Raw genomic sequence first — 56680 nt, forward strand, 5'->3', positions numbered from 1 at the left:
GGCGAAGTAGCGCCAGATCGCCTCGTCCTCCCTGCCCGGCAGCATCAGCACCTCCGCGTGCTCCACGCCGCGCCCGGCCCGGCCCACCTGCTGGTAGTAGGCGATCGGGGAGGACGGGGAGCCGAGGTGGATCACGAAGCCGAGGTCGGGCTTGTCGAAGCCCATGCCGAGGGCGGAGGTGGCCACGAGCGCCTTGACCCGGTTGTCCTGGAGGTCGGCCTCGGCCTGGAGCCGGTCGGCGTTCTCCGTGCGGCCCGTGTACGAGGCGACCGCGAAGCCGTGCTGCCGCAGGAAGGCGGTGGCCTCCTCGGCGGCGGCGACCGTCAGCGCGTAGACGATGCCGGAGCCCGGCAGCTCGTCCAGGTGCTCGGCGAGCCAGGCCAGCCGGTGCGCGGCGTCCGGCAGCCGGACCACGCCGAGCCGCAGGCTCTCGCGCTCCAGGGAGCCGCGCAGCACCAGCGCCTCGCCGGCCCCGGTGCCGAGCTGCTCGGCCACGTCGGCGGTCACCCGGGCGTTGGCCGTCGCGGTGGTGGCGAGGACGGGCACCCCGGGGGCGAGCTCGGTGAGCATGGTGCGCAGCCGTCGGTAGTCGGGGCGGAAGTCGTGGCCCCAGTCGGAGATGCAGTGCGCCTCGTCGACCACCAGGAGGCCCGTGGTGGCCGCGAGCTTGGGGAGCACCTGCTCGCGGAAGTCCACGGAGTTGAGGCGCTCGGGGCTCACGAGGAGGACGTCGGTGTCGCCGCGCTCGACCTCGTCGTAGATCGCGTCCCACTCCTCGGGGTTGGCCGAGTTGATGGTGCGGGCCCGGATGCCGGCCCGCTCCGCCGCCTCGACCTGGTTGCGCATGAGCGCGAGGAGCGGCGAGATGATCACGGTGGGTCCCGAGCCGCGGCGGCGCAGCAGCGCGGTGGCGACGAAGTACACCGCCGACTTGCCCCAGCCGGTGCGCTGCACCACCAGGGCCCGCCGCCGCTCCTCCACGAGGGCGGCCACCGCGAGCCACTGGTCCTCCCGCAGCCGCGCCGTCCCCTCGGGGGCGCCGACCAGCCCGGCGAGAACGGCATCGGCTTCGGCGCGGAGCTCCAGGTTGTCCATGCCCCCATGCAACCCGATGCCACTGACAATCGGCGAACTCACCCAGCGTGACGGCCCGTCCACGAGCGGAAGGGGTGTTTCCGCTGGTGCCCGCGGGGTGTCCGGCGCGTGGAGAGGAAACCGGCGGACGAACGGGGAGTGAACAATGGGCAACTGGGCAGGGATATGAGTGGCATACCAACGCATTCCCGTCAGCGGCCTCAATTGCTCATTGCCGCTCGCGCACGGGCCCGCAAGAATTGGACCACCGCCCCACAAGGCCCGTCAGCGGTCCGGAAGGACTGTGCCGTGGTGCGCCCTCACCCGACCTTGCCCGCTCAGCGGGCGCGTATCCGAAGGGAGGACCGTGACCCTCGGATTCGCTCCGCCCACAGCCACCTCGTTCAGATCGTCGTCCGGGTCCGCCAGCCGTCTGGCCCGGATACTCGAACCCTCCGAGTGGGCCGCGGCGGGGATCCCCCTGCTCGGTGATCCGCGCGAGGTCGTGGGCGGCCTGCACTCCCGTCACGCGCCCGAGCCCTCGACGGCGGTCCTCGCGGTCCTGGACCACGAGGAGCGGATCGCCGCCAGCGCCTCGTTCGTCACCCGCTCCGCGCCGGCGGACGGCTGGGAGTTCCGCAACGCGCTGCTCGCGCACCTGCGGCGCGTGATCCCGCACGACCTGCGGAGGCGGACGCCGGTGCGGACCGCGGTGCTGCTGTACTGCCGCGAGGGCGACGAGCGGTGGACGGAGGAGGACGGGGCCTGGATGTGGGGGCTCCGGGACGCCTGCACGCTGCACGGGCTGCGCTGCGGGGCGTACATCACGCTGACCAAGAGCGGCTGGCAGGTGCTCGGCGAGGGCCGGGGAGGCCGCAGGCCGAGCTCCGACTCGCTTCCCGTGCCGCTCGACGACGGTCCGGCCGAGTTCGACCGGATCACGCCGAGGACCGCGAGCGGCGCGGCCGAGCCGCTGCGCCGGGCCGCCGCGCGCTGAGCGCACGGGCGGCGGTCGACCCGCGGCGCACGGACCGCGTTACGGACGCCGCAGGGGCGTCGTACGGCCGCCGGCGGCCTCCGCCGGACCCCTCGGGGCCCGGCGGGAGGAACGGCCGGGGAAAGGGCCGCCGGTCAGACGCCGGCGCCCGCTCCGAGGAGCTCCGTGATGCGCTGCGGGTCGCCGCAGACGACGAGCAGCGCGCCCGCGCGGGCCATCGCCGCGGGCAGGACGCGGGCGGTCGCCGCGTCGTCCCCGCCGTTGACGGCGACGATCACCACGGGACGGGGGGCGGCCCGCTCCACGGCGGAGGCGTCGGCGAAGAACACGTCGTCGCCGCTGTCCTGCTGGGCCCAGTAGGAGGCCTCGCCGAAGGACAGCTCGTGCGCCGTCCAGGGGTGCTGCTCGCCGGTGGTGAGCAGCAGGACCTCGCCGGGGGCGCGGCCGCTCTCCAGGAGCAGGTCCAGGGCCTCCTCGGCGGCGTCGAGCGCGCCGTCGACAGGGGCCGGGATCAGCTGGAGCTGGGGGGCGGACCGCTGGTCGGAACGATTCTCCGTGCGACCGGCCGGGGCCTTGCCGGGCACGGGCCGCGGCTTCGGCGGCGCGGGCCGGGCGGGTCCGGGGACGGGGTGTCCGGGTCGCGGGGAGGCCGCGGAACGCGGACCGGGTACGGGACGGGGGGTCGACGCGGGGCGGCCGGCGGCCGCGGTGGCGCGGGGACCCTGGGCGCTCTCGTGAATCTGAGGCTCCTCGGGGATGAGAGGCATGGGTGGATGTCTATCAAACGCCGCTGCGCGGGGCATCGGCGGGTGGGCGCACAGGTGCGCCCCGGGCGCGTGAGCGGCCCTTCGGCGGCTCCGTGACCGGAAGTTCAGAAGTCGAAGCCGAGTTGGCCCCCGCTCTCCAGCGCGGCCGCCTCGACGGAGAGGCGGACCTTCTTGAGGTGGCGCCACCGGGGCAGCGCGTCCAGGTAGGACCAGGAGAGCCGGTGGTGCGGGGTGGGGCCCAGCTCCGCGAGGGCCGCCCGGTGGACCGGCGAGGGGTAGCCCGCGTTGGCGCCGAAGGCGTACGGCGCGTACTCCCCCGGACCGGTGCCGGCCCCGGCCCCCAGCTCCGCCATGAGGGCGTCCCTGCGGACCTTGGCGAGGACGGAGGCTGCGGCCACGGCAATGCAGGACTGGTCGCCCTTGATCACCGTACGGACCCGCCAGGGGCTGCCGAGGTAGTCGTGCTTGCCGTCGAGGATCACCGCGTCGGGCCGCACGGGGAGGCCTTCGAGGGCCCGGACCGCCGCGAGCCGCAGCGCCGCGGTCATGCCGAGGTCGTCGATCTCCTGCGGGGAGGCGTCGCCGAGCGCGTACGCCGTCACCCACCGCTCCAGTTCCACCGCGAGGGCGGCACGGCGGTGGGGGGTGATCAGCTTGGAGTCGGTGAGTCCTTCGGGGGGCCGGCGCAGTCCGGTGACGGCCGCGCAGACCGTGACGGGACCGGCCCACGCCCCGCGCCCGACTTCGTCGACTCCGGCGACGATCCTGGCGCCGGTGGTGGCTCGGAGCGATCGCTCGACGGTGTGGGTGGGGGGTTCGTACGGCATGGCGCCAGACAGGTTACGCCGCCCGGGACCGCCCGCGATACCCGGATTCCCGCCAAGCTCCCGCACGCCCCCGCCGTCCCGCCTCCCGACCCCGCCGCCACCCCGCTCCGACCGCCCCGGAATTCACTTCCGCACACCATGGAAAGGGGGAAGGCGACGCCTCGAAGCCCTGGAAAACCCAAAAAAAACCGGCACCAAACCCCCACCAGCACACGGGAGGTCGCACCCGCGAAGGCACGGGCAAACCCCGGGCCCGGCAGATGGTCATCCCCGGGCCCGGCAGGTGGTCATCCCCCGGACCCGGCGACACCGGACCCCGGTCTCAGGAGGTCGTGACGGGCACCCACTCCGGAAGGTCCTCGGTCTGCCCCAGCCAGTCCACCGGCGGCGCGCCGGCCTCCGTGGCGGCCACCACGCCCCCCGCGATGGCACAGGTCGTGTCGACGTCGCCGCCGACCTGCGCGGTCGTCCAGAACATCCGCTCGAAGTCGCCGAGCGCCCGCGCGGCCGACCAGAGGGCGAAGGGGACCGTGTCGTGCGCGCTGGTGCGCCGTCCGCTGCCGAGCACGGCGGCGACCGTGCCGGGGTCGCCGTAGTCGAGCATGTCGCGGGCCCTGCGCAGCCCCGCCCCGACCGCGCTGCGCGGCACCAGGGCGATCACCCCGTCGAGCAGCGCCTCGGGCGTGGGCGGCCCGGCGGGGTCGGCCGCGAGGGCGGCCGCGGCGGCGACGGCCATGGCGCCGACCACGGCCTCGCGGTGCTGGTGGGTCGTGTACGCGGAGATCTCGGCCTGGTGGGTGGCCTGCTCCGGGTCGTCCGCGTACCAGGCCCCGAGCGGGGCGATCCGCATCGCGGCGCCGTTCCCCCAGGAGCCCTGCCCCTTGAAGAGCGCGGCGGCCAGCTCCCGCCAGTCGCCACCCTCCCGGACGAGCCTGAGCATCCGGTTGACCGCCGGGCCGTAGCCCCGGTCGAAGTCGTGGTGGTGCGCGAAGGACAGGGCCAGGGCGTCCTGGTCGATCCGGCCGTGTCGCGCGAGGACGGCCAGGACGGAGCAGGCCATCTCGGTGTCGTCGGTCCACTGCCAGGGTCCGGGCGGCAGCTCGCGCCGCTTCAGGAGGGGGTAGTGGACGGGTACGAAGAACTGGGAGCCCAGGGCGTCTCCCACGGACAGCCCGCGCAGGCTGGCCAGGGCGCGGTCGAAGCGCCGGTCGGGTGAGGAGTCAGCGGTCATCGGTCTGCCACTCTATCCGGTGCTGCCGTACGGTTCCGGGGTACGCCAGCGTTCGAACGGCCTGTCCAGACGGTACCTCCCGTCCTCCCCGAGCAGGAGGACGCGGGTCTCGGCGTTGCCGGGGTTCGACAGCGACTCGAAGTCCGCGACCGTCCAGTGGAACCAGCGCATGCAGAAGAGGCGCATGGTCAGTCCGTGGGTGACGAGGAGGACGTTGGGCGGGTGGTCGGGGGCCTCGAAGCTGCGGTACAGGCTCTCCAGGAAGGCCCCGACCCGGTCGTAGACGTCCGCGCCCGACTCCCCCTGGGCGAAGCGGTAGAAGAAGTGCCCGTACGCGTCGCGGTAGGCCTTCTGGAGGCGCACGTCCTCCCTGTCCTGCCAGTTGCCCCAGTCCTGCTCCCGCAGGCGCGGCTCCTCGCGGACCCGGACCTGCTCCGGGGGGAACCGGAAGGCGCGGAGGGTCTCGTGGGTGCGCCGGTAGGGGGAGACGTAGACGCTGACCGGCTCGTCGCCGAAGAGCTCCCGCAGCCGATCCCCCGTCTCCTCGGCCTGCCGCAGTCCGGTCGCGGTCAGCTTCAGGGCATGGTCGGGCTCGCGTTCGTACACCGTGTCGTCGGCATTGCCCTCGGACTCTCCGTGCCGGACGAGGACGATGCGCCGCGGTCGTGCCATACCCCGACCCTAGATCGCCGTCCTCCGGAAGGCTCGGCCGAGGGGGGCGACCGGCGGGGCGGCGGGGCCCTCGGACCGTCCAGGGCGGGGCGGCGGGGTCCTCAGACCGTCCAGGACGGTTCGAGCCGTACGACGTCCCCGTTCAGCGCCGCCACGTCGGCCGCGGTCCTGGCCCGCAGCCCGAGCCGCTCGACCCGCTCCTCGCGGTACTTGCCGTGCTCGGCGGCGGACTGCCACATCGAGAGGACCAGGAACTCGCTGCCGGGCGCCTCGCCGAACATGCCCCGCAGCATCCCGGGGGATCCGGCCATCGCCGGGTTCCACACCTTCTCCTGCATGAGCGCGAAGTGCTCGGCGCGGTCCTCGTGGACACGGCAGTGCGCCACCCGCGCCACGTCGGCGTCGGAGAAGCGCGGCTCGAATCCGGTCTTCACGTCGAAGCGGTGGTCGAACAGCCTGACCCGGCCGTCGCGGAACGTGCCGACCTGGGACGCCGCGAGCCGGTCGTGCGACCGCGCCATGAAGGAGTCGTAGAAGGCCCGGCTCTCCCAGAACGCGAAGACGTGGGCGACGTCCGGCCGGCTCCGGCTCCACCCGCCGCCCTGCCCCCGGAAGCCCGGCTCACCGAGCAGCCCCGCCCATTTCCGCTGCCCCCGCTCGAACCCTCGACGGTCCACCACGGTGCAGCGAATCCACTTGACCAGCACCGCGCCATCGTACGGGGCCGGGAGGCACCCCGGCAGTCCCCGGCGGGCGCACGCGCTCCGGCCGCGCGCGCTCCCCCGCTCCGGACCGGACGCCTCGACCGGACTTCCCGTGAACGCCCGTCAGAAACCTTCCTCATGAGCCGAGTTCTTCCACCCGTCCGGTTCGAGCCAGACGGACGACGAGATCCGGCTCGTCACCGCCGGTCCCCTCCGGCGCCGGACCCTCTGCCACCGGCGCATGACACCATGAGTGACCGGCACGCGACCCGGGCCCCGCGCACGGGCCGGCGGTACGAGGCGAGGCGCGCGGGGGCGCGCGGAGAGGGGAAGCACCATGAGCGGACTCAACAAAGGGGTGGGGCGCGTCGAGGTGACGCTCAAGTGGGACCCCGCCCCGGCCGGCGCGCCGGCCCACGACCTGGACCTCGTCGCCGGCGTCTTCACCTCCGACGACCCGCACGGCGCCCCGGCCCAGCTGGTGCACTTCGGCAGCCGCTCCCCGGACGGCACGATCACCCTCCACCGCGACAGCCGTACGGGCCAGGGGTTCGGCTACGACGAGGCCATGACCGTCGAGCTGGACCGGCTGGCCCCGAGGTACGCGCGCGTGGTGGTGGGCGTGGCGATACAGCAGAGCGGCGGGCGGATCTCCTTCGGCGACGTCACGGGCACGGGCGTACGGGTCCGCGAGGGCTACACGGACCTCCTGACGCACGACTTCGCGGACGTCCCGGGCGCCCTGTCGGCGACGGTCGTGGAGTTCACCCGCACCGGACCGGACGGCTGGGCGTACCGCCCGGCCCTCCGCGGCTTCGACGCCGACCCCCAGGCCTTCGGCACGCTCCTCGGCTCCGAGGCCTCCTGATCCTCCGGGGCACGCGGAAGGGGCGCCGACCGGTCGGTCGACGCCCCTCTCACGGACGGATCAGCTGCAGCCGCTGGTGGAGCCGCAGCCCTCGCAGATGTAGCAGGAGCCGGCCCGCTGCATCTTCGTGCCGCAGGAGAAGCAGAGCGGGGCGTCGGCGCTGATGCCGAGCTGCATCTCGACGAGCTCCGCCGAGGTGTGCGCCTGCTTCGGGGCCGGGACCTCGGTCTTGGGGGCCGGGGCGGTGGCGACGGCCTTCAGCTCCGGGGTGCGGGGCGCCGACTGGGCCAGGCCCTCGACGTCGACCTCGTTGTCCCCGGGCTGCTCGTACGAGCCGGTGTCCAGGTGGCGCTGGCGCTCCTCGGCCGAGTGGATGCCGAGGGCGGACCGGGTCTCGAAGGGCAGGAAGTCGAGCGCCAGGCGGCGGAAGATGTAGTCGACGATCGACTGCGCCATCCGCACGTCCGGGTCGTCCGTCATGCCGGCCGGCTCGAAGCGCATGTTGGTGAACTTCGAGACGTACGTCTCCAGCGGGACGCCGTACTGGAGGCCGACGGAGACGGCGATGGAGAAGGCGTCCATCATGCCGGCGAGGGTCGAGCCCTGCTTCGACATCTTCAGGAAGACCTCGCCGAGACCGTCGTCCGGGTAGGAGTTGGCGGTCATGTAGCCCTCGGCGCCGCCGACGGTGAAGGAGGTGGTGATCCCCGGGCGGCCCTTGGGCAGGCGCTTGCGGACCGGGCGGTACTCGACGACCTTCTCGACGGCCTCGCGGATCGTCGCCTCGGACTTCGCGGTGACCTCGGCCTTCTCGTCCTCCTTCTTCTTGGCGGAGAGCGGCTGGCCGACCTTGCAGTTGTCGCGGTAGATGGCGAGCGCCTTGACGCCCATCTTCCAGGCCTCGAAGTAGACCTCCTCGACGTCCTCGACCGTGGCCGTCTCCGGCAGGTTCACGGTCTTGGAGAGGGCGCCCGAGATCCACGGCTGGATGGCGGCCATCATGCGGACGTGGCCCATCGCGGAGATGGAGCGCTCGCCCATGGCGCAGTCGAAGACCTCGTAGTGCTCGGCCTTGAGGCCGGGGGCGTCGACCACGTTGCCGTGCTCGGCGATGTGGGCGACGATCGCCTCGATCTGCTCCTCCTGGTAGCCCAGGCGGCGCAGGGCCTGCGGGACGGTGCCGTTGACGATCTGCATCGAGCCGCCGCCGACGAGCTTCTTGAACTTGACCAGGGCGAGGTCGGGCTCCAGGCCGGTGGTGTCGCAGGACATCGCGAGACCGATGGTGCCGGTGGGGGCGATGACCGAGGCCTGGGCGTTGCGGAAGCCGTTCTTGGCGCCGAGGCGGATCACGTCCTGCCAGGCCTCCGTGGCGGCGGCCCAGATCGGGGAGTCCAGGTCGTCCACGCGGACGGCCGTGGTGTTGGCGTCGGCGTGCTGCTTCATGACGCGCTGGTGCGGCTCGGCGTTGCGGGCGTAGCCGTCGTACGCGCCGACGACGGCGGCGAGTTCGGCGGAGCGCTTGTACGAGGTGCCGGTCATCAGGGAGGTGATGGCGCCGGCGAGGGCGCGGCCGCCGTCGGAGTCGTACGCGTGGCCGGTCGCCATCAGGAGGGCGCCGAGGTTGGCGTAGCCGATGCCGAGCTGACGGAAGGCGCGGGTGTTCTCGCCGATCTTCTGCGTCGGGAAGTCGGCGAAGCAGATGGAGATGTCCATCGCGGTGATGACGAGCTCGACGACCTTGGCGAAGCGCTCGACGTCGAAGGACTGGTGGCCCTTGCCGTCGTCCTTGAGGAACTTCATCAGGTTCAGCGAGGCGAGGTTGCAGGACGTGTTGTCCAGGTGCATGTACTCGCTGCACGGGTTCGAGCCGTTGATGCGGCCGGACTCGGGGCAGGTGTGCCAGCGGTTGATCGTGTCGTCGTACTGGATGCCCGGGTCGGCGCAGGCCCACGCGGCCTCGGCCATCTTGCGGAAGAGCGCCTTGGCGTCGACCTCCTCGATGACCTCGCCGGTCATGCGGGCGCGCAGGCCGAACTTCCCGCCGTCCTCGACGGCCTTCATGAAGGCGTCGTTCACGCGGACGGAGTTGTTGGCGTTCTGGTACTGGACGGACGTGATGTCGTCGCCGCCCAGGTCCATGTCGAAGCCCGCGTCGCGCAGCGCGCGGATCTTCTCCTCTTCCTTGACCTTGGTCTCGATGAAGTCCTCGATGTCGGGGTGGTCGACGTCGAGGATGACCATCTTGGCCGCGCGGCGGGTGGCGCCGCCGGACTTGATCGTGCCGGCGGAGGCGTCGGCGCCGCGCATGAAGGAGACCGGGCCGGAGGCGTTGCCGCCGGAGGAGAGCAGCTCCTTGGAGGAGCGGATGCGGGAGAGGTTCAGGCCGGCGCCGGAGCCGCCCTTGAAGATCATGCCCTCTTCCTTGTACCAGTCGAGGATGGACTCCATGGAGTCGTCGACGGACAGGATGAAGCAGGCGGAGACCTGCTGGGGCTGCGGGGTGCCGACGTTGAACCAGACCGGCGAGTTGAAGCTGAAGATCTGGTGCAGGAGGGCGTAGGCCAGCTCGTGCTCGAAGATCTCGGCGTCGGCGGGCGAGGCGAAGTAGCCGTACTCCTCGCCGGCCTTCGTGTACGTCTTCACGATCCGGTCGATGAGCTGCTTGAGACCGGTCTCGCGCTGCGGGGTGCCGACCGCGCCGCGGAAGTACTTGCTGGTGACGATGTTGACCGCGTTCACCGACCAGAAGTCGGGGAACTCGACGCCGCGCTGCTCGAAGTTCACCGAGCCGTCGCGCCAGTTGGTCATGACGACGTCCCGGCGCTCCCACGTCACCTCGTCGTACGGATGCACGCCGGGGGTGGTGTGGATGCGCTCGATGCGCAGGCCCTTGCTCGCCGACTTGGCTCCCTTGGTGCGGGAACCACGTGCCGGGCCGCTCGCCGTCTCTGTCATGCCGCCTCCCATATACGGGCAAAACACACTTTGGCGCCCAGATAGTCCCAGGGCACCGTCTTCTGGTACGTCGTTCAGTACTGCTGCCACGAGGGCCGGAGGGCCGTTCGGGGCACGTCTGCCGGGCCGCGCGACGGCGGCCGGTCGCACCGGGCCGCCGTGCGGCCCGGACCGCCGGTCAGTCGGCGGCGGTGGCGGGAACGGGGACCTCTGGGGTCGCACCGCTCCCGGGATTCTCGACGGGGGGCCGCACGCGGAGCTCCGCGATGGCGGCCTCGAAGTCCTCCAGGCTGTCGAAGGCCTTGTAGACGGACGCGAAGCGCAGGTACGCGACGAGGTCGAGTTCCCGCAGGGGGCCGAGGATCGCCAGGCCCACGTCGTGGGTGGTCAGCTCGGCGCTGCCGGTGGCGCGCACCGCCTCCTCGACCCGCTGGCCGAGCTTGGCGAGGGCGTCCTCGGTGACCGGCCTTCCCTGGCACGCCTTGCGCACGCCGGAGATGACCTTGGTACGACTGAAGGGCTCGGTGACGCCGGAGCGCTTCACCACCATGAGCGAGCAGGTCTCCACCGTCGTGAAACGACGGGAGCAGTCGGGACACTGGCGACGGCGTCGGATGGACGTCCCGTCGTCGGTGGTGCGACTGTCGACGACACGGCTGTCGGGGTGCCTGCAGAAGGGGCAGTGCATTGGTTCCAAGGCCTCCCTCATGGCACGGCTGACGAGCCTCGCGCGGCCCGTCAAGGCCCTGCGAAGCGACCACCAGCATAGGTGATGCGAGCACCCCCGGCAGACCGGGACCACTACCCCTGGGTGGTCGATGACATCCAACCACTAGATCTTGGGTTGCAGACGCTTCCGGACCCTCCGCGTGTCGCGGCGCGTCCGCTCCCGGGATTCCGCCCCTCCGGGTGTAACACTGCGAGGGGTCGCCGAACGGACCGCGGGCGGTCGTGGGGATCGCCGGTGATCGGCGGGCGAGGGCGACCCAGCGCCGAAGGCTACCGGAAGGCCCCGTTCGGGGCGGCGGCGCGGTCCCCCGGACGGCGGCGCGCATACACCTCTCCCCAGACAGGTGTAAGACAATCCGCGAATTTTCACTCGAACGTGTGTTTGGCGCAACCTTTCGAAAGCTACTACCGTTGTGCCAGCCAGGGAGACCATTCGAGAGGGGCCGACGACGTGACCACCACCGCAGACAGTGCCACCATCACCGCCCAGGACCGCTCCCAGGGCCGACTCGAGGCGGTGCACGCCATGAGTGACGTAAACATGACCGGCGAGGAGCCCGGGCGCCCCGCCCGCGCCCTTCCCGGACGACCTCCCGGCATCCGGGCCGACAGCTCCGGCCTCACCGACCGGCAGCGCCGGGTCATCGAGGTCATCCGCGACTCGGTCCAGCGGCGGGGCTACCCGCCGTCGATGCGCGAGATCGGGCAGGCGGTGGGCCTCTCCAGCACCTCCTCGGTGGCGCACCAGCTCATGGCGCTGGAGCGCAAGGGCTTCCTCCGCCGCGACCCGCACCGCCCCCGGGCCTACGAGGTGCGCGGCTCCGACCAGCCGAGCACCCAGCCCACGGACACCACCGGCAAGCCCGCCGCGTCGTACGTCCCGCTGGTCGGCCGGATCGCCGCCGGCGGCCCGATCCTGGCCGAGGAGTCCGTCGAGGACGTCTTCCCCCTCCCCCGGCAGCTGGTCGGCGACGGCGAGCTGTTCGTCCTGAAGGTCGTCGGCGACTCGATGATCGAGGCCGCCATCTGCGACGGCGACTGGGTCACCGTCCGCCGCCAGCCCGTCGCGGAGAACGGCGACATCGTCGCCGCGATGCTGGACGGCGAGGCCACGGTCAAGCGCTTCAAGCGCGAGGACGGCCACGTCTGGCTGCTCCCGCACAACGCCGCGTACCAGCCCATCCCCGGCGACGAGGCCACCATCCTCGGCAAGGTCGTGGCGGTGCTGCGACGGGTGTGACCGCACCCCGTCGGCTCTGACCGGGCCCCGGAACCCCTGCGCCGGTTCCGGGGCCCTGCCGTGTCCGGGCCCGGTACCTCCCGGGCCCGGATCTCAGACGCTCGCCGCCTTCGAGGCCGCGTCGATGGCCGCGAGCGACTTCCGCACCTGGTTGCGGTCGGTGGTGTACCAGAAGTCGGGCAGCGAGGCCTTGAGGTAGCTGCCGTAGCGGGCCGTGGCGAGCCGGGGGTCCAGGACCGCCACGACGCCCCGGTCGCCGGTGGCCCGCACGAGACGGCCCGCGCCCTGGGCCATGAGCAGGGCCGCGTGGGTCGCCGCCACCGCCATGAAGCCGTTGCCCCCGGCCTCCTCGACGGCCTTCTGCCGGGCGCTCATCAGCGGGTCGTCCGGGCGCGGGAACGGGATCTTGTCCATGACGACCAGCTGGCAGCTGGGGCCCGGGACGTCCACGCCCTGCCAGAGCGACAGCGTCCCGAAGAGACAGGTCTGCGGGTCGGCGGCGAAGTTCTTGATCAGCTCGCCCAGGGTGTCCTCGCCCTGGAGCAGGATCGGCAGCTCGGGGACCCGGGTCCGCAGCTCCTCCGCCGCCTGCTGCGCCGCGCGCATGGAGGAGAAGAGGCCCAGGGTCCGCCCGCCGGCCGCCTGCATCAGCTCGGTGAGCTCGTCGAGCATGTCGCCCCGGTCCCCGTCGCGCGCGGGGCGCGAGAGGTGCTTGGCGACGTACAGGATGCCCTGCTTGGGGTAGTCGAACGGGGAGCCGACGTCGAGGCCCTTCCAGACCGGCAGGTCGTCCCCGGTGGTGCCCTCGGGGGCCAGGCCGAGCGAGGCCCCGACCCCGTTGAAGTCGCCGCCCAGCTTGAGGGTGGCCGAGGCGAGCACCACGGACCGCTCGGTGAACAGCTTCTCCCGGAGCAGACCGGAGACGGTGAGCGGGGCGACCCGCAGCGAGGCACCGAACCGATCGTGGCGCTCGTACCAGACGACGTCGTACTCGGACCCCTGCGTGATCCGCTCCGCGACGCCGTGGACGGTCTCCACCGAGGCCATGGCCTGCTTGCGCACGGCGTCCTCGTCCTGCACGGACCGGTCGCGGGTCGAGCCCAGGGCCGTGATCACGGCGCGGGCCGCGTCCCGCAGCGCCATCAGGGCGTACGCGAGGTCCTCCGGGATCTCCTCCAGACGGCCCGGCAGCGCCAGCTCCATGACCCGCTCGAAGCCCTCGGCGGCGGTCTGCAGCTGGTCGGCGACCTTCTCGTCCACGAGCTTCGCGGCCCGGCGCACCGCGCGGTTGACCTGGCCGGGGGTGAGCTCCCCGGTGGCGACGCCGGTCACGCGGGAGACCAGCTCGTGGGCCTCGTCGACGATCAGCACCTCGTGCTGCGGGAGCACCGGGGCGCCCTCGATGGCGTCGATGGCGAGCAGGGCGTGGTTGGTGACGACGACGTCCGCGAGCTTGGCGCGCTCGCGGGCCGCCTCCGCGAAGCACTCCGCTCCGTACGCGCACTTGCTCGCGCCGAGGCACTCGCGGGAGGAGACCGAGACCTGGGACCAGGCCCGGTCGGAGACGCCCGGCGTCAGGTCGTCCCGGTCGCCGGTCTCCGTCTCGTCCGACCAGTCCCGCAGGCGGATCAGGTCCTGGCCCAGCTTGCTGGTGGGCGCGGCCGCCTCGAAGGGGTCGAAGAGCCCCTCCTCCTCGTCCTGCGGCACCCCTTCGTGGAGCCGGTGCAGACAGAGGTAGTTCGACCGGCCCTTGAGCATGGCGAACTGGGCGCGGCGGCGCAGCTGCGGGTGCAGCGCGTCGACCGTCCGGGGGAGGTCGCGCTCGACGAGCTGGCGCTGCAGCGCCAGGGTGGCCGTGGCCACCACCACCCGCTCCCCCTGGGCCAGCGCCGGCACGAGGTAGCCGAGCGACTTTCCGGTGCCGGTGCCGGCCTGGACGAGGAGGTGGGAGCTGTCGTCGATGGCCTCGGCCACGGCCTCGGCCATGGTGACCTGGCCGGGTCGCTCCGTGCCGCCGACGGCGGCGACGGCGGCGTGGAGGAGGTCGGGGAGGGATGGCTTCGTCATAGCCCTCCCACCCTACGGGGCGGTGCTGACAGCCCGGTCACGCGAGTGGGTTCGGAACGGTCCCGTGGACGGCCGCGTGGGGGCGCTCGGACCGGTCCCGGTAGCCGTCCAGGTGCAGACGGTTGCGGTTGAGGCAGAGCCGCTCGATGCGGGGGGTGAGGAGGTCGAAGAGCTCGAAGCGCTCCTTCAGCTCGGGGAAGCGCGCCTGGTGGCGCAGGATCTCGGCGCGGACGAGGGCCCAGAAGTCCTCCTCGGGCACTCCGAGTTGCTCCTCGCAGAGCGGCGCCAGGTAGCGGAAGACGCCGACGAAGAGCCCCGAGTGGATGAACTGGGTCAGGAAACCGGGCTCCTCCGTCAACAGGACGTCGCGGACGTCGTCCGGAAGGGTGGCGTGTTCGGGAAGCGGGTGGGCACTGATGTTCACATCGTCGACGAAGTCCTTGATCGCCAGGCGGACGGGGACGTCGTCGGTGTCGTAGACGACGATCGCGTTCTCGCCGTGGGGCGAGAAGACGGTGCCGTAGCGGTAGAGGAAGTGCAGCAGCGGAGGGAGCAGAGCGGTGAAGAGGTGCTGGAGCCAGACGGCGGGGGCGAGTCCCGAGCGCTCGACGAGTTCGGCGACGAACGCGCGGCCGGACGGGTCCGTGTGGAGGAGGGCGGCGAGGGTGCGGGCGCGCTCGCCCGGCGGCAGTCCCAGGGGCTCGCGCCAGATCGCGCCGAGCAGTTCCTTGTACTGGTAGGGGACTTCGGGCAGCCGGTCGTACAGCGGGTGCTCGACGGTGACGGAGGCGACCTCTCCGAGGAGGATCACGCGGCACTCGTCCCGGAGGAACGGGTCGTCGTCGCGCAGTCCGTGGACCCAGGAGGTGACGGCGGGGGCGGCGAGGGTGCGTTCGGTGGGCAGCCCGCGCCAGACGAGGGTGTTGAGCACGGAGAGGGGGAGCTTGACGGTGTGCCGGTCGGGGCGGCTGGTGTTGAGGAAGGTGCGGACGGACTGCTGCGGCAGGCGGAGGTCGCCGTCGGTGGGGAGGGGGACGATGTCCCCGGCGGCGACGGCCGGCGCGTAGAGGGGGAGCAGGATCTCGTCCCACTGCCAGGGGTGGACGGGGAGCAGCAGGTAGTCGTCGGGCGCGTGGCCGCGGGCGGTGAGGGCGGCGCGGAAGGAGGCGCGGACCTCGGGGTCGAGTTCCCGGGTGTAGAGGAGGTCGGGATTCTCCAGGCCGGGGACGCCCCGGTAGGCGGCGAGGCGGGTGCTGACGGCGATCCACGGCAGCCGGGCGGGGCGGCGCGCCTCGGGGGCCCAGCGGGCGGCGTCGGAGGCGGAGAAGCCGATGCGGCCCTTGTTGAGGACGAGCCAGGGGTGGCCGGTCTGGTGGCCTTCGAGTTCGGCGTAGGAGAGCTCGGCCAGCTCGTGCGCGGGGAGGGCCGTGTGGTCGAGGCGGGTGTCGGCGGCGAGGGTGGCGGAGAGCTCGCGGATGAGGTGGCCGAGGGTGGCGCCGTCGAGCCGGAGGAGGAGGCGGGCACGGACCAGGAAGTCGAAGGGATCGGTCAGGGGCCGGCCCTCGTGGGTGATCGAATCGGCGGCGACGCGCCAGCCGCCGTAGGCGCCGCGGCGGGCGCGGAAGGTGAGCGTGGTGCCGTCGTCCAGCCGCAGCGCGTGACGGTCGGGGGCGCCGTCCTCGTCTCCGGCGGGGACGGGTGCGAGGACCTCCTCGTACGCGAACTCGGAGAGGAGCTTGGCGAGGAGACGGGAGGAGGCGCGGGCCCAGGCGGCGGCGTTCAGCTCGGGGGGCGCGAGCAGTTCGGACGCGGGGGGTTCGGATGCGAGGGGTTCGGATGCGGAGGGTGCGGGGGCCTGGACGGGGATCGAAGCGGGGACCGGGACGGAAGGGGCGGGTCGTACGGAGTCGTGGGGTGCAGGGGACGTCGACACGAGGACTCCTCGGGGTGGGAACCGCTGTGGGGCGAGCGGTGTACGCAAGGGAGGGGTGGGTTCAGAGGACGTGCCGCAGGGCGCGGTCACGGATCATGAGGGCGGCCTTCTTGTCGGGCAGGTCGACTTCCGCCGCGTAGCGGAAGCCGCCGCCGAGGAAGGCCGAGACGGAGGGGGTGTTGCGGAGGTCGGGTTCGGCGAGGACGCGGGTGCACCGGGGACGGTGGTCGAGGATCAGGTCGGCGACCGCCCGCAGGAGCGTGGTGCCGATGCCCCGGCCCCGGTCGGTGACGCCGCCGATGAGCAGGTGGACGCCCGTGTCGTGGGGGTGTGCCGGGTAGTGCCGGGCGAGCGGGTCGAGGTCGGCGCGGTAGATCTCGAAGTAGCTCATGGGCGTGCCGTCGAGCAGGCCGAGGCAGGGGACGCTCCGGCCGTCGCCCTCCAGTTGGGCGCGGAGGTGCTCGGCGGTCACGGTCTCGGGTCCGGCGAGCTCCCAGAAGGCGGAGACGGCGGGGTCGTTCATCCACCGGACGAGGAGCGGCAGGTCCCGTTCGAGCCGGACGGGGACGAGCCGGAAGGAGCCGGCCGGGGTGGCGGCGGGGCTCCAGGAGGCGACGGAGTCGAGCAGGTCGCCGTCGAGGAGTTCGCGGTGCGGGAGGCCGCCGCGGAAGAGGACGCCGGAGGGGGTGCCGGAAACGGAGGGGGCTCCGGGGGTGGTGGGGGCGGAGGCGGAAGGGGCGCCGGGGACGGTGTCGGCCGGGGGCTGGGGTGGTGCTCCCCGGGTGAGGAGGGCGACGAGGTCGTCGACCCTCAGGTCGAGGGTGTCGTCCCCCGGCGGGTCGACCGGGGGGCGGGTGGGTGACACGGTGTCGCTCTCCTCTCGGCGGTGCGGTCGGGGCGTGGGGTCGTCGGCGGGTCAGGCGCGGAGGGGGTTGGTGACGGTGACGTAGACGGACTGGGTGTCGACCGGGCCGACGAGTTCGTCCAGGCCGTGCAGCCGGGTGAGGAGGTTGGCCTTGCTGCGCAGGGTCGCGGCTTCCAGGAGCCGGTGCGGGAGGGGCGAGCCCAGGCCGGTGGCGGAGGTGAGGAAGCTGCGGAGGGCGGCGAGCAGGACGCGTTCGTCGGCGAGGTGCTGGGCGCCGAAGGCGCCGATCAGGCCGAGGACGTTGTTGATGCCGAGGTAGTAGGCGAAGCGCTCGTCGGTGACCTGGTCGGAGACGAAGGTGTCGCTGTGGGCGCCGATGCCGGGGAGGCGGCTCTCCAGCTCGCTGCGGTGGGACTCGCGGAAGTAGTAGCCCTGGTTGTCGCGGTAGCGGCCGCCGACCGGCCAGCCGTCCGGGTCCAGGAGCACCAGGGTGTTCTGCTGGTGGGCCTCCAGGGCGATGCCGGCGTGTCCGTCGAGCCAGAGGACAGGGCGGACGACCTGGTCGAGGTAGCGGAGGAACCACTCGGTGGCGACGGCGGCGCCGGGGCGGCCGGTGCGGGCGGCGAGCCGGCCGATGACGTCGGCGAGCCGGGAGCGCATGGCGGTGGCTCCGGGCCAGGGGCGGGGGGCGGTGAGGGCGGCGATGCAGACGGCGTCGTCGCCGGGGCCGAAGGGGTTGTGGCGGATCATGACGTCGAGGCCGGGGACGGGGGCGCCGTCCGGGGTGTCGACGGCCAGCCAGGCGGGGTCGCGGACGATGTCGAAGCCCGGGTGGGCGGCCTGCCACTCGTCGACGAGGCCGGTCCGGAGCAGCCGGTGGACCTCGACGCCCCGGTGGAGTTCCTTGCGGAGGTTCTCGCGGCGGGAGTTGGTGATGCGCAGGCCGAGGGAGAGCTTGAGCATGGCCGGGGCGCCGGGGCGGTGCACGGTGCGGATGGAGGAGGTGGGGTGCCAGGGGGCACCGTGGGGTCCGAGGTCGTGGAGGAGGCCGCCGTCGAGGAGGGCGCGGACGTCGGGGCGGTGGCGGAGTTCGCGGGCCTGCCAGGGGTGGAGGGGCAGGGGCACGGTGCCGGTGGGGAGCGCGAGCCCTTCCGCGAGGCCGAGGGCGAGCTGTTCGGCGGTGACGGGGCGGCCCTGTTCGGTCCAGGCGGAGTCGGAGGCCAGGAGGGAGCGGTCGACGGCGAACCAGTGGAGGGGGAAGGCGCCGTGCAGCTCGGGTGAGTAGAGGCGGCTCTCGGCCTCGGTGAGGCCTTCGCGGCTCTTGGGGGTGGGGTGGAGCGGGTGGCCGAGCAGGAGGGACTGCTCGGCGGCGAGGAACAGGTCGGCGTCCGGGTGCGGCTGGGGCCGGCGGCGGCGCTCGGTGATGAAGTCGGCGGTGCGGCGGGCGGAGTCGGCGACCCGGCCGACGAGTTCGGTGCCCTCGGGGCGGCCGGTCTCCCGGCTGAGAAGGGCGGCGACGGTGACCGCGTCGGCGGGCGGCGCCGAGGAGGGGAGTCCTTCGAGGACGGGGGCGCCGAAGCGGTGCCAGCCGGTGGGCGACCAGTAGTGGACGGGGACGAGGAGGGCGGTGCCGCTGGCGTCGAGGGGGACGCGCAGGGTGGTGGAGGCGGGGGCGGGGAGGTTCTTCTCCCGGACCCAGCAGCGCAGGAGGTTCTCGACCGCGGCCGTGTCGGCGGCGCGCGCCGCGTCAGGGTCGTCCAGGGGGTCGGCGGCCCGGGAGACCCGGGGGCCGTGCGGTCCGGCGTGCTGGTGCGGGACGGTGGGGTCCTCGAAGCGGGGGCCCCCGGAGCGGGGGTTCCCGGAGCCGGGTGCCCCGGGGGCGGAGGTCCCGGCCGTGAGGGGGTCGGTGGCGAGGAGGGGTGCGGTGGCGGGCGCCGGGGAGGTGGGCGTGGCGTTCACGGGCTTCCTTGGGGGGTGGGGCCGGGGGCGGTCCGGGGTCGGTGGGACGGCCCGGGGGCGGGCCTGGGGGCGGGGGCCCGGCGGGAGGGGGGCGGGTGGGGGGCGCGGGCCCGTTCGGCGGCGGCGAGGGCGTCGGCGAAGCGGTCCAGGACGGCGGTGGCCTGCTCGTCGGTGAGGGTGAGCGGCGGCAGGAGCCGGACCACCGCGGAGTGGCGGCCGCCGAGTTCGACGATGAGTCCGCGGGCCAGACACTCCTGCTGGACGGCGAGGGCCAGGGCGGGGGCGGCGGGCGGGACGGTGTCGTCCGGTCCGGCCGCGTCGGGGTCGACGAGTTCGACGCCGATCATCAGGCCCCGGCCGCGGACGTCGCCGACGCACGGGTGGGCCGCGGCGAGGCCCCGGAGCTGTCCGAGGATGCGGGCGCCGAGAGTGCCAGCCCGTTCGGCCAGCCTGTTCTCGCGGACGTACGCGAGGGTGGCCGTGCCGGCGGCCATGGCGAGCTGGTTGCCGCGGAAGGTGCCGGCGTGGGCGCCGGGTTCCCAGGCGTCGAGCGCGGAGCGGTAGACGACGACGGCGAGGGGGAGGGAGCCGCCGATGGCCTTGGAGAGGACCATCACGTCGGGTACGACGCCGCTGTGTTCGACGGCCCAGAAGGCGCCGGTGCGGCCGACCCCGGTCTGGACCTCGTCGACGACGAGGGGGATGGAGCGGTCGGCGGTGATGCGGCGCATCCGGCGCATCCAGTCGTCGGGGGCGGGGATGACGCCGCCTTCGCCCTGGACGGCCTCGACGATCATTCCGGCGGGGGTGGCGACGCCGCTCTTGGGGTCGTCGAGGAGGCTCTCGGTCCAGCGGGCGGAGAGTTCCGCGCCGTGTTCGCCGCCGACGCCGAAGGGGCAGCGGTAGGGGTGGGGGTAGGGCAGCCGGGTGACGCGGACGTCGCGGGCCCCGCCGGAGGCGGCGAGGGCTCCGGAGGTCATGCCGTGGTAGGCGCCGGTGAAGGCGAGGAGGCCGTCGCGGCCGGTGGCGGTGCGGACGAGGGTGAGGGCGGCCTCGACGGCGTCGGTGCCGGCCGGTCCGCAGAACTGGACGCGGGCGTCGTCGGCGAGGTCGCCGGGGAGGGTGGCGAACAGTTCGGTGGTGAAGGCGTCCTTGAGGGGGGTGGCGAGGTCGAGGACGTGGAGCGGGGCGCCCGAGTCGAGGACCTTCTTGACGGCTTCGAGGACCACGGGGTGGTTGTGGCCGAGCGCGAGCGTCCCGGCGCCGGAGAGGCAGTCGAGGTAGCGGCGGCCGTCGGCGCCCTCGATGGTCAGGCCCCGGGCCCGCACGGGCACGATCGGCAGGGAGCGGGCGTAGGTGCGGGCGGCGGACTCGCGCAGGGACTGGCGGCGCAGGATCCCCTCGTACCCGGTCCCCCGTACCGTCCGCCCCGACGGGGAGGCCTGTCCGCCTTCGGCCTTTCCTGGCGTTTCACGGCTTTCGCCCGCCCGGTTCGGCGCGTCCGCCGGGGCCGGCGGGGCGTGCGGCTCCGCCGGGACGGCCGGAGCTGATTCGGTCACGGCCACGGCTCGGTGTCCTCCCGCTGTAACAGTTGCGTTGCACATCGGGACGTCGTGGAGCTGCCGCAAGGGCCCTCCCCGGCGCCTCCGTTGTGTCCCCCGTACGTACCAACGACGGGAACTCCCCGGGATCACGGGCCGGAGGCAAGTTCTTGGCGTGTCCCGGATCACGGCACGGCAACGGCCGAACGGTGCCCGGAACCACCGGCGGGGCGCGTACCGTCCCCTCCGTCACCGGCATAGTGGGGGCCGTCGGCCGCGATCCGCCGGGATCCGGCCACTGCTCACCGACGAGCAAGCCGTACAAGTTGACGTAGTCCCAGGGGGATCACGAGATGCGATCGATTCGTCCGCTGCTGACGGCGGCTTCCGCCGTCGCGGCGCTGACGCTCACCGTTACGTCCTGCGGGCCGAGCGAGGAGAACGCGGGAGACAAGCCCAGCGCGCCCGCGAGCCTGAGCCCGGCCGAGAAGATCAAGATTCCGGAGGACCTGAAGGACCGCCTGAAGGAACACGGGATCGACCTCGACAAGTGGCGCGACGGCGAGTGGAAGAACTGGGACCGCGACAAGTGGCTGCGTGAGGCCAAGGACTTCGTCAACCCGATCATCGAGGACCTCTGGGACCCGGACCGGATGCGGGAGGCCGAGCGCCCCGACAAGCCGGTCGAGGAGGAGGACATCTCGGGCGACGAGGGCGTCACCGACCCGACTCCGGCCCCGGTGCGGGCGAAGGCCGTGGACGCGAAGTACCACGACAACGCCCCCGAGTCCGGCAAGGTCTTCTTCGACGGCCCCGAGGGCTCCATGGTCTGCTCGGCCACGGTCGTGAAGGACCCGGCGCACCCGGGCAAGTCCAACATGGTCTGGACGGCCGGGCACTGCGTGCACAAGGGCAAGAAGGGCGGCTGGTACCGCAACATCGCCTTCGTGCCCTCGTACAACGACGCGGCGCTGGCGACCTCCGACCTGGAGAAGGCATCGCGCGAGCGGATCGCCCCGTACGGCGTGTGGTGGGCGGAGTGGGTCAAGACCTCCGACCAGTGGATCGCCGAGGGCGCGAACACCGGCGGCGCGGGCGCGCCCTACGACTTCGCGGTCATCAAGGTGACCCCGGAGAAGGGCTCCTCGGCCAAGTCCCTGGAGGAGACGGTCGGTTCGGCGCTTCCGGTGGAGTTCAACGCGCCCGCCGTGCCGAAGATCGCGAGCATGACGGCGACCGGCTACCCGGCGGCGGCGCCGTTCGACGGCCAGAAGATGTTCCAGTGCCAGGACAAGCCGGGCCGGCTGTCCCTGAAGGCGAACCAGCCGACGATGTACCGCATCGGCTGCACCATGACCGGCGGTTCGTCCGGCGGCGGCTGGGTGGCCGAGGGCACCGACGGCAAGCCGGCGCTGGTGTCGAACACCTCGATCGGCCCGGCCTCGGCCGGCTGGCTCGCGGGTCCGCGCCTCGGCCCGGAGGCCAAGGGCATCTTCGACGAGGTCAGCAAGAAGTACGCCGGGCAGTAGGACGGCGCGGAGGCGGGACCCCCGGGTCCCGCCTCCACCCATGTCGCACCCGCCCCGCGGGCCGCGCCGGATCGCGGCCGGCCCCGGGCCCGGGGTCACACCTCAGGGGGAAATCACCACATGCGCTCCGTACGACTCATACCCGCGGCCCTCGGCCTGGTGACGGCGCTCGCGCTGACCGCCACGGCCTGCGGCCCCACCGAGACCCCGGCGGCCGACAAGCCGGCCGGCGGGGCGAGCAGTTCCGCACCCGCGGCCGATGCCGGGAACGGCGACGCCGGCCTCGGCAAGGACCTCGCCGACAAGCTCAGGAAGCACGGCGTCGACCCGGACAAGTGGAGGGACGGCGAGTGGAAGAACTGGGACAGGGACACCTGGCTCCGTGAGGCCGAGGACTTCGTCAACCCGGTGATCGAGGGGCTCTGGGACCCGGCGCGGATGCAGTCCGCGAAGAGCCCGGACCAGACGATCACGGCGCAGGCCGGCACCGGCGGCACCGACCCGACCCCCCGGCCCGTGCGGGCGCAGCGCGAGAAGACCCCGTACCACCGCAACGCGGCCCCGGTCGGCAAGATCTTCTTCGACGCGCCGCAGGGCCACATGGTCTGCTCCGGCACCATCGTGAAGGACCCCCGCCGCCCCGGGAAGTCGAACCTGGTCTGGACGGCCGGGCACTGCGTCCACGCGGGCAAGAAGGGCGGCTGGTACCGCAACATCACCTTCGTGCCCGCCTACAACGACCTGGGCAAGTCCCCCGCCGCGCTCAGCAACGCGAAGCCGCACGAGGTGTACCCGTACGGCCAGTACTGGGCCGACTGGGCCGTGACCTCGAACGACTGGATCACGTCCGGCGGCACCAACCAGGCCTGGCCGTACGACTACGCCGTGCTGCACGTGAAGCCGCAGCGGGGCGGCAAGTCCCTGGAGGAGACCGTCGGCGCCGCCCTGCCGGTGGACTTCTCCGCCCCGGCGCCCGCGCAGGCGGGGACGATCGGTGCCTGGGGCTACCCGCAGGCCGCCCCGTACAACGGTGTGATCATGCACAAGTGCCTGGACCGGGCGACGCGGCTCACCACGGCACCCGCGACCCCGGTGATGTACCGGATCGGCTGCACGATGACCGCCGGTTCGTCCGGCGGCGGCTGGTTTCGGGTGCTGCCGAGCGGGAGGACGGCGCTCGTGTCGAACACCTCGATCGGCCCGGCCGGCAGCAACGGCTGGCTCGCCGGACCGCAGCTGGGCAGCAGTGCCAAGGCGGCCCACGAGATGGTCAGCAAGAAGTTCGCCGGCTGACCCGTCCCACGGATCCCGTTCTCCGGAACGGCCGAAGGCGCCGGCCTCCTCCCCGCGGGGAGGAGGCCGGCGCCTTCGGCACGTACGGCGGGGTCAGTGCGCGGCGGGCATGAACGGCGCCAGGAGCGCCGCCAGTTCCTCGTGCACCCTGGCCTTGAGCAGGGTGCCCTCGGGGGTGTGCTCCTCGGACTCCAGCTCGCCCTCGGCGTGCACCCGCGAGACCAGACCGCCCTGTGTGTACGGCACGAGGGCCTCGATCTCGACCTTCGGGCGCGGCAGCTCGGCGTCGATGAGCGCCAGCAGCTCCTCGATGCCCTGGCCCGAGCGGGCCGAGACGGCGATGGAGTGCTTCTCCACGCGCAGCAGCCGCTGGAGGACCAGGGGGTCCGCCGCGTCCGCCTTGTTGATGACGACGATCTCCGGCACGTTCACCGCGCCGACGTCCCGGAAGACCTCGCGGACGGCGGCCAGCTGCTCCTCCGGGGCGGGGTGCGAGCCGTCCACCACGTGCAGGATGAGGTCGGAGTCGCCGACCTCCTCCATGGTGGAGCGGAACGCCTCGACCAGGTGGTGCGGCAGGTGCCGGACGAAGCCGACGGTGTCGGCCAGGGTGTAGACCCGGCCGGTGGGCGTCTCGGCCCGGCGGACGGTCGGGTCGAGCGTGGCGAACAGCGCGTTCTCCACGAGGACGCCCGCGCCCGTGAGCCGGTTGAGCAGGGAGGACTTGCCGGCGTTGGTGTAGCCCGCGATGGCGACCGACGGCACGTTGTTGCGGCGCCGCTCCTGCCGCTTGACGTCGCGGCCGGTCTTCATCTCGGCGATCTCCCGGCGCATCTTCGCCATCTTCTCGCGGATGCGGCGCCGGTCGGTCTCGATCTTGGTCTCACCGGGACCGCGGGTCGCCATGCCGCCACCGCCGCCGCCGCCCATCTGACGGGAGAGGGACTGGCCCCAGCCGCGCAGTCGCGGCAGCATGTACTGCATCTGCGCGAGCGCGACCTGCGCCTTGCCCTCTCGGGACTTGGCGTGCTGGGCGAAGATGTCGAGGATGAGGGCGGTCCGGTCGACCACCTTGACCTTGACGACGTCTTCGAGGGCGATGAGCTGGCCGGGGCTGAGCTCGCCGTCGCAGACGACGGTGTCGGCACCGGTCTCGACCACGATGTCCCGCAGCTCGCGCGCCTTGCCCGAGCCGATGAAGGTGGCCGGGTCCGGCTTGTCGCGGCGCTGGATCACGCCGTCGAGCACGAGGGCGCCCGCCGTCTCGGCGAGGGCCGCGAGCTCCGCGAGGGAGTTCTCCGCGTCCTGCACCGTCCCCGAGGTCCATACGCCGACCAGCACGACGCGCTCCAGGCGCAGCTGGCGGTACTCGACCTCGGTGACGTCCTCGAGCTCGGTGGAGAGGCCGGCGACGCGGCGCAGGGCCGCGCGCTCGGAGCGGTCGAACTGGTCGCCGTCCCGCTCTCCGTCGATCTCGTGGCTCCAGGCGACGTCCTCTTCCATCAGGGCATCGGCCCGAAGGCTCTCGGTACGGCTCGTCTCCGCGAAGCTCTGGTCGTCCTGGGAAGGGGATGAAGAGGAGGTCATTGGATCCTTACGTCTGAGGAGAGAAAGAAGTGTGTGCCGGTGACAACGCGCGCGGGCGCCGGAAGATTCCCGGACCCGGCCGCGCCGCCGACCGGACGATGGTGACACGCCCCGCCGGGGCCCGTCATCCGGGTTTCGGCGCGCCTCCCGCCGGGTTGCTGCGCCAGTCCGGGTGCCCGGGCATGGGCGGGGTCTTCTCCCCGTACAGCCAGTCCCGGAGGAAGCCGGTGAGGTCGCGTCCGGCGGTGCGGCCGGCCAGGGCGACGAAGTCGGCGGTGGTGGCGTTCCCGTCGCGGTACCGGGTGATCCAGGCCCGTTCCAGGCGCCGGAAGGCGTCGGTGCCGATCTCCTGGCGGAGCGCGTAGAGGACGAGGGAGCTGCCGTCGTAGACGACGGGCCGGAAGAGGCTGATCTTGTGGTCCGGCGAGGGGGGCTCGGGGGCGGCCGGGGGCCCGCCGGCCGCCCGCCACCCGTCGGAGGCGGCGTAGGCGGCCTTCATGCGCCGCTCCAGGGACCGGCCGGCGGTCTCCTCGGCGTACAGGGCCTCGTACCAGCTGGCGTGTCCCTCGTTGAGCCACAGGTCGGACCAGCTGCGGGGCGAGACGCTGTTGCCGAACCACTGGTGGGCCAGCTCGTGGACCATGATCGAGTCGACGTACCACTCGGGGAGGGTCGTGTCCGCGAAGAGGCGGCGCTCGAAGAGCGAGAGGGTCTGGGTCTCCAGCTCGAAGCCCGTGGTGGCGTCGGCGACGAGCACCCCGTAGGTCTCGAAGGGGTACGGGCCGACCTGCCGCTCCATCCACTCCACGTGCCCCGGCGTCCTGCGGAGCCAGGGTTCCAGGAGCTCCCGGTCGGCGGCGGGCACCACGTCCCGCAGGGGCAGCCCGTGGGGGCCCGCGCGGTGGACGACGGCGGAGCGGCCGATGGAGATCTGGGCGAGCTCGGTGGCCATGGGGTGGCGGGTGCGGTAGGTCCAGGTGGTGGTGGAGCCGTGGCGGACGCGGCCGGCGGGCAGTCCGTTGGCGACGGCGGTGAGCCCGTCGGGGACGGTGATCCGGAAGGTGAAGTACGCCTTGTCCGCCGGGTGGTCGTTGGACGGGAAGACCCGGTGGGCGGCGTCGGCCTGGTTGGCCATGGCGAGGCCGTCGCCGGTGCGGACCCAGCCGCCGGTGTCGGCGGGGCCGGAGGGGTCGCTGGTGTGGGTGACGGTGATCCGGACCGGTTCGCCCGCGTCGACGGGGACCGCGGGGGTGACGACCAGGTCCTCGCCCCGGGTGGTGTGGGCGGCGGGGCGGCCGTCGACGGTGACGGCGGAGACCTCGCCGTGGGTGAAGTCGAGGTTGATCCGCTCCAGGTCGTCGGTGGCGAGCGCGTCGATCCTGGTGACGGCGGAGAGCGGCTTGTCGTTCGCGCCGGGGTAGGCGACGTCGAGGGTGTAGGCGAGGACGTCGTAGCCCGGGTTGCCGAGGTGCGGGAAGAGCGGGTCGCCGATGCCGAGCGGCGTGGGGGCGGGCAGGGAGGCGGCGACGAGCCCGGCCGAGGAGGCGACCAGGGCGGCGGAGCGGAGCCACCGGGCGCGGGGCGGGAGGGCGTGGTCGAACGGCACGGGGGGACGGGCGAACGGCATGGGCCAGGGCCTTTCCGGAGGACTGGACCTACGGCTACCAGGGCTTTCGCCGTGCGCCCCGGCGGCTCGCCCGCCCGCCACCCGAAGGGGGTCGCGCCCGGGGGTCACGTGCCGGTCTTCCGTACGCCGGTCACGTCCGGCGGGGGCGGGGGGACGCGCGGTGGCGGGCGCGGCTCACGTCGTACACCCCGGGCACGTCCCGCATGGCCCGCATGAGGGCGGGCAGCTCCGCCGCGTCGGGGAGGTGGAGGGTGTACGTGTGGCGGACCCGCTGCTCGCTGGGCGGCTCGACGGTCGCGGAGACGACGGCGGCTCCGGCGGCGGCGATGGCCTCGGTGAGGTCGGCGAGGAGGCCGGGCCGGCCGAAGGACTCGGCGACGAGGGTGACCCTGCCCTGGGCGGTGTCGCCCCAGCGGACGGCGACGGGGGCGCGGCCGACCCGGCGCATGGCGTCGGCGGAGGCGCAGCCGGAGCGGTGGACGGTGACCGATCCGCCGCGCACCCGGAAGCCGGTGATCTCGTCGGGGGGTACGGGGGTGCAGCACCCGGCGGGCCGGACGGCGGCGGGCGGCTCGCCGTCCAGGTCGGCGTGGAGTTCGGCGCCGGAGCGGCGGGCGGTGGCCGGGCGGGGGTCGGGCCGTGTCCCGGGCTGGGCGTCGGGCCGGGACGGGAGCCGGGGTTCGGCGGTCTCGGGGTGGGCCCGCAGCCACTCGGTGATGGCGATCCGGGCGGCGGGGGTGCGGGCGTGGTCCAGCCACTCCGGGGACGGGCCGGAGACGGGGTCCTGGGCGAGCAGGAGCTGGACGGTGTCGCCGTCGCCCAGGACGGTGCTCAGGGGTGCGAGGCGCCCGTTGACGCGGGCGCCGAGACAGGAGTGGGCGGCCTCTCCGTACTGGGCGTAGGCGGCGTCGACGCAGCTGGCGCCGGCGGGCAGGCTGATCGTGCCGGGGGCGCTCCCGTCGGCGCGGAAGACGGTGATCTCGTCGTCCTCGGCGAGGTCGGCGCGCAGGGAGGTCCAGAAGGTGTCCGGGTCGGGTGCGGACTGCTGCCAGTCGAGGAGGCGGGAGAGCCAGCCGGGCCGGGTGGGGTCGACGCGCTCGCCGTCCTCGGGCGCCGTGCCGTCCGCCTGCTCGGGCGGCTCCTGGCCCACGTGGGGGTTGCCGAGGGCGACGACCCCGGCCTCCGCGACCTTGTGCATCCGGTGGGTGCGGATGAGGACCTCGGCCACGGCCCCGTCGGGGGCGGCGACGGCGGTGTGCAGGGACTGGTACAGGTTGAACTTGGGCGCCGCGATGAAGTCCTTGAACTCGGAGATCACCGGGGTGAAGCAGGTGTGCAGCTCCCCGAGGACCCCGTAGCAGTCGGCGTCCTCGGCGACGAGCACGAGGAGTCGGCCGAAGTCGCAGCCGCGCAGCTCGCCGCGCTTGAGGCGGACGCGGTGGACGGAGACGAAGTGCCGGGGCCTGACGAGGACTTCGGCGGCGATGCCCGCCTCGCGCAGGACGGCGTCGACCTGCTCCGCGACGGCGCCGAGCGCGTCGGGGGCGTGCGGGTTGCCGGCGATGAGCGCGCGCGTGGTCTCGTACTCCTCGGGGTGGAGGATGGCGAAGACCAGGTCCTCCAGCTCGGTCTTGAGGGCCTGGACGCCGAGGCGTTCCGCGAGCGGGATGAGGACGTCCCGGGTGACCTTGGCGATCCGGGCCTGTTTCTCGGGGCGCATCACGCCGAGGGTCCGCATGTTGTGGAGGCGGTCGGCGAGCTTGATCGACATGACCCGGACGTCGTTGCCGGTGGCGACGAGCATCTTGCGGAAGGTCTCGGGTTCGGCGGCGGCGCCGTAGTCGATCTTCTCGACCTTGGTGACGCCGTCGACGAGGTAGGCGACCTCATCGCCGAACTCCCGGCGGACCTGATCGAGCGTCACCTCGGTGTCCTCGACGGTGTCGTGGAGGAGGGAGGCGGTCAGGGTGGTGGTCTCGGCGCCCAGCTCGGCCAGGATCAGGGTGACCGCGAGCGGATGGGTGATGTACGGCTCGCCGCTCTTGCGGAACTGGCCGCGGTGCGAGGACTCGGCCAGGACGTACGCCCGGCGCAGCACCGTCAGGTCGGCCTCGGGATGGTGGGCGCGGTGCGCCTCGGCCACGTGGCCGATGGCGTCGGGCAGCCGGTCGCGGGGGGCCGGTCCGGCGGTGGCGCCGAGCAGGGCGGCGCGGCCGAGCCGGCGCAGGTCGATGCGGGCGCGTCCGCGTCTGCGGACGGTCGTGTCGGCGGCGGCGTCCTCCGCCGCGCTCACAGGGTTGGTGGCCTCTGCGCTCATGGGGCACCTCCGGCGACAGACCGGCGGTGGGCGGGCCAGGCGTGCCCGGGGGCCGGTGCTTGATGCTACCGACCCCACCACGCGGCGCAGTCACGCTCTCGCTCAGCGTGAATCGGATCACCCATTCGAGCGATAATTCAGTCGTTGACAGTTTCGATTCCGGGGGCTGCGGCGTTCGCGGGACCCTCGGCGAGCCAGGCGGGGTCGAGGGTGCCCTCGGCGACGATGACGGCCGGGCCGGTCATGTCGATCCGCCCGTCGGGGTGCTCGGTGATGACCAGGGTCCCGCCGAGGACGTCGACGGTGTACGTGACGGGGGTGCCGGTGTCGGCGGGGTCGGCGCCGTCCCGGCGGGCGGCGGCGACGGCGACGGCGCACGCGCCCGTGCCGCAGGAGCGGGTCTCGGCGGCGCCGCGCTCGTGGACGCGCATGGCGACGTGGCGGGGGCCCCGGTCGACGACGAACTCGATGTTCACCCCGTCCGGGTAGACCGAGGCGGGCGCGTAGGCGGGCTCGGTGAACAGGGTCCCGGCGTGGTCGAGGTCCTCGACGAAGGCGACCGCGTGGGGGTTGCCCATGTTGACGTTGCGGGAGGGCCAGCTGCGGCCGTCGACGGTGATCGTGGCGGCGGTCCCGGGGAGGACCGCGCGGCCCATGGCGACGGTGACGGAGCCGTCCTTGTCGAGGTGGACGCGCTTGACCCCGCCCCGGGTGGCGACGGCGACCTCGCCGGCGGTGACGTGCCCGGCGTGCTCCAGGTAGCGGGCGAAGACCCGGACCCCGTTGCCGCACATCTCGGCGACCGAGCCGTCGGCGTTGCGGTAGTCCATGAACCACTCGGCCTCGTCGGCCAGGTGCCGGGCCTCGGGGTGGGCGGCGCTGCGCACGACGTGCAGCAGTCCGTCGCCCCCGATGCCGGCCCGCCGGTCGCAGAGCCGGGCGACGACGGCCGGGGGCAGGTCGAGGGCGTTCTCCGCGTCGGGGACGATCACGAAGTCGTTCTCGGTGCCGTGGCCCTTGAGGAAACGGAGCGGGGAGGTCTGCGTGCTGGTCACGAGATCAACTGTACGGGGCGGGCGGCGGGGGGCGACGCGGCGGGACGGGGCCGGGGCACGCGGGCGCGTGCGGGGCCGGCCGGCGGGGAGACGGGCTCGTACGGGAGCGGGCACCCGTGCACGCGGGCGCGTGCGTTTGGGCCGGTCCCGGTGCCGGGGCGGCGGCCGTGCACGCGGGCGCGTACGGGGCGGTGCCGTGCCGGGAGCTCGGGGAGGGCGGGACCGGTGCCGTGCCGGGGGGTCGGCTCCCGGTCCCGGCTGGGGTCGCTCGGCCCGGGCGGGGGTCAGCCGGCCCGGGCGAGGGTCAGCGGAGGCGGGCCACGCGCCAGACCGCGAGGGTCACCAGGGCCCCGATGGTCGCCACGTACAGGGCGAGGACGCGCCAGTCCGGGCGCTCGCCGGAGCCGCGCGCCGGGAGCCCGGGCCAGGTGTGGCCGACCTTGCGGGCGGCCATCACGCCCCAGCCCGCCGCGCAGGAGCTGATGAGCAGGCCGAGCATGGCGACGACGGCGCCGCCGTCCCCGGAGCCGAAGGCGAGCGGGAAGGCGAACATCAGCGAGCCGACGGCGGCCAGGCCCACGATCGGGGCCAGCTGCCAGATCCGCAGCCGCCGCTGGGGGCGCAGCTCGACCTCGACCTCGTCGGCGTCCACCTCGACGGCGGTGCCGACCGCGTCGTCGGGTCCGTCCGGGGTCAGTCCCGGGAGCCCGGCCGGCGCGTCGTCCACCGGGCGTCCGGGGGTGTCACCCGACGGGTCCGCCGTCGGGTCGCCCAGGACCGCTTCGTGCTGTTCTCTGTCGCGAGGGCCGGCCTCCATCGCCACGCGCCCTCCCCACTCGGACTCCACTTGGTCGATCGATGCTCGATGATGGCACGCTCCCGACCGCCGAAATGACGGGCAGTGCGTCCCGATGCCATCACGTGATCAGGCTGTAACCGCTCGTTCGACCAACGACAGCGCCTCTCGCGGGAGTTCCCTCCGGTGGTCGGCGGCTCCGCTGAGCCAGTGCACGCGCGGGTCGCGGCGGAACCAGGAGTCCTGGCGGCGGGCGAAGCGCTTGGTGGCCCGTACGGTCTCGGCGCGCGCCTCGTCCTCGGTGCACTCCCCCGCGAGCGCCGCGAGGACCTGCTGGTAGCCGAGGGCGCGGGCGGCGGTGCGGCCCTCGCGCAGTCCCCGGGCCTCCAGGGCGCGCACCTCGTCGACGAGGCCGGCCTCCCACATCCGGTCCACGCGCGTGGTGATGCGTTCGTCCAGCTCGGGGCGGGCCACGTCAACGCCGATCTGGACGGTGTCGTAGACGGAGTCGGGTCCGGGGAGGTTGGCGGTGAAGGGCTTGCCGGTGATCTCGATCACTTCGAGGGCCCGGACGATGCGGCGGCCGTTGCTGGGCAGGATCGCGCGGGCGGCCTCGGGGTCGGCGTCGGCGAGCCGGGCGTGCAGGACGCCGGAGCCGCGCTCGCCGAGCTCGGCCTCCAGGCGGGCCCGGACGGCGGGGTCGGTGCCGGGGAACTCCAGGGCGTCGACGGCCCCCCGTACGTAGAGGCCGGAGCCGCCGACGAGGACCGGGGTGCGGCCGGCGGCGAGCAGCCGGTCGATCTCGGCGCGGGCGAGGCGCTGGTACTCGGCGACGCTGGCGGCCTCGGTGACGTCCCAGATGTCGAGGAGGTGGTGCGGGACGCCGCCGCGCTCCTCGGGGGTCAGTTTGGCGGTCCCGATGTCCATCCCCCGGTAGAGCTGCATCGAGTCGGCGTTGACGACCTCGCCGCCGAGCTGCTGGGCCAGGAAGACACCCAGATCGGACTTTCCGGCCGCCGTGGGGCCGACGACGGCGATGACCCGCGGGGCGGGAGCTGCGCTTCTCACCGCACCAGTCTCGCAAACCTCGGGGCCCGTCCCCGAACGAGCTACGTGACGGGGCCCGGCCGGCTTCGTTGCCCCGTACGCGGCGCCCGGCCGTCGGTCGTCGCGGGGCCCCTCCCTCCGAGTAGGCTGAGGAGTGGATATGGGTGTTTTGGCAAGGTTTTGCCATAGGTTCTCGCCCGAGGCGGCGCAAGAAGGCGGACGCGGTCGCGCGTTCTTCGGAGAAGAACGGGAACGCGGTCCGCACGGAGGGCGCCGAGGCGGCCGAAGGCGCGTAGGCAGGCCCCCGGGTGCTGGGGGCAGGACACGAGGACGGACCCGTGGGGTCCGCGGAGGGAAGGTGCCCCATGGGTCTCCTGGATTCGCTGAAGGCCAAGCTCGCCCCGGCCAAGGACAAGGTCGCCGATCTCGCGCAGCAGCACGGCGGGAAGATCGACCAGGGCCTGGACAAGGCGGCGAAGGTGGTCGACGAGAAGACCAAGGGCAAGTACAGCGACAAGATCCATTCCGGTACGGGCAAGGCGAAGGAGGCCATCGACCGGATGGGCCACAAGGACGGCGGCGCTCCGGGTGCCGACGGCGCGCCGGGCACCGGGACGCCGGGGACCGGCGGCACGCCCGGGACCGGTGGGGCCCCGGGGACCGGTGGTGGCGGTGTGACTCCGCCGCCGGCCGCCTGACGGTCCCCCTCCGGAAGGACGGCGGCGGGCGGCCGCGGAGCACGTACGCTCCGCGGCCGCCCGCCGCCGTCGTCGTGTCCGGGGCGCTCTCCGGGTCTGCTCAGGACCAGGCGGCGACGACGTACTCCACCCCGTAGGGGTCGTCCTCGTGGAGCAGCCGGCCGTCGAGCCCGGCGCCCTCGGCGGCGCCCGCGAGGACCTGCCAGGGGGCGCGGCCGGACGCCTTCAGCTCGTGCGCGAGCCCCGCGTCGAGGGTGAGCAGCGCGGGCGCGTCGGCCCCGGCGAGGGCGCGGACGGCCTCCGCGTCGAATCCGGCGGCCCGCTCGTCGAGGTAGCCGGGGGCCTTCACGGTCCGGCAGGCGCTGCCGTCGCCCATCACGAGGAGGGCGACGCGCCCGGCGGAGGCGGCGAGCTCGCGGCCGGTCGCGGCGCAGTCCCCGGCGGGGGCCTCCTCGCCCACGGCGAGACCATCGACGGGCGCGCCGGTCCAGCGGGCCCGGTCGAGGAGCCAGGCCCCGACGGCGAGGGGGACGGGAAGGGGGCGGTCGCCGGCCGGTCCGTCGCCGAGGCGTACGGAGAGGTCGACGCCGAATCCGGCGAAGGAGCCCGTGGCACCGGCCGGGAAGACGCCGCCGGCGCCCCCGGTCGCGGGCCCGACGACGTACAGCCGGTCCGGCCGGGCGGCGGCGAGCAGCCCGACGGCGTCCGCGCAGGCGGCCCGCACGGCGTCCAGCTCGGGGGCGGCGCCGGTCGCGACCTCGGGCACGAGGAGCGGCGGACAGGGACAGACGGCTGCGGCGACAAGCATGATCCGCACCTTACTGCGCCGGGCCGGGACCGTCCGGGGACGGCTCCTGGTGCACCCGGACCCGGCGGACCCGGAACGGCGAACTCCCGGGCTTGCGGGTCTCGGGCCTGCGGGCCGAAACGGCTCCAGGAACGGCGGCCCCGGCACGGCGAACCCCCGGGCCTGCGGGTGCCTCGGGCCTGTGGGGGCCTCGGGCCTGCCGGCCGGAACGGCCCGGGGACCGGCGGCCCCGGAACGGCGAACCTCCGGGGGTTTGTGGGCGAAACGGCCCCAGGCCCGGCAGACCGGCAGACCGGCAGACCCGGAACGGCACATCCCTCGGACAGGCACGACCGTCAGGCTCGACAGGCCTCCGGCTGAGACAGCCCCCGGGACCGGCGCGGCCCCGGGACCCGGCGGTCCCGAGCCTCCGAGTCCCGGGACCGCCGAGCCTCCGAGGCCCGGCGATCAGCGGGCCCGGAACGACACATCCCTCGGACGGGCACGACCGCCGGGCCCGACGGGCGCCTCCGGCCGACACGGCCCCGGGACCGGCACAGACCCCGAGGCGGGCGCGGCCCGGGACCCGGCGGACCCCAGTCGCCGGCCCTGGGATCACCGGGCCTCAGGTCAGTGGCTCGCCCCGCACGCCGGGACCTCGGCCGGCGGGAGGGGGGCCGGGGCGCCGATCTTGGGCAGGCCGAGGAGGACGCCCTTCGGCTTCTCGGCGGTGCGCTTCTCCCAGGCGTCGCCCGCGCGCGTGCGGCGCACCGACGCGACCGGGCCCTCGGCGAGCAGGTGGTGCGGGGCGGCGTAGGTGATCTCGACGGTCACCACGTCGCCGGGGCGCACGTCCTGGTCCGGCTTGGTGAAGTGGACGAGCCGGTTGTCGGGGGCGCGGCCCGAGAGGCGGTCGGTGGCGCCGTCCTTGCGGCCCTCGCCCTCGGCGACCATGACCTCCAGGACGCGGCCGACCTGCTTCTTGTTCTCCTCCCAGGAGATCTCCTCCTGGAGCGCGACGAGCCGCATGTAGCGGTCCTGCACGACCTCCTTGGGGATCTGGCCCTCCATCTCGGCCGCCGGGGTCCCGGGGCGCTTGGAGTACTGGAAGGTGAAGGCGTTCGCGAAGCGGGCCTCGCGGACGGTGTGCATCGTCTGCTGGAAGTCCTCCTCGGTCTCGCCGGGGAAGCCCACGATGATGTCGGTGGAGATGGCCGCGTGCGGGATGGCCGCGCGGACCTTCTCGATGATGCCGAGGAAGCGCTCCTGGCGGTACGAGCGGCGCATCGCGCGCAGGATCGTGTCCGAGCCGGACTGGAGCGGCATGTGCAGCTGCGGCATGACGTTCGGGGTCTCGGCCATCGCCGCGATCACGTCGTCGGTGAAGTCGCGCGGGTGCGGGGAGGTGAAGCGGACCCGCTCCAGGCCCTCGATCTGCCCGCAGGCGCGCAGCAGCTTGGAGAACGCCTCGCGGTCACCGAGGTCGGAGCCGTACGCGTTGACGTTCTGGCCGAGCAGCGTGATCTCGGAGACGCCCTCGGCGACCAGCGCCTCGATCTCCGCGAGGATGTCGCCGGGCCGGCGGTCCTCCTCCTTGCCGCGCAGGGCCGGGACGATGCAGAAGGTGCAGGTGTTGTTGCAGCCGACGGAGATCGAGACCCAGGCGGCGTACGCGGACTCGCGGCGGGTCGGCAGCGTGGAGGGGAAGGCCTCCAGGGACTCGGCGATCTCGATCTGCGCCTCCTCCTGGACGCGGGCGCGCTCCAGGAGGACCGGCAGCTTGCCGATGTTGTGGGTGCCGAAGACCACGTCGACCCAGGGGGCCTTCTTGACGATGGTGTCGCGGTCCTTCTGGGCGAGACAGCCGCCGACGGCGATCTGCATCCCGGGGCGGGTGGTCTTCATCGGGGCGAGCCGGCCGAGGTTGCCGTACAGCTTGTTGTCGGCGTTCTCGCGGACCGCGCACGTGTTGAAGACGACGACGTCGGCGTCGCCGTCGGCGCCCTTGGGGGCCCGTACGTAGCCCGCCTCCTCCAGCAGACCGGAGAGCCGCTCGGAGTCGTGGACGTTCATCTGGCACCCGTAGGTGCGGATCTCATAGGTCTTGGTGCCGTCAACGCTCACTGCGGTGCTCCGGTCGCTGCTGCTCGTCATGCGTCAAGGGTAGGCGGTCCGGGGCGGCCCCCTTCCCGGCGGCCGGGCCCCGTACGCGCCCCGCGCCGGGCCGTCAGGCGGTCAGGCGGCGGACCAGGGCGACGAGGGACGCGCGCTGGGCCTCGGGGCCGGCCCCGGCGAGGGCGGGCACGAGCATCCGGGTGAGCTGCGGCAGCATGAACCAGGAGGCGGTCAGGGCGATGACCGCGTGCACCAGCTGCCCGGCCGCGACCTCGTCGGTGAGGGCGCCGTCCCGCTGGGCGCGGACGACGGCGGCGATCTTCTCGTCGTAGTGGCCCGCGCGCTCGTCCTCGGCCGCCACGCGGTCCCCGCCCTGGAGGCCCTCCCAGGCCAGCAGGCGCACGAAGTGCGGATGGGCGCGGTGGTAGTCGAAGACCCGGCCCGCGTAGGCGCCCAGGTCGGCGGCGTGCTCGGCGGTCAGCGGCACGGCGGCGGCGATCTTGCCCAGCTCGGACTCCAGGACCGCGGCGAACAGCTTCTCCTTGCTGCCGAAGTACTGGTAGATCCGCTCCTTGTTGACGCCCGCCCGGGTCGCCACCCGGGCCACCCGGGCGCCCTCGGGGCCGAATGCGGCGAACTCCTCCACGGCGGCGTCCAGCAGGAGGCGTTTGGTGCGTGCTGTGTCCCAGGCCATGCCCCACCCTAACCGTTCCCAACCGGATGGTTGGACTTCGGTCCGGGCGCGTGCCAGACTCCAACCGGGCGGTTGGATTCATCCGGCCCGCCCTCCGCACGCCCTCCGCACGCCTGCCCTCCGCACGGCTCCGTTCCGCACGCCCCGACGCCCGTCACGAAGCAAGGGATCCGCCGCCATGACCCGCACTCCCGAGACCCTCCGTACCGTCGACGCCTTCTTCGAGCGCTTCGGCGCCGGGGACCTGCCCGGTCTGCTCGAACTCTTCGCGGACACCGTCGACTTCGACGTCCCCGGCTCCCCCGACGTCCCCTGGACCGGCGCCCGTTCGGGCCGCGACGAGATCGCCGGGTTCTTCACCGTCCTGGGCACCGCCCTCACCCCGCCCGAGGAGTTCACGGTCACCGCCACCGTCGTCGACGGCGTCCACGCGGTCGTCACCGGGCGCAGCCGCTTCGGCGTCGTCGCCACCGGGAAGACGTTCTCCAACCCCTTCGCCCTGCACTTCACCGTCGTCGACGGAAAGATCACGGGCTACCACATGCACGAGGACAGCCACGCCATCGCCGCCGCCTTCGCGGCCTGAGACCGCCCGGGGAGCCGCCGGGGCCGCCGCGCCGGTCAGGGTTTCGGCGGTCCCGTACGGCCGCCCCCGGCGATCGGGCCCGGAGCCGCACCGCGCCCCTTCTTCGCGGCCTCCCCGCACCCCGCGGTTTTCCGCAGGGCGGCCGGGCGGGAAGCCCCGTACCGGCGCGGAGGCCGGATTCCTAGCGTGGAGGGGTGCCGGGGCGAGGGTCCCCGGAGCCCCGACCGTCGCCCTGGAGCCCCGCCATGCCGATCATCTCCTCCGCCCATTCCACCCCCCTGGCCCTGGCCGGGGAGCCCGCGGGCGGTGTCGCCGGCTGGGCCGCCGGGCTCGTCGACACGCTGGGCGGCCCGGGAGCCGGGCTCGCCATCGCCCTGGAGAACCTCTTCCCGCCGCTGCCCAGCGAGGTCATCCTGCCCCTGACCGGTTTCGCCGCCGGTCAGGGCGTACTGAGCCTGGCGTCGGCGCTGTTCTGGACGACGCTCGGCTCGGTGGCCGGGGCGGTGGCGCTCTACTGGATCGGGGCGCTCTTCGGCCGGGAGCGGATGCACGCGATCTGGGCGAAGCTGCCCCTGGTGAAGGCCTCGGACCTGGTCCGCACCGAGGAGTGGTTCGCCCGGCACGGCACCAAGGCCGTCCTGCTCGGCCGGATGGTGCCGATCTTCCGCAGTCTGATCTCGGTGCCCGCGGGCGTCGAGCGGATGCCGCTGCCGCTCTTCGTCGCGCTCACCACGCTCGGCAGCCTCGTCTGGAACGGGATCCTCGTGATGGCCGGTTACTGGCTGGGCGACCGGTGGGACCTCGTGGAGGGGTACGTCGGCGTCCTGTCCAAGGCCGTCCTGGTCCTCGCCCTGGTCGCCGTCGCGGCGTACGTGGCGGTCCGGCTGCGCGGACGCGGGGCCCGGCACCGGCGCGCCTCGTGACCCCGGGCCCCCGGGCCCCCGCCCGTCCGGTACGGCTCCGCTTCCCGTACGGCCCCGGCGATCTTGTCCGGCCCGTACGGCTCCACTAGTCTCGGTCCGCGCGCAAGGGGGTTCGGTGCAGGGGGACTTGGCAGGTGCCGCGCCCGGACGGCCGTCCACGGGCACCGGCCGGGACGGGTCCGGAAAGCCGGCGGGGGACGCCGGCGGGGACCGGGCCGTCGTCCGCACGTCCCTGCCGTCGCGCGCCCTGGGAACCCTCCTCGGCTGCGCGACCGCCCTGGCCGGCGCCGTCCACCTCCTCGTCGCCGGCGCGGTCCTCGGCCCGTTCCTGCTCCGGCCGCGCACCCGGCCCGGCGCCCTGGAGCTCCTGGCGGCCGGCGCCCGGCGGCTGACCGCCCTCGAACGGGCCCGCCGCTCCGTCTTCTTCGGCGACCGCTTCCCGGAGCACTACGAGGCGTCCGACCGGAAGGTCCTGCGCCACCTGGCGGTCCGCGTCGGCACGGGACTGCTCTGCGGGGTGGTCGTCGGCCTGCTCGGCTTCGGCACGGTCCTGGCCGGTCTCCTGGCCGCCGGAGCGGTCCGGGGCACCCTGGGCTGGGACGAACTGCTCGGCCAGGCCCTGCTCGGCGGCGTGCTGCTCTTCCTCGACGTCCAGGGCCTGTACTCGCTGGCCGCGCTCGACGCCCGTACCGCCCGCGCGTTCTTCGGCCCCTCCGAGGGGGAACTGCTCCGGCGACGGATCGACGAGCTCGCCGCCAGCCGGGCCGCGGTCGTCGAGGCCGTGGACGCCGAACGGCGGCGCATCGAGCGCGACCTGCACGACGGGATCCAGCAGCGGCTGGTGGCGCTCGCCGTGCTGATCGGCCGGGCCCGCCGGGGCCGCGACCCCGAGCGGGCCGAGGCGCTGCTGCTCCAGGCGCACGAGGAGTCCCGGGGCGTCCTGGCCGAACTGCGCGAGGTGGCCTGGCGGGTGTACCCGTCGGCGCTGGACGGCCTCGGGCTGGAGGAGGCGCTCGGCGGGGTCGCCGAGCGGTGCCCCCTTCCGCTGCGGATCCGGTTCGGGGTCGGCGCCCCGCTGCCCCGGCCGGTGGAGACCGCCGCCTACTTCGTGGTGTCGGAGTGCGTGACGAACGCCGCCAAGCACTCCTCGGCGTCCGCGGTCTCGGTGACGGTGGCGCTCGACGGGCCCCGGCTCACCGTCCGGATCGAGGACGACGGCACGGGCGGCGCGGACGCGACCGGCGGAGGGCTCACGGGCCTGCGGAGCCGGGTGGCCGCGCTCGACGGCGTCCTGCGCGTCCACAGCCCCCTCGGGGGACCGACCACCGTCACCGCGGAGCTGCCGTGCGCCTGATCCTGGCCGAGGACTCGACCCTGCTGCGCGAGGGCCTGGTCCGCCTGCTCGTCGAGGAGGGCCACGAGGTCCTCGCGGCGTTCGGTGACGCCACGACGCTGGTCGAGGAGGTCGGGAGACGGCGGCCGGACGTCGTCGTCGTGGACGTCCGGATGCCCCCGACGCACACCGACGAGGGGCTGCGGGCGGCCGTCGCGATCCGGGAGCGGTGGCCCGGGACCGGCGTGCTCGTCCTCTCGCAGTACGTCGAGCGCGCCTACACGGCCGAGCTCCTCGCGACGGGCGCCGAGCGGGTCGGCTACCTCCTGAAGGACCGGGTGGCGCAGGTCGAGGAGTTCCTCGACGCCCTGGACCGGATCCACGCCGGCGGGGCGGCGATCGATCCGGAGGTCGTACGGCGGCTGGTCGTACGGACCACGCGCGTCGATCCGCTGGCGCGGCTCACGCCCCGGGAGCGGACGGTCCTGGAGGCGCTCGCCCAGGGGCACACGAACACGGCCATCGGGCGGAAGCTGCACCTCTCGCTGAGTTCGGTGGAGAAGCACCTCAACTCCGTCTTCGACAAGCTGGAACTGGACCGCGCGAACGGCTACAGCCGGCGGATCCTGGCGGTGCTCCGTTACCTGGAGTCGTAGGCCGGAGGCGCGGGGGTCCAGGTCGGCGCGGCGGCCGGTTGCGCGCGGCGACGCGGCGCTCGTGGGCGGCCGGTTCCCCGGGAGCGGCCTGCGGGGCGATCGACGGGACCGGCTCCGCGCCGGTGAGCGCCGCGCGGCCGTCCTCTTCCCGTAGGCGCGGTGGGCTTCCGCGAGACCCGGCCGGTCCTCACGATGACGACGTCGAGGTCTCGCCGGCGGCTCTCGCGGCTCGCTTCCGCCCCTTCCGGGACGGCGTGCGCCGGAGCAGGCCGGTGGCCGCGAGGACCGCCGCCGCGCCCAGCCACACGGGCGGGCCGAGCGGCTCGCGCAGCACCACGGCACCGAGCAGTACGGCCACGGCGGTCATCAGATAGGTGACGGTGGAGGCGACCGCGGCCCCGTCCCTGACGATCAGCTCGAAGTTGAGCAGCGCGGCGAAGCCGGTGCAGAGCACGCCGAGGACGAGGACCGAGACCACCGAGTCGGTGCGCCAGGTGACGCTCCGGAGGCCAAGGAACGGGAAGACGGCCAGGAGGAGCGCGGTGGCGGCGGCGAGCTGGCCGCCCGCGAGCACCAGCGGCGGAATGCCCGTCCCCGCCAGGAACCTGCCCGTATACGCGAAGCCGGCGCCGAAGCTGATCGAGCCGAGGACGAAGCAGAGGACGCTCCAACCGGTCCCGGTCTGGGCCGAGTTCCACGGGGAGGCGATGAGTGCGGTGCCGCCGAGCCCGAGCAGCACCCCGCCCGCCCTCGCGCCGGAGACCCGCTTCTCGCCGCCGAGCAGGAGCCCGGCCGCCAGGGTCCAGATCGGGGCGCTGCCGTTGACGACGGCGGCGACGCCGCTGGAGCCGTGCGCCTCCCCCTCGGCGTACAGGGTCCAGGGGATCGCGTTGCCGAGGAGCGCGGCCACGGTCAGATGGCCCCAGACGGCCTTCTCCCTCGGCGGCCGGAGCCCTCGGGCGTATCCGATGGCCAGGAGGACGGCGGCGCCGAGGGCGAGCCGGACCAGGACCATCTGCACGGGCGAGAAGCCGTACCCGGCGATCTTGATCCACAGGAAGACGGAGCCCCAGACGAGGCTCAGCGCGGCCAGCCGTGCGTATGTGGCCATGGGCATGGGTGTTTCCCGCTCTCCGGAAGGGCTCGGCAGGGGACGAGACGGAAGGAAAAAGGAAGGAGGAAGGAGGAGGACGCGCGGAACGGTCCGGGGTACGGCGACGAGCCTCGCACCGGCGGGCGGGCGGATCCAGCAACGGCTGCTGGACGGTACCTTCCACGAACCGTGGAGGGTCGGCGGTGCACCGGGAGCCGGTCAGGCGGTGACGGCCGCCCCGGCGACGGCGCGCAGCGCGTCCAGGACGGCGACGATCCCCGGAGAGGTCTGGCTGCCCTCCCGTACGGCCGCGAAGACCGTGCGGGAGGGGGCCCGCTCGGTGAACGCGCGGACCGTCACCTCGGGGCGCGGGGCGGGCCCGGCCATGCGCGGGACGAGCGCGACCCCGAGGCCGAGCCGTACCGCCGCGAGGGTGGCGTCCCAGTCGCCGATGGCGTGGGAGGCCCGGGGGGTGAAGCCGGCGGCCGTGCACGCGGCCACGCCGATGTCGTGGCACAGGCCGGTGGTGGCGAAGATCCAGGTCTCCTCGGCGAGGTCGGCGAGGAGCAGCCGGGGGCTTGCGAGGAGCCGGTGGCCCTCGGGGAGGGCGACGTCGAAGGGGTCCTCGCAGAGCGGGACCCGGTGGAACCGGGCGTCGTCGCCCGCCGGGCCCGGGTGCCGGACGGTGTCGGCGGAGATGACGACGTCGGTCTCGCCCCGGTGGAGCAGGGCGAAGCTCTCCGGCGGGTCGACCTCGGCCAGCGAGGTGCGCAGCAGCGGGCGGGTCTCCCGCAGCCGGGCCACGGCGGGCAGGACGAGCGCCGAGAGGGTGGTGGAGAAGCCGGCCACGGCCACCTCGCCGTGCTCGCCGCTCCGGTGCGCGGCGAGCTCCGCGCGCATCCGTTCGACCTGGGCGAAGACGGCTTCGGCGTGCCGGAGCACGATCCGCGCCGCGCCCGTGAGCCGCAGCCGGCGCCCGGCGGGTTCGGTGAGCGGGACGCCCAACTCCCGTGCCAGGGAGCCGATCTGCTGCGAGACGGCCTGCGGGGTGAGGTGGAGCGCCCGGGCGGCCGCGCTGACGGTGCCGCGCTCGCCGAGTTCCCTCAGCACGCGGAGCTTCCGCAGATCCGGATCGGCCACGCCCCGTTTCCCCCTCCCCCGGGACGCCGCGCCGGGCGCCCCCGGCCATCGTACGCAGCCGCTCCTCTCGCATGGCGGCTCGTCACGTACGGTTCATCGCCGTACCGTTCCGGTGTCCACGTCGACGCCCTCCTCCACGATTCGGCGAAGCATCGGCAGCCCCGTACGAGGGGGCCCTCGGGACGCTGTCGGCCGGCCCTCCGGCGGTACGCCGCCTCACCCCGCCGCCTCACCGCCGCCTCACCGTCGCGGCGGGGTGAGGCGGGGCGGGGACGGACGGGACCGGTGCGTTCGGAAGGGGACGCCAGGGGCGGACAGGGGACTGTCCTCAAGATCACCGAACGCCTTCCGACGCTAACCGCCGGGGCGGCACCGCCCCGGGAGGACACACGGCGCGGCCCGCGCCGCCGGGGGCGCTCACCGCTTCGGCGGAGCGCACTCCGGGCCCGGGGGCACGGGGCGGCCCCGTCGTCCCTGGCCAGGAGCGGCGGTGGGCTGGCAGGATCGGCCCCATGTTCACCTCCCTGTCCCGTGCCGCCCGCCGCCGTGTCCTGGCGGTCGCGGCCGCGCTGCTCGCGGTGTGCGGGACGCTGGTGTGGTGGCTGGTCCCCTTCGGCCCTTCCGCCCCCAGCGGCTCGGTCACGTTCAGTACGGGCGTCCCCACCGGCGTGTACCAGCGGTACGGGAAGCTCCTCCAGCAGGCCCTGGCCCAGGACCTGCCCGAGGTGTCGATAAGGCTCACGGACAGCGAGGGCTCCCAGCAGAACCTGGCCCGGGTGGCGTCGGGCAAGGCGGACTTCACCATCGCCACGGCCGACGCGGTGGCCCAGTACCAGCGCGAGCGCAGGCCCGGTTTCGAGCGGCTGCGCGGCTGCGCCCGGTTGTACGACGACTACGTACAGCTCGTGGTCCGCAAGGGCTCGTCGCTGCAGCGGGTGGAGGACCTGAAGGGCCTGCGGGTCGGCGTGGGCCAGGACGGCTCGGGCGTGCGGCTGATAGCGGACCGGGTCCTCGCGGCGGCGGGCCTGGCCCCCGTACGGGACGTGAAGGCGGTCTCGGCGGGCATCGACACCATGCCGGGGCTCCTGGAGCGCGGCGAGCTGGACGCCTTCTTCTGGTCGGGCGGGCTGCCGACCGAGGCGGTGCAGAAGCTGGCCGACCGCGCCTCGGTCCGGCTGATCCCGCTGGACGGAAAGCTGGTCGACCAGCTGCACGACGTCGGCGAGTCGACCCGCCACTACCGTTCGGCGGTGATCCCGGCCGACGCGTACGCGAAGGCGCAGGACGGGCAGCGGGTCGAGACCCTGGCCGTGGCGAACCTCCTGGTCACCACGGAGGAGGCCGACGCGGACCTGGTGGAGGGCTTCACCCGTACGGTGATCAGGAGCAGGGACGGCATCGGCCGCCAGGTCCACCCGGCCCAGCTGGTGGACCTGCGCACCGCCGTCTACACGGACCCCCTGGAACTCCACGAGGGCGCCCGCCGCTACTACCGCTCGGTGAAGCCCTGACCCTGTGGTTCCGCCGGGGCGTGTCGGGGGACGGTGACCGTCACCCGCAGGCCGTGCGGTTCGTTCGGCGCGAAGGCCACCCCGCCCCCGCCCGCCGTCAGCAGGACGCGCGCGATGGAGAGGCCGAGGCCGGAGCCCTTGACGTTCTGGTGGCGGCCCGCGCGCCAGAAGCGGTCCCCGACCCGGCCGAGCTCCTCCTCCGTGAGGCCCGGCCCGTGGTCGGCGACGACGACGGCGACGGCCGTCCCGTCCGGGACGATCCCGACCGTGACCGCGACCCGCTCCCCGGCCGGGGTGAACTTCAGCGCGTTGTCGACGACCGCGTCGAGGGCGCTGGAGAGGGTCACCGGGTCCGCCCAGGCCGTGACCGCCCCGCACTCCCCCTCCAGGACGACCCCCTTGTCCTCGGCGACCGGCCGCCAGGACGCGACCCGCTCGGCGGTGAGCGCGCCGACGTCGGTGAGCCTCAGCTCGGCCGCCGCGTGCTCGGCGAGCGCCAGGTCGAGGAGGTCGTCGAGGACCCGGGCGAGGCGCTTGCCCTCGGTCCGTACGGAGGCGATCTCCTCGTTCCCCTCGGGCAGCTCCAGGGCGAGCAGCTCGATCCGCAGGAGCAGTGCGGCGAGCGGGTTGCGCAGCTGGTGGGAGGCGTCGGCGACGAAGGCCCGCTGCTGTTCGAGCACCTCCTCGACGTTGTCGGCCATCTCGTTGAAGGAGCGCGCGAGGCGCCGCAGCTCGGGCGGGCCCCCGGTGGCGGCGACCCGGGAGTTCATCCGGCCGGTGGCGATGTCGTGGGTGACGGCGTCGAGGACGCGGACCGGCCGCAGCACCCAGCCGGTGAGCCGGAAGGCGGCGCCGACGGCGAGCAGCATCGCGGCGGCCTCGCCCGCGAAGATCAGCAGCCAGCCGCGCAGGATGCGGGAGCGGAGCTGGCCGGTGGGCGAGTCGGTGACGACGACGGCGACGACGTCCCCGTCGCGGACGACCGGGGAGGCGATGGTGAGCCGCGCGTGGGGCTGCCAGGGCCACACCTGGGGCGGGTCGTGGCTGCGGCGCCCGAGCAGCGCCTCGTTGAAGGCGCGCCTGCCCTCGCCCTCGTACGGGACGACCCAGTCCTCGGGGGCGGCGGCCATGGCGCGGTTGTCGCGGTAGAAGATCCCGGCCCGGATGCCGTACACGTCGTGGTAGCTGGCGAGTTCGCCGCTGAGCACGGCGCCCCGCTCGTCGTTGCCGAAGCTGCGCTCGTCGACGAACTGGGCGAGGGCGGCGAAGCGGGCGGCGTCGTCGAGCCGGTCGACGACGACCCGCTGCTGTTCGGAGGCGGCGAGGCTGGCGGCGAGCGGGAAGCCCAGGGCGAGCAGGACGCCGGCCATGAGGACGATGAGCAGCGGAAGGAGTCGGGTGCGCACGGAGGGACCGCCGGACGGTTACGCGGCGGGGGCGACCAGGCGGTAGCCGACGCCCCGCACGGTCTCGATCAGGGCGGGCATCCGCAGCTTGGAGCGCAGGGAGGCCACGTGCACCTCCAGGGTGCGTCCGGTCCCCTCCCAACTGGTGTGCCAGACCTCGCTGATGATCTGCTCGCGGCGGAAGACGACGCCGGGCCGCTGGGCGAGGAGGGCGAGCAGGTCGAACTCCTTGCGGGTCAGCTGGACGCTCTCGCCCTCGACGCTGACCCGGCGGGTGGGCAGCTCGATGGTGACGGAGCCGAGCCGCAGCCGGGTCCCCTCGGCGCTCCCGGCGGCCGCGCCGGTCTCCTCCGGTCCGGTGCTGCGCCGGCTGACGGCGTGGATGCGGGCGAGGAGCTCGCCGGGGTCGTAGGGCTTGACGACGTAGTCGTCGGCGCCGAGGTTGAGCCCGTGGATCCGGGAGCGCACGTCCGCGCGCGCGGTCACCATGATCACCGGGGTGGTGGTGAGTTTCCGGATGCGGCCGCAGACCTGGTAGCCGTCCTGGTCGGGCAGGCCGAGGTCGAGCAGGATCACCCCGTAGGAGGGGCGCTCGCCCTGCGCGGTGGGCAGGACGGCCTGGAGCGCCTCCTCGCCGTTGCGGGCGTGGGTGACGGCGAAGCCGTGCTTCGCGAGGATCGCGGAGAGGGCGGCGGCGACGTGGTCGTCGTCCTCCACGAGCAGCAGTCGCATCCGTACCTCCTCCGTGATCTTCCGTGGTCCCGTCCGCGGTCTCCACGCCGTTCCGGACCGTTCTGGGGGTCGCGCGCGCCGGATACCGGGTCTCTGTGTACCAGGTGGTACCCGAGCATGAACACCGGACATCGGCGTCACAGTCAAGTGTCCCCCCGTTACGTGGGGGTTTCCGTGATGCACCTGGTACGACGACCGGTGCCGACTTCACGCAGTGTGTCCGGTTGCGGCCGGATCGTTATCCTCAATTTCCGCTCAGATGTGATGACGGTCGTCACATCGGGTCTCTAGTGTCCTCCCCAACCGAGGAGGACGGAGCAAGAGGCCGATGAGCGGAGAGTCAGTGTCCAAGGAGCCGAAGGACGCCCTGTCCAAGGGTTCGCAGGACACCCCGCGTGCCGCGGACGACCTGGTCGTACTGTCCGACGTGAACAAGCACTTCGGCGCACTGCATGTCCTCCAGGACATCGATCTGACGATCACCCGCGGCGAGGTCGTGGTCGTCATCGGACCGTCGGGGTCCGGCAAGTCGACGCTGTGCCGCACGATCAACCGGCTGGAGAGCATCGACTCCGGCACCATCACCATCGACGGCAAGCCGCTGCCGCAGGAGGGCAAGGAGCTCGCCCGGCTGCGGTCCGACGTCGGCATGGTGTTCCAGTCGTTCAACCTGTTCTCGCACAAGACGGTGCTCGAGAACGTGATGCTGGGGCAGATCAAGGTCCGCAAGACGGAGAAGAAGGCCGCCGAGGAGAAGGCCCGCGCCCTGCTCGACCGGGTGGGCGTCGGCACGCAGGCCGACAAGTACCCGGCCCAGCTCTCCGGCGGTCAGCAGCAGCGCGTGGCGATCGCCCGCGCGCTCGCGATGGACCCGAAGGTCATGCTCTTCGACGAGCCGACCTCGGCCCTGGACCCGGAGATGATCAACGAGGTCCTGGAGGTCATGCAGCAGCTGGCCCGGGACGGCATGACGATGGTGGTCGTGACCCACGAGATGGGCTTCGCGCGCTCCGCCGCCAACCGCGTCGTCTTCATGGCGGACGGGAAGATCGTCGAACAGGCCTCTCCCGAGGAGTTCTTCAGCAACCCGCGCAGCGATCGCGCCAAGGACTTCCTCTCCAAGATCCTTCACCACTGAGCGAGTTCGGATTTACTCTTCCCAACTCACGCCTAAGCAAGGGACTTTCCTCGATGAAGCTTCGCAACACCTCCGCCGCCGCCGCGGCCGTCGTCCTGCTCGCGCTGACCGCGACGGCCTGTGGTGGCGGGTCCGACTCCGGGAGCAACGGTGACAAGATCACCATCGGCATCAAGTTCGACCAGCCCGGTCTGGGCCTGAAGACCCCGGACGGCACGTACGCCGGCTTCGACGTCGACGTCGCCCGTTACGTGGCCAAGGAGCTCGGCTACGCCGAGGACAAGATCAACTTCAAGCAGGCGCCGAGCGCCGAGCGCGAGAACCTGATCAAGAACGGCGACGTGAAGTTCATCGTCGCCAGCTACTCGATCAACGACAAGCGCAAGAAGGAGGTCGACTTCGCCGGTCCGTACTTCCTGGCCCACCAGGACCTGCTCGTGCGTGCCGACGACAGCTCGATCACCAAGGTCGAGGACCTCAACTCCAAGAAGCTGTGCTCGGTCACGGGCTCGACCTCCGCGCAGAACGTCCGCGACAAGCTCGCGCCCAAGGCCGACCTGCGCCAGCTCGGCGGCTACTCCGAGTGCCTGACCGGCCTGGAGAACAAGCGCGTCGACGCCCTCACCACCGACGACTCCATCCTCGCGGGCTACGCCGCACAGAAGGAGAACCAGGGCAAGTTCAAGCTCGTCGGTCTGCGGATGAGCGACGAGAACTACGGCATCGGCCTCAAGAAGGGCGATGACGAGCTGCGCGGCAAGATCAACAAGGCGCTGGAGAAGATGGTCTCCGACGGCACCTGGAAGAAGCTCGTCGACCAGCACTTCGGCCCCTCCGGCTACAAGTCCGAGCCCGCGCCCAAGGTCGAGGGCTGATCGACCCCGCCTCCGGCGTGACGGCCGCCCCGCACGAGGGCGGCCGTCGCATCGGCACCGGCCGTCGCCTCTGCGGCGGCCTCCACACCGACCGACCACCAGGGGAGAGCGCGGGGCATCGTGTTCGACTTTCTTGATTCCGGGCAGTACGACCTGCTCGGCGCCTTCTGGGTGACGGCGCAACTCGCCCTCTACTCGGCGATCGGCTCGCTGATCTGGGGCACCGCCCTGGCCGCCATGCGGGTCAGCCCGGTCCAGCTCATGCGGTCCTTCGGCACCGCGTACGTCAACTTCGTCCGGAACACCCCGCTGACCGTGGTCATCGTGGCCTGCTCGCTCGTCCTCGACCAGACCCTCGGGATCACGCTCGGCGCCGACGACTCCGAGACGATCGGCTTCCGCCTCGCGGTCCTCGGACTGGTCGCGTACACCGGCACGTTCGTCTGCGAGGCGCTGCGCTCCGGCATCAACACGGTGCCGCCGGGCCAGGCCGAGGCCGCCCGCGCGCTGGGCCTGAGCTTCTTCCAGGTCCTCACCCTCGTGGTGCTCCCGCAGGCCTTCCGCGCCGCGGTGACCCCGCTGGCCAACGTCCTCATCGCCCTCACCAAGAACACCACAGTGGCGGCGGCCATCAGCGCCGCCGAGGCGGCGCTCCTGATGAAGGAGATGATCGAGAACGAGGCCGACGCTCTCTTCGCGGTCTTCGCGGTCTTCGCCTTCGGCTTCATCGTCCTCACCCTCCCCACCGGCCTCGTTCTGGGCTGGGCGGCCAAGCGACTGGCGGTGAAGCGATGAGCTCCGTCCTGTACGACACCCCGGGCCCGCGCGCCAAGCGGCGCAACGTCCTCTACACGGTCGGCTTCCTCGCGGTCCTCGCCGTGCTGGCCTGGTGGGTGCTCTCCGCGCTCGCCGACAAGGGCCAGCTGTCGGCCGACAAGTGGAGCCCGTTCGTCACCGACTCCCGGGTCTGGACGACGTACCTGCTGCCGGGTCTGCTCGAGACCCTCAAGGCCGCCGCGCTCTCCATCCTGATCGCGCTGCCGCTGGGTGCGCTCCTCGGCATCGGCCGGCTCTCGGACCACCGCTGGGTGCGGGTGCCCGTCGGCACGGTCGTGGAGTTCTTCCGCGCCATCCCGGTCCTGCTCCTGATGATGTTCGCGAGCGCCGTGTACGCGCAGTTCACGCCCGTCAGCTCCGACTTCCGCCCGCTGTACGCGGTCGTCACCGGCCTCGTGCTCTACAACGCCTCGGTCATCGCCGAGGTCGTCCGGGCCGGCGTCCTCTCGCTGCCCCGGGGCCAGGGCGACGCGGCCGTCGCGCTCGGGATGCGCAAGGGCCAGACCATGCTGTACGTGCTGCTTCCGCAGGCCGTGACCGTCATGCTCCCGGCCCTGGTCAGCCAGCTCGTCGTGATCGTCAAGGACACCGCGCTCGGCGGCGCCCTGCTCGGCTTCTCCGAGCTGCTCAGCCAGAACCGGCCGATCACGGCCAACTACGGCGCCAACACGATCGCCACCTTCACGGTGATCGCGCTGATCTTCATCGCCCTCAACTTCGCCCTGACCTCCCTCGCGAGCCGCCTCGAACAGCGGCTGCGGCGGGGCCGGAAGACGGCCGGCGTCACCGAGAGCGCGGTCACGAAGACCGGCGAGGCTCCGGCGGAGGCCGTCAGCGGCGCGTGACCCTGCGGGGCCCGGAAGGACGAGGCCCCAAGGGACCCGGAGCGAACGAGAGCGGACGGGGCGGTACCGACACCAGGTCGGCCGCCCCGCCCGCTCTTTCGCGTACGGCGGCGTCGCGGGGCGGATGGCGTCGCGGGGCGGGAAGCCGGGGCCGGGCCGGGGTCGGGCCGGGGCCGGCAGCCCGCGCCCGTTCCTCCCGTACGCCACCCGTCGTGCCCCGGTAACCCGCCTCCACCCCTCCCGTACGACACCGCCCCAAGGGCCCCGTCAGCCCGCCCCGCCCCTCGCGTACGCCCCGTCACGCCTCCGTCCCGCGCCCGGCGGAGCGCCCCCGCCCCGCCGTTCGCGGCACCGACTTGAGGTCGGTCGCACCGCGCCCACCCCGTCGCTTGACGCAAGCACCCTCAGTGGGTTGCATACGGTCTGTGATCAACCACCGGGCCCGTGCCACACTCGACCGTGCTGCCCTCATGACCGTCCGGCCTTCAGGAGCCGCGCCGTGGACCCGGTGATCATCGTGGGCGCGGGGCCGGTCGGTCTCGCGCTCTCCCTCGCGCTCGCCGCGCAGGGCGTGCCCAGCGTCGTCCTCGACGAGGGCCCCGGCAAGGAGGAGCCCCGCCCGGCCCGGAGCGTCGTGCTGCGCGCCGACATGGCCGCGATGGTCGAGCGCCTCGGCTGCACGACCCTCCGTGACGAGGGGGTCCGCTGGGTCGGGTGGCGCGGTATGCGCCGCCGCCAGGTGGTGCGCCACCTGGAGCTCGACCTGGGCCTCGGCGGTACGGAGGAGTGGTCCGAGGACCCCGCCTCGCCCGCCGCCCCGGCGGCCCCGCTGCACATCCCCCAGCACGCCCTGGCCCGTGGCCTGCGCGACGCCGTCGCCCGGCAGAAGCTGATCGAGCTCGTCCCCGAGGCCCGGCTCGACAGCGTCGAGCAGGACCGGGACGGGGTCGTCGCCCACACCCGGGGCCCGGCCGGCACCTGGTGGCGCGGCAGCCACCTCGTGGGCTGCGACGGCGCCCGTTCGACGGTGCGCAAGCTGCTCGGGATCCGCTTCCCCGGCCGTACGGCGGTGGAACGGCACGCCGTCGCCGCGCTGCGCACCGAACTGCCCTGGCCCGGCGAGGCCCTGCTGCACCGTCAGCCGCCGTGGCGCGGCGCCGCCGAGGAGATCGGCGCGCGCCCGCTGCCCGACGGGGTGTGGCGGATCGACTGGCTGCTTCCGCCGCGCGGCGACCTGGTCACCCCGGACGCCCTGATCGCCCGCATCCGGGAGACCCTGGCCGGCTGGTGCGACGGGGTGACGCCCCCGTACGAGCTCATCGACACCGGGGTGCACACGCTGCACCACCGGCTGGCCCGGCGCTGGCGGGTCGGCCGGGTCCTGCTCGCCGGGGACGCGGCGCACCTGCTCGGCGCGGTCGGCACCCAGGGGCTCGACGAGGGTCTGCGGGACGTGGACAACCTCGCCTGGAAGCTCGCCCTCACCTGGCACCACGGCGGCTCGGACCGGCTGCTCGACAGCTACCAGAGCGAGCGGCGGGCGGCCGTGGCCACCCGGCTGCGCGCGGCGGACCAGTCGCTGCCGGTGCTGCGCGGCGGCGGGGGCCTGCGGACGTACCTGCCGGGGGCCGCGCGCGGTCACGACGCGCTGCTGACCGACGGGCACGTGGGGCGCGGGCCGCTGGGCGCGCCCCCCGCGTACCCGCACTCCCCCCTCGCGCCTCCGTACGCCGACGGGCAGATCCCGGTCGGGACCCCGCCGGGCGCGCCCGTCGAGGACGTCCGCGTGACCGCCCCCGACGGCACGACCGTACGGCTCCGCGACCGGCTCGGTCAGGGCCGCCTCCTGGTCCTCCTGATCGCACCCGGCACCGGGGTGTGGGACCGGCGCCACTGGCGGACCGCCGGGGTGATGCCCCGCCTGGAGGAGGCCGTGCGCGCCCTCCCGGTGCGGTCCGAGGTCCTGGTGTCGGAGTCCTACCCGGGGGCACCGGCTCACGCCGTCCTCCTCGTACGGCCCGACGGGCACCTCGTCGCGGCGTTCTCCGGGGTGCGCCCCGAGGAGCTGTACGCGGCGGCGGACGCGGTCCGCGGCGGCCCCCTCACCGACCGGGAACCCGCCGAGTTGGCCTCCGGAAAGTCCTCCGGAGCGCCCTCCGAGGCGCCCGCGGAGAGTGACCGCACGGCGGACATGCATTGATTCCGCCGGGGACGCGTGGTGTACTCCGGAGCGTGACCGACACCGATGTGCGCCTGTGGCGGAGGGTCCACATGGACCTGCTCCGCTACGCGGGCTGCGTGTGTCGCCCGTCCTGCTGATCTCGCCCCTGCCCCGCGCGCGCCCCCGCCGCCCCCTTTCCGCGTCCGCCGACGCGGGTCCGTGTGTGCCGTGTGCCGTCGCGCGCTCTTCGCGAACCCACAGGACGGTCACCCGTGTCCCAGCACGCCACCTCACTTCCACCCACCGCCCCGGCCCCGGCCGTTCCGCCTGCTCCCCCTGCTCCGGCGGCTCTGACAGCTCCGACGGCTCCGACGGCGACCGAGCTGCTGGACTTCGTCCGGCGCACGGCCGCCGACCGGGAACTGATCGCCTCCCTGCCGCTCGACCCCGAGGGCCGTACCTGGGTACGGCTCGACGGCCCCGGCGGCAGCGAGGCCTGGCTCATCGGCTGGCCGCCCGGCACCGGGACCGGCTGGCACGACCACGCCGAGTCGCAGGGCGCCTTCGCGACCGCGCGCGGAACGCTGACCGAGAACGCGCTCGCGGTCCGGCTGCCGGCGAGCGGCTGGAAGACCCTGGAACTGGCCGACGGGGTCGACCGCTCCCGGCGTCTGGGAGAGGGCACGGGCCGGGCCTTCGGCCGCCACCACGTGCACGAGGTGTTCAACGACTCCCCGGACACCCACGCGGTGTCGGTGCACGCCTACTATCCGCCGCTCCCGCTGATCCGGCGCTTCAGCCGCACGGGCGCGGTGCTGCGTCTCGAACAGGTCGAGCGGCCGGAGGACTGGCAGTGAGCGTCGAGGAGCGGGAGGACCGGGTGACAGAGCGAGTGGCGGATCAGGTGGCGGATCAGGTGGCGGGTCGGGTGGGCATCGACGAGCTTCTGGAGCGGGTCAGGTCGGGCCTCGACCGCATCGAGCCCCGGGCCGCCTACGAGGCGTATGAGGCGGGTGACGCGCTCCTGGTGGACACGCGCTACGCGGCCCTGCGCGAGCGGGACGGGCTGATCCCGGGCGCCCTGATCGTGGAGCGCAACGAGCTGGAATGGCGGCTGGACCCCCTGGGCAGCCACCGCGCGGCGGAGGCCGACAGCCACGACCTGCGGGTGGTGGTCCTCTGCAACGAGGGCTACGCCTCCTCCCTCGCGGCCGAGTCCCTGCGCCGCCTGGGCCTGCACCGGGCGACGGACCTCATCGGCGGCTTCCAGGCCTGGAAGGCGGCCGGTCTCCCGGTCCTCCTCCCGGCGGCCCGGACCTGACGCGGACGGCCGGGGCCTCCCCCGGCCCTACCGCCCGAACCGGACGAACCCCTCTGCCCCGTCACACTAGAAGCTTCCCCGTACCGGAAGCTCCTCCGCGCCGAAAACCCGTCCTCGCCAGAAACCCGTCCCTGCCAGAAGCTCCCCTGTCCTGAAAGGCTCCCCCGTAGCGCAAGATCTCCGCATTGCAAGACACCGACCTCAGCAGACCCCCGTCTCAACAGACCCCGGTGTCATGAAGCCTCCGCCTCAGAAGGCCCCGTCTCAGAAGGCCCCGGTAGCAGCAGCCCCCTCTCAGAAGGACTCGTCCAGCCCCTCCGTGTCCTCGCCCTCCGCCTCCAGCGCCTGGCGGACGACGCGGAGGGCCATGCCCTCGGGGTAGCCCTTGCGGGCGAGCATCCCTGCGAGCCGCCGCAGCCGCCGGTCGCGCTCCAGGCCGCGGGTGGCACGGAGCTTGCGGGCCACGAGCTCGCGTGCCGTGGCCTCCTCCCGCTCGGAGTCGAGCTGGTCCACCGCCTCCTGGATGAGGGTGGGCTCGACGCCCTTGGTCCGCAGCTCCCGGGCGAGGGCGCGGCGGGCGAGGCCCCGGCCGTGGTGGCGGGACTCCACCCAGGCCCCCGCGAAGGCGGCGTCGTCGATGAGCCCGACGTCCTCGAAGCGGGAGAGGACCTCCTCCGCCACCTCGTCGGGGATCTCCCGCTTGCGCAGCGCGTCGGCCAGTTGCTTGCGCGTGCGAGGGGTCCCGGTGAGCAGGCGCAGGCAGATCGCGCGCGCCCGCTCAGCCGGATCCTGGGGTGACAGCTCCTTCTCGGCCCTCGACGAGTCGGGGCTGTCACCCGGCCATTCGGTGCGACCGGTCACCGGTTCAGCTCTTGACCGCGGTGGCCTTGGTCGCCTTCGCGGTCTTGGCCGCGGGGGCCGGGACGCTCTTGGCGGCGTCGTCCGCGGCAGCCGGGTCGGTGGCGGCCGCGTCCGCGCCCGGCTCGGCCGACAGGGCCTCGGGACGGACGCCGACGCCCAGCTTCTCCTTGATCTTCTTCTCGATCTCGTTGGCGAGGTCGGGGTTGTCCTTCAGGAAGTTGCGGGCGTTCTCCTTGCCCTGGCCGAGCTGGTCGCCCTCGTAGGTGTACCAGGCACCCGCCTTGCGGACGAAGCCGTGCTCCACGCCCATGTCGATCAGGCCGCCCTCGCGGCTGATGCCCTGGCCGTAGAGGATGTCGAACTCCGCCTGCTTGAAGGGGGGCGCGACCTTGTTCTTGACGACCTTGACGCGGGTGCGGTTGCCCACCGCGTCCGTGCCGTCCTTGAGGGTCTCGATGCGGCGGATGTCGAGGCGCACCGAGGCGTAGAACTTGAGGGCGCGGCCACCGGTCGTGGTCTCCGGCGAGCCGAACATCACGCCGATCTTCTCGCGGAGCTGGTTGATGAAGATCGCGGTGGTCTTGGACTGGTTGAGCGCGCTGGTGATCTTCCGGAGGGCCTGGCTCATCAGGCGGGCCTGGAGGCCCACGTGCGAGTCGCCCATCTCGCCCTCGATCTCTGCGCGCGGGACGAGCGCGGCGACGGAGTCGATGACGATCAGGTCGAGGGCGCCGGAGCGGACCAGCATGTCGACGATCTCGAGGGCCTGCTCGCCGTTGTCCGGCTGGGACAGGATGAGGTTGTCGATGTCGACGCCGAGCTTCTTGGCGTACTCGGGGTCGAGGGCGTGCTCGGCGTCGACGAAGGCGACCTGGCCGCCGGCCTTCTGCGCGTTGGCGACGGCGTGCAGGGTCAGGGTCGTCTTGCCGGAGGACTCCGGTCCGTAGATCTCCACGACACGGCCGCGCGGCAGTCCGCCGACGCCGAGGGCGACGTCCAGGGCGGTCGAGCCGGTGGAGATCACCTCGATCGGCTCCTGGGTGCGGTCGCCCATGCGCATCACGGCGCCCTTGCCGAATTGGCGTTCAATCTGTGCGAGCGCGGCGTCGAGCGCCTTCTCGCGGTCGGTTCCTGCCATGGGTTCCACCCGGTTTGCTTGAGTCGATCGCTTCATGTGAAAGACGCTAACCCCTGCCACTGACAATGGGCCCCGGCGTCCCGCCCGACCTGTGGACAACTCCGCGACAACCCCGCGTTTCCAAGGGCCGGAACTCCATCAGAATGGATGTTCGATTTCAGTGTCAAGCGCGCCACGCGGACCCGGGCCGTCCCGCCGGGGCCCCCGCAGTGGCCGCGCCCGGCTCTCCCTGGAGGCAGAAGGATGAGTTTCCGGTTGGCGGCGTACGTCGTGTGCGTCGAGGACGGGCGGGTGCTGCTCGCCCGCCACGTGTCGCCGGAGGGCGAGTCCACCTGGACGCTTCCGGGCGGCGGGGTGGAGCACGGGGAGGACCCGTTCGACGCGGTGGTCCGGGAGGTCGCCGAGGAGACCGGCCGCGACGCGATGGTCGAGCGCCTGCTGGGCGTGGACTCCCGGACGATCCCCGCCGCCGAGGCCCGCGCCGGCGTCGCGCACCAGAACGTGGGCGTCTTCTACCGGATCCGGCTCGCTCCCGGCCGCCTGCGTCCCGAGCCGAACGGCGAGACCGCGGAATCGGTCTGGACCCCGCTGCCCGCCGTCACCGGCCTGCGCCGGTCGTCCCTGGTCGACGTCGGCCTGGCCCTGGCGCACTCCCTTCCGCCGACCGGCCACGTCGACCCGGTCCCGGTCGGAGGCCTGATCCGACACTGACCTGCACTGATCTGCACCGACCGGCACCGACCGGCACCGAGGAGACGCCCCCGGCCACCGCCCCGGCCACTGTCACACCCCTGTGCCACCCTGCGGAGCATGTCTCTCGCCGATCTCACCCTCCACCAGTGGCGGTCCTTCGACCTGTCCGCCGCACGCCGTCTCGCCCAGGAGGCCGCGCGCCGGGTGGACGGGCGCGTGACCGCCGTCGACACGGTCGAGCACCTCGGCGCCCCGCTGCACCGCGCCCGCGTGGAGCGGGACGGCCGGGAGTTCGCCCTGATACCCGGCGGCCCCGTGACCCTCGGTTTCGACACGGACGCCTGGCAACCGACGTCCGCGCAGCTCGCCGACTACGCGGAGAGCGTGGAGCAGGGCTTCGGCGACGGCCCCGACCTGCGGGCCCACCTCGCGCGCGTGCTCAGCCCCCGCCGCGACGTCACGCTGCCCACGGTCCTCATGGCCATGGAGAGCGAGCGCCTGGCGGAGCCGCCCGCCGCCGTGCCCGCCGCGCTCGCGGCGCGCGGTCTGCGGATGCCGGACCCCGACGAGTGGGAGCACGCCTGCGGGGCCGGAGCCACCACCCTGTTCCGCTGGGGCGACGAGTGCCCCCTCGACCGGATCCCCTACGGGGACGACACCGGCCCGCACCGCCTGCCGAGCGCCTTCGGCCCGCGCATCGCCCACGACACGTACGACATGGAGCTGACGAGCGACCCCACGGCGGTGCACGGCGGGGACGGCGGCGAGTCGGTGTGCGGCGGCTACGGGAACCTGCTGGCGTGGCTCCCCCTGGCCACCGCCCACCGCAATCCCCTCACGGCCGAGTTCGTGTACGGCCCGGACGGCGAGGACCTCGTCGAGGACGCCTCCGTCCGTCCCGTCCTCACGCTCTGAACCCGCGCAGACGCTCCCGCAGCTCGGCGGCCGCATCGATCTCCTCGTCGTACGACGATCCGGGCTCCGCCACCAGGGCGAGTGCGGCGGTGAGGACCTCGGGCCCGGCCCGCCGGTCCGCGAGGACCGCCCGGACCAGGGCCGGGACGGGCATCGGCGTCAGGCAGTACCTCCACGCCGGGTGCGCGTGGGTGGCGGCGTAACGGGCCGTCAGGAGTTCGGCGGGGGCGAGCGGGGCCCGTACACGTTCCAGGAACCACGCGAGGCCCGCCGTCGTCACCAGGTCGCAGATCGGCCCGGCGCCGACGTGGTTGCTCCGGCGGTCGTCGTGCGCCTGGTAGACCACCGCGTAGACCAGATCGCGCTCCCGGTCGGTCGCGGGCGACGGGAACGGTACGTCGCGCCACAGGCGTTCCACGTCCCCGGGCGTGATCCCCGGGCGGGCCCGGCGGCCGGGCCCGCGCCCCGCCTCCACCGCCAGCCGTACGGCCCCCAGGGCGACGGACTCCTCCGAGAGCAGGCGCAGACAGTGCGGCGGC

50 protein-coding genes (2 of these 50 running past the window's edge) are annotated in these 56680 nt (G+C 73.5%); 21 read left to right on the forward strand and 29 right to left on the reverse strand.

Going from position 1 to position 56680, the window contains the following annotated elements; translation table 11 throughout:
- Positions 1–1095: the 5' portion of a RecQ family ATP-dependent DNA helicase gene (locus tag ACIQD7_RS05470; RefSeq protein WP_402439549.1), read on the reverse strand. It extends 1065 nt beyond the left edge of the window; the window shows 1095 of its 2160 coding nt (coding positions 1–1095); its start codon is at positions 1093–1095; its stop codon lies off the left edge, out of view.
- 346 nt (positions 1096–1441) lie between these two features.
- Here ACIQD7_RS05470 and ACIQD7_RS05475 point away from each other — a divergent pair, with 346 nt between their 5' ends.
- Positions 1442–2071: a hypothetical protein gene (locus tag ACIQD7_RS05475; RefSeq protein ID WP_121830655.1), complete on the forward strand. Its 630-nt coding sequence runs from the start codon at positions 1442–1444 to the stop codon at positions 2069–2071.
- 134 nt (positions 2072–2205) lie between these two features.
- Here ACIQD7_RS05475 and ACIQD7_RS05480 read toward each other — a convergent pair whose 3' ends face one another.
- The 5 genes from ACIQD7_RS05480 to ACIQD7_RS05500 all read right to left on the reverse strand — a co-directional run bounded on the left by ACIQD7_RS05480 (position 2206) and on the right by ACIQD7_RS05500 (position 6275).
- Entirely contained in the window at positions 2206–2838 is a 633-nt protein-coding gene (locus tag ACIQD7_RS05480; RefSeq protein WP_121830656.1) for a hypothetical protein, read from the reverse strand.
- A gap of 104 nt (positions 2839–2942) precedes the next feature.
- Complete coding sequence (locus tag ACIQD7_RS05485; protein WP_402439551.1) at positions 2943–3665, reverse strand: ribonuclease HII; 723 nt, start codon at positions 3663–3665, stop codon at positions 2943–2945.
- Positions 3666–3987: 322 nt separating this feature from the next.
- A complete protein-coding gene (locus ACIQD7_RS05490; RefSeq protein ID WP_402439553.1) occupies positions 3988–4896 on the reverse strand; it encodes an ADP-ribosylglycohydrolase family protein in 909 nt (302 codons plus the stop codon).
- A gap of 12 nt (positions 4897–4908) precedes the next feature.
- A complete protein-coding gene (locus ACIQD7_RS05495) occupies positions 4909–5568 on the reverse strand; it encodes a histidine phosphatase family protein (RefSeq protein ID WP_161371414.1) in 660 nt (219 codons plus the stop codon).
- A 101-nt stretch (positions 5569–5669) separates the two neighbouring features.
- Positions 5670–6275, reverse strand: a complete 606-nt coding sequence (locus ACIQD7_RS05500; protein WP_121830660.1) for a YdbC family protein — start codon at positions 6273–6275, stop codon at positions 5670–5672.
- A gap of 334 nt (positions 6276–6609) precedes the next feature.
- On the opposite strand from ACIQD7_RS05500, the gene ACIQD7_RS05505 reads away from it, so the two are divergent.
- On the forward strand, positions 6610–7140 hold the full coding sequence (locus ACIQD7_RS05505; protein ID WP_402439556.1) for a TerD family protein: 531 nt from the start codon (positions 6610–6612) through the stop codon (positions 7138–7140).
- A 60-nt stretch (positions 7141–7200) separates the two neighbouring features.
- Here the strand turns inward: ACIQD7_RS05505 and ACIQD7_RS05510 are convergent, their stop codons facing one another.
- Positions 7201–10098: a vitamin B12-dependent ribonucleotide reductase gene (locus tag ACIQD7_RS05510; RefSeq protein WP_402439558.1), complete on the reverse strand. Its 2898-nt coding sequence runs from the start codon at positions 10096–10098 to the stop codon at positions 7201–7203.
- Positions 10099–10276: 178 nt separating this feature from the next.
- Positions 10277–10786, reverse strand: a complete 510-nt coding sequence (gene nrdR, locus ACIQD7_RS05515; RefSeq protein WP_030220839.1) for a transcriptional regulator NrdR — start codon at positions 10784–10786, stop codon at positions 10277–10279.
- A 492-nt stretch (positions 10787–11278) separates the two neighbouring features.
- On the opposite strand from nrdR, the gene lexA reads away from it, so the two are divergent.
- On the forward strand, positions 11279–12067 hold the full coding sequence (lexA, locus tag ACIQD7_RS05520) for a transcriptional repressor LexA (protein WP_121830663.1): 789 nt from the start codon (positions 11279–11281) through the stop codon (positions 12065–12067).
- 93 nt (positions 12068–12160) lie between these two features.
- Here the strand turns inward: lexA and ACIQD7_RS05525 are convergent, their stop codons facing one another.
- The 5 genes from ACIQD7_RS05525 to ACIQD7_RS05545 all read right to left on the reverse strand — a co-directional run bounded on the left by ACIQD7_RS05525 (position 12161) and on the right by ACIQD7_RS05545 (position 20288).
- On the reverse strand, positions 12161–14134 hold the full coding sequence (locus ACIQD7_RS05525; RefSeq protein ID WP_121830664.1) for an ATP-dependent DNA helicase: 1974 nt from the start codon (positions 14132–14134) through the stop codon (positions 12161–12163).
- 37 nt (positions 14135–14171) lie between these two features.
- Positions 14172–15935 (reverse strand): IucA/IucC family protein, encoded by a 1764-nt coding sequence (locus tag ACIQD7_RS05530; protein WP_402439724.1) that lies wholly within the window; start codon positions 15933–15935, stop codon positions 14172–14174.
- Positions 15936–16128: 193 nt separating this feature from the next.
- Entirely contained in the window at positions 16129–16932 is an 804-nt protein-coding gene (locus ACIQD7_RS05535; protein ID WP_402439561.1) for a GNAT family N-acetyltransferase, read from the reverse strand.
- Positions 16933–16983: 51 nt separating this feature from the next.
- Positions 16984–18891: an IucA/IucC family protein gene (locus tag ACIQD7_RS05540; RefSeq protein WP_402439563.1), complete on the reverse strand. Its 1908-nt coding sequence runs from the start codon at positions 18889–18891 to the stop codon at positions 16984–16986.
- Positions 18888–20288, reverse strand: a complete 1401-nt coding sequence (locus tag ACIQD7_RS05545; protein ID WP_402439726.1) for a diaminobutyrate--2-oxoglutarate transaminase family protein — start codon at positions 20286–20288, stop codon at positions 18888–18890. Before ACIQD7_RS05545 ends, ACIQD7_RS05540 begins: the two co-directional genes overlap by 4 nt.
- 497 nt (positions 20289–20785) lie before the next feature.
- On the opposite strand from ACIQD7_RS05545, the gene ACIQD7_RS05550 reads away from it, so the two are divergent.
- Positions 20786–21961 (forward strand): trypsin-like serine peptidase, encoded by a 1176-nt coding sequence (locus tag ACIQD7_RS05550; RefSeq protein WP_402439565.1) that lies wholly within the window; start codon positions 20786–20788, stop codon positions 21959–21961.
- Positions 21962–22081: 120 nt separating this feature from the next.
- The gene (locus tag ACIQD7_RS05555) at positions 22082–23254 is read left to right on the forward strand and encodes a trypsin-like serine peptidase (protein WP_402439567.1); all 1173 of its coding nucleotides are present in this window, start codon (positions 22082–22084) and stop codon (positions 23252–23254) included.
- 93 nt (positions 23255–23347) lie between these two features.
- Here the strand turns inward: ACIQD7_RS05555 and hflX are convergent, their stop codons facing one another.
- The 6 genes from hflX to miaA form a co-directional block, all read right to left on the reverse strand.
- Positions 23348–24841: a GTPase HflX gene (gene hflX, locus ACIQD7_RS05560; RefSeq protein WP_402439569.1), complete on the reverse strand. Its 1494-nt coding sequence runs from the start codon at positions 24839–24841 to the stop codon at positions 23348–23350.
- Positions 24842–24965: 124 nt separating this feature from the next.
- Complete coding sequence (locus tag ACIQD7_RS05565) at positions 24966–26468, reverse strand: M1 family metallopeptidase (RefSeq protein WP_402439571.1); 1503 nt, start codon at positions 26466–26468, stop codon at positions 24966–24968.
- Between the two features lie 130 nt (positions 26469–26598).
- The gene (locus tag ACIQD7_RS05570; protein ID WP_402439573.1) at positions 26599–28785 is read right to left on the reverse strand and encodes a RelA/SpoT family protein; all 2187 of its coding nucleotides are present in this window, start codon (positions 28783–28785) and stop codon (positions 26599–26601) included.
- A 137-nt stretch (positions 28786–28922) separates the two neighbouring features.
- Positions 28923–29840 (reverse strand): diaminopimelate epimerase, encoded by a 918-nt coding sequence (gene dapF / locus ACIQD7_RS05575; RefSeq protein WP_402439575.1) that lies wholly within the window; start codon positions 29838–29840, stop codon positions 28923–28925.
- A gap of 304 nt (positions 29841–30144) precedes the next feature.
- A complete protein-coding gene (locus tag ACIQD7_RS05580; RefSeq protein ID WP_402439728.1) occupies positions 30145–30657 on the reverse strand; it encodes a hypothetical protein in 513 nt (170 codons plus the stop codon).
- Positions 30658–30765: 108 nt separating this feature from the next.
- On the reverse strand, positions 30766–31704 hold the full coding sequence (miaA, locus tag ACIQD7_RS05585; RefSeq protein ID WP_402439577.1) for a tRNA (adenosine(37)-N6)-dimethylallyltransferase MiaA: 939 nt from the start codon (positions 31702–31704) through the stop codon (positions 30766–30768).
- 344 nt (positions 31705–32048) lie between these two features.
- On the opposite strand from miaA, the gene ACIQD7_RS05590 reads away from it, so the two are divergent.
- Complete coding sequence (locus tag ACIQD7_RS05590; RefSeq protein ID WP_402439579.1) at positions 32049–32381, forward strand: antitoxin; 333 nt, start codon at positions 32049–32051, stop codon at positions 32379–32381.
- A gap of 100 nt (positions 32382–32481) precedes the next feature.
- Here ACIQD7_RS05590 and ACIQD7_RS05595 read toward each other — a convergent pair whose 3' ends face one another.
- The 3 genes from ACIQD7_RS05595 to ACIQD7_RS05605 form a co-directional block, all read right to left on the reverse strand.
- Positions 32482–33189, reverse strand: coding sequence for a class III extradiol dioxygenase subunit B-like domain-containing protein (locus ACIQD7_RS05595; protein ID WP_402439581.1), 708 nt, complete (start codon positions 33187–33189; stop codon positions 32482–32484).
- A 609-nt stretch (positions 33190–33798) separates the two neighbouring features.
- A complete protein-coding gene (miaB, locus tag ACIQD7_RS05600) occupies positions 33799–35322 on the reverse strand; it encodes a tRNA (N6-isopentenyl adenosine(37)-C2)-methylthiotransferase MiaB (RefSeq protein WP_402439583.1) in 1524 nt (507 codons plus the stop codon).
- 73 nt (positions 35323–35395) lie between these two features.
- The gene (locus ACIQD7_RS05605) at positions 35396–35977 is read right to left on the reverse strand and encodes a TetR family transcriptional regulator (RefSeq protein WP_402439585.1); all 582 of its coding nucleotides are present in this window, start codon (positions 35975–35977) and stop codon (positions 35396–35398) included.
- Between the two features lie 178 nt (positions 35978–36155).
- Here ACIQD7_RS05605 and ACIQD7_RS05610 point away from each other — a divergent pair, with 178 nt between their 5' ends.
- From ACIQD7_RS05610 to ACIQD7_RS05625, 4 genes are all read left to right on the forward strand, one after another.
- Positions 36156–36563 (forward strand): nuclear transport factor 2 family protein, encoded by a 408-nt coding sequence (locus ACIQD7_RS05610; RefSeq protein ID WP_402439587.1) that lies wholly within the window; start codon positions 36156–36158, stop codon positions 36561–36563.
- Positions 36564–36808: 245 nt separating this feature from the next.
- Positions 36809–37486: a DedA family protein gene (locus ACIQD7_RS05615; RefSeq protein WP_402439589.1), complete on the forward strand. Its 678-nt coding sequence runs from the start codon at positions 36809–36811 to the stop codon at positions 37484–37486.
- Between the two features lie 115 nt (positions 37487–37601).
- On the forward strand, positions 37602–38840 hold the full coding sequence (locus ACIQD7_RS05620; protein ID WP_402439591.1) for a sensor histidine kinase: 1239 nt from the start codon (positions 37602–37604) through the stop codon (positions 38838–38840).
- Complete coding sequence (locus tag ACIQD7_RS05625) at positions 38831–39475, forward strand: response regulator (protein WP_390757181.1); 645 nt, start codon at positions 38831–38833, stop codon at positions 39473–39475. The genes ACIQD7_RS05620 and ACIQD7_RS05625 overlap by 10 nt, the downstream gene beginning before the upstream one ends.
- 187 nt (positions 39476–39662) lie before the next feature.
- Here ACIQD7_RS05625 and ACIQD7_RS05630 read toward each other — a convergent pair whose 3' ends face one another.
- Together ACIQD7_RS05630 and ACIQD7_RS05635 are read right to left on the reverse strand one after the other, a co-directional pair.
- The gene (locus ACIQD7_RS05630) at positions 39663–40586 is read right to left on the reverse strand and encodes a DMT family transporter (RefSeq protein ID WP_402439593.1); all 924 of its coding nucleotides are present in this window, start codon (positions 40584–40586) and stop codon (positions 39663–39665) included.
- A 201-nt stretch (positions 40587–40787) separates the two neighbouring features.
- Complete coding sequence (locus tag ACIQD7_RS05635; protein ID WP_402439595.1) at positions 40788–41708, reverse strand: LysR family transcriptional regulator; 921 nt, start codon at positions 41706–41708, stop codon at positions 40788–40790.
- 512 nt (positions 41709–42220) lie between these two features.
- Between ACIQD7_RS05635 and ACIQD7_RS05640 the strand changes: the two genes are divergently transcribed.
- A complete protein-coding gene (locus tag ACIQD7_RS05640; RefSeq protein ID WP_121831072.1) occupies positions 42221–43219 on the forward strand; it encodes a TAXI family TRAP transporter solute-binding subunit in 999 nt (332 codons plus the stop codon).
- Here the strand turns inward: ACIQD7_RS05640 and ACIQD7_RS05645 are convergent.
- Both ACIQD7_RS05645 and ACIQD7_RS05650 read right to left on the reverse strand, forming a co-directional pair.
- Positions 43198–44625 (reverse strand): ATP-binding protein, encoded by a 1428-nt coding sequence (locus ACIQD7_RS05645; protein WP_402439598.1) that lies wholly within the window; start codon positions 44623–44625, stop codon positions 43198–43200. The genes ACIQD7_RS05640 and ACIQD7_RS05645 overlap by 22 nt on opposite strands.
- Positions 44626–44643: 18 nt before the next feature.
- On the reverse strand, positions 44644–45357 hold the full coding sequence (locus ACIQD7_RS05650) for a response regulator transcription factor (protein WP_390757183.1): 714 nt from the start codon (positions 45355–45357) through the stop codon (positions 44644–44646).
- Between the two features lie 328 nt (positions 45358–45685).
- Here ACIQD7_RS05650 and ACIQD7_RS05655 point away from each other — a divergent pair, with 328 nt between their 5' ends.
- The 8 genes from ACIQD7_RS05655 (at position 45686) to ACIQD7_RS05690 (ending at position 52534) form a co-directional block, all read left to right on the forward strand.
- Positions 45686–46495: an amino acid ABC transporter ATP-binding protein gene (locus tag ACIQD7_RS05655; protein WP_383402764.1), complete on the forward strand. Its 810-nt coding sequence runs from the start codon at positions 45686–45688 to the stop codon at positions 46493–46495.
- A gap of 53 nt (positions 46496–46548) precedes the next feature.
- Positions 46549–47370 carry a glutamate ABC transporter substrate-binding protein gene (locus ACIQD7_RS05660; protein WP_402439601.1) on the forward strand — a complete coding sequence of 274 codons (822 nt, stop codon included), beginning with the start codon at positions 46549–46551 and terminating at the stop codon, positions 47368–47370.
- Positions 47371–47490: 120 nt separating this feature from the next.
- Complete coding sequence (locus ACIQD7_RS05665) at positions 47491–48165, forward strand: amino acid ABC transporter permease (protein ID WP_390757185.1); 675 nt, start codon at positions 47491–47493, stop codon at positions 48163–48165.
- Entirely contained in the window at positions 48162–49052 is an 891-nt protein-coding gene (locus ACIQD7_RS05670; RefSeq protein WP_390757186.1) for an amino acid ABC transporter permease, read from the forward strand. The genes ACIQD7_RS05665 and ACIQD7_RS05670 overlap by 4 nt, the downstream gene beginning before the upstream one ends.
- 499 nt (positions 49053–49551) lie before the next feature.
- Entirely contained in the window at positions 49552–51252 is a 1701-nt protein-coding gene (locus ACIQD7_RS05675; protein ID WP_402439604.1) for an FAD-dependent monooxygenase, read from the forward strand.
- 47 nt (positions 51253–51299) lie between these two features.
- Positions 51300–51371 (forward strand): putative leader peptide, encoded by a 72-nt coding sequence (locus ACIQD7_RS05680; RefSeq protein WP_310851512.1) that lies wholly within the window; start codon positions 51300–51302, stop codon positions 51369–51371.
- A 114-nt stretch (positions 51372–51485) separates the two neighbouring features.
- Entirely contained in the window at positions 51486–52070 is a 585-nt protein-coding gene (locus ACIQD7_RS05685; RefSeq protein ID WP_402439606.1) for a cysteine dioxygenase, read from the forward strand.
- 23 nt (positions 52071–52093) lie between these two features.
- A complete protein-coding gene (locus ACIQD7_RS05690) occupies positions 52094–52534 on the forward strand; it encodes a rhodanese-like domain-containing protein (protein WP_402439608.1) in 441 nt (146 codons plus the stop codon).
- A 294-nt stretch (positions 52535–52828) separates the two neighbouring features.
- Here the strand turns inward: ACIQD7_RS05690 and recX are convergent, their stop codons facing one another.
- Both recX and recA read right to left on the reverse strand, forming a co-directional pair.
- On the reverse strand, positions 52829–53395 hold the full coding sequence (gene recX, locus ACIQD7_RS05695; protein WP_121831080.1) for a recombination regulator RecX: 567 nt from the start codon (positions 53393–53395) through the stop codon (positions 52829–52831).
- 4 nt (positions 53396–53399) lie between these two features.
- Positions 53400–54533, reverse strand: a complete 1134-nt coding sequence (gene recA, locus ACIQD7_RS05700) for a recombinase RecA (protein WP_121831081.1) — start codon at positions 54531–54533, stop codon at positions 53400–53402.
- A gap of 243 nt (positions 54534–54776) precedes the next feature.
- On the opposite strand from recA, the gene ACIQD7_RS05705 reads away from it, so the two are divergent.
- Complete coding sequence (locus tag ACIQD7_RS05705; RefSeq protein WP_402439611.1) at positions 54777–55244, forward strand: NUDIX hydrolase; 468 nt, start codon at positions 54777–54779, stop codon at positions 55242–55244.
- Between the two features lie 99 nt (positions 55245–55343).
- A complete protein-coding gene (locus ACIQD7_RS05710) occupies positions 55344–56141 on the forward strand; it encodes a hypothetical protein (RefSeq protein ID WP_402439613.1) in 798 nt (265 codons plus the stop codon).
- On the opposite strand, the gene ACIQD7_RS05715 is transcribed toward ACIQD7_RS05710, so the two are convergent.
- Positions 56131–56680, reverse strand: partial view of a hypothetical protein gene (locus ACIQD7_RS05715; protein WP_402439614.1) — the 3' portion only. 188 nt of this gene lie beyond the right edge of the window; only the last 550 of its 738 coding nucleotides appear in the window; its start codon lies off the right edge, out of view; it ends in the stop codon at positions 56131–56133. The genes ACIQD7_RS05710 and ACIQD7_RS05715 overlap by 11 nt on opposite strands.

This window comes from Streptomyces sp. NPDC093071, assembly GCF_044754545.1.
In the GTDB taxonomy this organism is placed as follows: domain Bacteria; phylum Actinomycetota; class Actinomycetes; order Streptomycetales; family Streptomycetaceae; genus Streptomyces.

Coding starts and splice junctions, on each gene's coding strand:
- ACIQD7_RS05480 (WP_121830656.1), bottom strand. CDS start 2,838: ATGCCTCTCATCCCCGAGGAGCCTCAGATTCACGAGAGCGCCCAGGGT.
- ACIQD7_RS05485 (WP_402439551.1), bottom strand. CDS start 3,665: ATGCCGTACGAACCCCCCACCCACACCGTCGAGCGATCGCTCCGAGCC.
- ACIQD7_RS05490 (WP_402439553.1), bottom strand. CDS start 4,896: ATGACCGCTGACTCCTCACCCGACCGGCGCTTCGACCGCGCCCTGGCC.
- ACIQD7_RS05495 (WP_161371414.1), bottom strand. CDS start 5,568: ATGGCACGACCGCGGCGCATCGTCCTCGTCCGGCACGGAGAGTCCGAG.
- ACIQD7_RS05505 (WP_402439556.1), top strand. CDS start 6,610: ATGAGCGGACTCAACAAAGGGGTGGGGCGCGTCGAGGTGACGCTCAAG.
- ACIQD7_RS05510 (WP_402439558.1), bottom strand. CDS start 10,098: ATGACAGAGACGGCGAGCGGCCCGGCACGTGGTTCCCGCACCAAGGGA.
- nrdR (WP_030220839.1), bottom strand. CDS start 10,786: ATGCACTGCCCCTTCTGCAGGCACCCCGACAGCCGTGTCGTCGACAGT.
- ACIQD7_RS05525 (WP_121830664.1), bottom strand. CDS start 14,134: ATGACGAAGCCATCCCTCCCCGACCTCCTCCACGCCGCCGTCGCCGCC.
- ACIQD7_RS05550 (WP_402439565.1), top strand. CDS start 20,786: ATGCGATCGATTCGTCCGCTGCTGACGGCGGCTTCCGCCGTCGCGGCG.
- ACIQD7_RS05555 (WP_402439567.1), top strand. CDS start 22,082: ATGCGCTCCGTACGACTCATACCCGCGGCCCTCGGCCTGGTGACGGCG.
- hflX (WP_402439569.1), bottom strand. CDS start 24,841: ATGACCTCCTCTTCATCCCCTTCCCAGGACGACCAGAGCTTCGCGGAG.
- ACIQD7_RS05565 (WP_402439571.1), bottom strand. CDS start 26,468: ATGCCGTTCGCCCGTCCCCCCGTGCCGTTCGACCACGCCCTCCCGCCC.
- ACIQD7_RS05570 (WP_402439573.1), bottom strand. CDS start 28,785: ATGAGCGCAGAGGCCACCAACCCTGTGAGCGCGGCGGAGGACGCCGCC.
- ACIQD7_RS05580 (WP_402439728.1), bottom strand. CDS start 30,657: ATGGAGGCCGGCCCTCGCGACAGAGAACAGCACGAAGCGGTCCTGGGC.
- ACIQD7_RS05590 (WP_402439579.1), top strand. CDS start 32,049: ATGGGTCTCCTGGATTCGCTGAAGGCCAAGCTCGCCCCGGCCAAGGAC.
- ACIQD7_RS05595 (WP_402439581.1), bottom strand. CDS start 33,189: ATGCTTGTCGCCGCAGCCGTCTGTCCCTGTCCGCCGCTCCTCGTGCCC.
- miaB (WP_402439583.1), bottom strand. CDS start 35,322: ATGACGAGCAGCAGCGACCGGAGCACCGCAGTGAGCGTTGACGGCACC.
- ACIQD7_RS05605 (WP_402439585.1), bottom strand. CDS start 35,977: ATGGCCTGGGACACAGCACGCACCAAACGCCTCCTGCTGGACGCCGCC.
- ACIQD7_RS05610 (WP_402439587.1), top strand. CDS start 36,156: ATGACCCGCACTCCCGAGACCCTCCGTACCGTCGACGCCTTCTTCGAG.
- ACIQD7_RS05615 (WP_402439589.1), top strand. CDS start 36,809: ATGCCGATCATCTCCTCCGCCCATTCCACCCCCCTGGCCCTGGCCGGG.
- ACIQD7_RS05630 (WP_402439593.1), bottom strand. CDS start 40,586: ATGGCCACATACGCACGGCTGGCCGCGCTGAGCCTCGTCTGGGGCTCC.
- ACIQD7_RS05640 (WP_121831072.1), top strand. CDS start 42,221: ATGTTCACCTCCCTGTCCCGTGCCGCCCGCCGCCGTGTCCTGGCGGTC.
- ACIQD7_RS05650 (WP_390757183.1), bottom strand. CDS start 45,357: ATGCGACTGCTGCTCGTGGAGGACGACGACCACGTCGCCGCCGCCCTC.
- ACIQD7_RS05655 (WP_383402764.1), top strand. CDS start 45,686: ATGAGCGGAGAGTCAGTGTCCAAGGAGCCGAAGGACGCCCTGTCCAAG.
- ACIQD7_RS05660 (WP_402439601.1), top strand. CDS start 46,549: ATGAAGCTTCGCAACACCTCCGCCGCCGCCGCGGCCGTCGTCCTGCTC.
- ACIQD7_RS05670 (WP_390757186.1), top strand. CDS start 48,162: ATGAGCTCCGTCCTGTACGACACCCCGGGCCCGCGCGCCAAGCGGCGC.
- recA (WP_121831081.1), bottom strand. CDS start 54,533: ATGGCAGGAACCGACCGCGAGAAGGCGCTCGACGCCGCGCTCGCACAG.
- ACIQD7_RS05705 (WP_402439611.1), top strand. CDS start 54,777: ATGAGTTTCCGGTTGGCGGCGTACGTCGTGTGCGTCGAGGACGGGCGG.
- ACIQD7_RS05710 (WP_402439613.1), top strand. CDS start 55,344: ATGTCTCTCGCCGATCTCACCCTCCACCAGTGGCGGTCCTTCGACCTG.